Origin of the sequence: uncultured Tenacibaculum sp. (assembly GCF_947498805.1) — a bacterium.
Taxonomy (GTDB): Bacteria; Bacteroidota; Bacteroidia; order Flavobacteriales; family Flavobacteriaceae; genus Polaribacter.
Genome location: NZ_CANMLT010000010.1, coordinates 115343 through 160611, shown reverse-complemented (window position 1 = coordinate 160611; position 45269 = coordinate 115343). Strand labels below are relative to the sequence as shown.

General features: G+C 33.7%; 22 protein-coding genes (1 of these 22 cut by a window edge). 16 read left to right on the top strand and 6 right to left on the bottom strand.

What is annotated here, in order from left to right; genetic code table 11:
* The 7 genes from Q0873_RS17225 to Q0873_RS17195 form a co-directional block, all read left to right on the top strand.
* Positions 1 to 4362, top strand: a 4362-nt coding sequence (locus Q0873_RS17225; RefSeq protein ID WP_299109754.1) for an MBG domain-containing protein, incomplete at its 5' end; no start/stop codon positions are given.
* Complete coding sequence (locus Q0873_RS17220) at positions 4362 to 4535, top strand: hypothetical protein (RefSeq protein ID WP_299109751.1); 174 nt, start codon at positions 4362 to 4364, stop codon at positions 4533 to 4535. The genes Q0873_RS17225 and Q0873_RS17220, both read left to right, overlap by 1 nt.
* A 776-nt stretch (positions 4536 to 5311) precedes the next feature.
* On the top strand, positions 5312 to 12643 hold the full coding sequence (locus Q0873_RS17215) for an MBG domain-containing protein (RefSeq protein WP_299109748.1): 7332 nt from the start codon (positions 5312 to 5314) through the stop codon (positions 12641 to 12643).
* Positions 12609 to 16925 (top strand): MBG domain-containing protein, encoded by a 4317-nt coding sequence (locus Q0873_RS17210; RefSeq protein ID WP_299109745.1) that lies wholly within the window; start codon positions 12609 to 12611, stop codon positions 16923 to 16925. Before Q0873_RS17215 ends, Q0873_RS17210 begins: the two co-directional genes overlap by 35 nt.
* On the top strand, positions 16925 to 17098 hold the full coding sequence (locus Q0873_RS17205; RefSeq protein WP_299109742.1) for a hypothetical protein: 174 nt from the start codon (positions 16925 to 16927) through the stop codon (positions 17096 to 17098). Before Q0873_RS17210 ends, Q0873_RS17205 begins: the two co-directional genes overlap by 1 nt.
* 102 nt (positions 17099 to 17200) lie before the next feature.
* The gene (locus tag Q0873_RS17200; RefSeq protein WP_299109739.1) at positions 17201 to 19321 is read left to right on the top strand and encodes a T9SS type A sorting domain-containing protein; all 2121 of its coding nucleotides are present in this window, start codon (positions 17201 to 17203) and stop codon (positions 19319 to 19321) included.
* Between the two features lie 113 nt (positions 19322 to 19434).
* Positions 19435 to 19605: a hypothetical protein gene (locus Q0873_RS17195; protein WP_299109736.1), complete on the top strand. Its 171-nt coding sequence runs from the start codon at positions 19435 to 19437 to the stop codon at positions 19603 to 19605.
* 89 nt (positions 19606 to 19694) lie between these two features.
* Here the strand turns inward: Q0873_RS17195 and Q0873_RS17190 are convergent, their stop codons facing one another.
* The 5 genes from Q0873_RS17190 to Q0873_RS17170 all read right to left on the bottom strand — a co-directional run bounded on the left by Q0873_RS17190 (position 19695) and on the right by Q0873_RS17170 (position 29781).
* The gene (locus tag Q0873_RS17190) at positions 19695 to 20387 is read right to left on the bottom strand and encodes a hypothetical protein (RefSeq protein WP_299109733.1); all 693 of its coding nucleotides are present in this window, start codon (positions 20385 to 20387) and stop codon (positions 19695 to 19697) included.
* Positions 20387 to 23686, bottom strand: a complete 3300-nt coding sequence (locus tag Q0873_RS17185) for an alpha-amylase family glycosyl hydrolase (protein ID WP_299109730.1) — start codon at positions 23684 to 23686, stop codon at positions 20387 to 20389. The genes Q0873_RS17190 and Q0873_RS17185 overlap by 1 nt, the downstream gene beginning before the upstream one ends.
* A gap of 71 nt (positions 23687 to 23757) precedes the next feature.
* The gene (locus Q0873_RS17180) at positions 23758 to 25119 is read right to left on the bottom strand and encodes a SusE domain-containing protein (protein WP_299109727.1); all 1362 of its coding nucleotides are present in this window, start codon (positions 25117 to 25119) and stop codon (positions 23758 to 23760) included.
* 23 nt (positions 25120 to 25142) lie between these two features.
* Entirely contained in the window at positions 25143 to 26681 is a 1539-nt protein-coding gene (locus tag Q0873_RS17175) for a RagB/SusD family nutrient uptake outer membrane protein (RefSeq protein WP_299109724.1), read from the bottom strand.
* 10 nt (positions 26682 to 26691) lie between these two features.
* Positions 26692 to 29781 carry a TonB-dependent receptor gene (locus Q0873_RS17170; protein WP_299109721.1) on the bottom strand — a complete coding sequence of 1030 codons (3090 nt, stop codon included), beginning with the start codon at positions 29779 to 29781 and terminating at the stop codon, positions 26692 to 26694.
* 196 nt (positions 29782 to 29977) lie between these two features.
* Between Q0873_RS17170 and Q0873_RS17165 the strand changes: the two genes are divergently transcribed.
* From Q0873_RS17165 to Q0873_RS17130, 8 genes are all read left to right on the top strand, one after another.
* Complete coding sequence (locus Q0873_RS17165) at positions 29978 to 30994, top strand: LacI family DNA-binding transcriptional regulator (RefSeq protein ID WP_299109718.1); 1017 nt, start codon at positions 29978 to 29980, stop codon at positions 30992 to 30994.
* 138 nt (positions 30995 to 31132) lie between these two features.
* Positions 31133 to 32488: an MFS transporter gene (locus Q0873_RS17160; RefSeq protein ID WP_299109715.1), complete on the top strand. Its 1356-nt coding sequence runs from the start codon at positions 31133 to 31135 to the stop codon at positions 32486 to 32488.
* The gene (gene pgmB, locus Q0873_RS17155; protein WP_299109712.1) at positions 32489 to 33145 is read left to right on the top strand and encodes a beta-phosphoglucomutase; all 657 of its coding nucleotides are present in this window, start codon (positions 32489 to 32491) and stop codon (positions 33143 to 33145) included.
* Positions 33146 to 33320: 175 nt separating this feature from the next.
* Positions 33321 to 35627, top strand: coding sequence for a glycoside hydrolase family 65 protein (locus tag Q0873_RS17150; RefSeq protein WP_299109709.1), 2307 nt, complete (start codon positions 33321 to 33323; stop codon positions 35625 to 35627).
* Positions 35628 to 35676: 49 nt separating this feature from the next.
* Complete coding sequence (locus Q0873_RS17145) at positions 35677 to 37614, top strand: glycoside hydrolase family 13 protein (protein WP_299109706.1); 1938 nt, start codon at positions 35677 to 35679, stop codon at positions 37612 to 37614.
* Positions 37615 to 41097 carry a TIM-barrel domain-containing protein gene (locus Q0873_RS17140; RefSeq protein ID WP_299109703.1) on the top strand — a complete coding sequence of 1161 codons (3483 nt, stop codon included), beginning with the start codon at positions 37615 to 37617 and terminating at the stop codon, positions 41095 to 41097.
* 2 nt (positions 41098 to 41099) lie between these two features.
* The gene (locus Q0873_RS17135) at positions 41100 to 42746 is read left to right on the top strand and encodes an alpha-amylase family glycosyl hydrolase (protein WP_299109700.1); all 1647 of its coding nucleotides are present in this window, start codon (positions 41100 to 41102) and stop codon (positions 42744 to 42746) included.
* Between the two features lie 5 nt (positions 42747 to 42751).
* Positions 42752 to 44182, top strand: a complete 1431-nt coding sequence (locus tag Q0873_RS17130; protein ID WP_299109697.1) for an alpha-amylase family glycosyl hydrolase — start codon at positions 42752 to 42754, stop codon at positions 44180 to 44182.
* A 36-nt stretch (positions 44183 to 44218) separates the two neighbouring features.
* Here the strand turns inward: Q0873_RS17130 and Q0873_RS17125 are convergent, their stop codons facing one another.
* Complete coding sequence (locus tag Q0873_RS17125; RefSeq protein ID WP_299109694.1) at positions 44219 to 44731, bottom strand: hypothetical protein; 513 nt, start codon at positions 44729 to 44731, stop codon at positions 44219 to 44221.
* Between the two features lie 142 nt (positions 44732 to 44873).
* On the opposite strand from Q0873_RS17125, the gene Q0873_RS17120 reads away from it, so the two are divergent.
* A protein-coding gene (locus Q0873_RS17120) for a UvrD-helicase domain-containing protein (protein ID WP_299109691.1) crosses the window boundary here: on the top strand, positions 44874 to 45269 show its 5' portion. The gene runs 1935 nt beyond the window's last position; 396 of the gene's 2331 nt are visible here — the first part of the coding sequence; the start codon lies at positions 44874 to 44876; its stop codon lies beyond the right edge, outside the window.

The following is a 45269-nucleotide window of genomic DNA, read 5'->3' as shown; positions in this document are numbered from 1 at the left end:
TATCAAATCACTACTGGAAGTTTAGCAGGAAGTGATGCCTTTACAGGAAGTTTAACAAGAGTTTCAGGAGAGACTGTTGGAACCTATGCAATAAATCAAGGTAGTTTAGCATTAAATAGTAATTATACGTTAACCTATGTTTCGAATAACTTAACAATAGTGAAAAGAGTTATAGAAGTAACGGCAGATGCAAAGACTAAGTTGTATCGAGATACTGATCCAGCGCTTACATATCAAATCACTACTGGAAGTTTAGTAGGAAGTGATGCTTTTACAGGAAGTTTAACAAGAGTTTCAGGAGAGACTGTTGGAACATATGCAATAAATCAAGGTAGTTTAGCATTGAGTAACAACTATACGTTAACCTATGTTTCAAATAACTTAACAATAGGAAAAAGAACTATAGAAGTAACGGCAGATGCAAAGACGAAGTTATATGGAGACACTGACCCTGCACTTACATACCAAATTACTTCAGGAAGTTTAGTCGGAGGAGATACTTTTACAGGTAATTTAACAAGAGCTACAGGAGAAACTGTAGGAGCGTATGCAATAAACCAAGGTAGTTTAGCATTGAATAACAACTATACCTTAACCTATGTTTCAAGTAATTTAACAATAGGAAAAAGAGCTGTAGAAGTAACGGCAGATGCAAAGGCGAAGTTTTATGGAGACACTGATCCAGCTCTTACATATCAAATCACTACTGGAAGTTTAGCAGGAAGTGATGTCTTTACAGGAAGTTTAACAAGAGTTTCAGGAGAGACTGTAGGAGCGTATGCAATAAACCAAGGTAGTTTAGCATTAAATAGTAACTATACGTTGACCTATGTTTCAAATAACCTAACAATAGGAAAGAGAGTTATAGAAGTAACAGCAGATGCGAAGACGAAGTTATATGGAGACACTGACCCTGCACTTACATATCAAATTACTTCAGGAAGTTTAGTTGGAGGAGATACTTTTACAGGTAACTTAACAAGAGTTTCAGGAGAGACTGTTGGAACCTATGCAATAAACCAAGGTAGTTTAGCATTGAATAACAACTATACCTTAACCTATGTTTCAAGTAATTTAACAATAGGAAAAAGAGCTGTAGAAGTAACGGCAGATGCAAAGGCGAAGTTTTATGGAGACACTGATCCAGCTCTTACATATCAAATCACTACTGGAAGTTTAGCAGGAAGTGATGCCTTTACAGGAAGTTTAACAAGAGTTTCAGGAGAGACTGTAGGAGCGTATGCAATAAACCAAGGTAGTTTAGCATTAAATAGTAACTATACGTTAACCTATGTTTCAAATAACCTAACAATAGGAAAGAGAGTTATAGAAGTAACAGCAGATGCGAAGACGAAGTTATATGGAGACACTGATCCAGCGCTTACATATCAAATTACTTCAGGAAGTTTAGTTGAAGGAGATACTTTTACGGGAAGTTTAACAAGAGTTTCAGGAGAGACTGTAGGAACATATGCAATAAATCAAGGTAGTTTAGCATTAACTAACAACTATACTTTAACTTATGTTTCAAATAACTTAACGATAGGAAGTAGAGCAATTACAATTACGGCAGATGCTAAAACAAAAGTGTATGGAGAAATAGATCCAGCGCTTACATATCAAATAACTTCAGGAAGTTTAGTGGGAAGTGATGCTTTTACGGGAGATTTAACTAGAGCGGGAGGAGAAGCACAAGGAAATTATGGAATTACTCAAGGAACTTTAGCTTTAAATAATAATTATGATATTACGTTTGTTGGAGCTAATTTTTATATAGATTTCCGTTTTATACGTATTGTACCAACAACAGCAATACAGAAAACCTATGGAGATGCTGATCCAGCTAAGTTAAACTTTCCTTTTGTAATTACACAAGGTTCGTTGGCTTTTGATGATGCTATTGAAGTATATGGAAGATTTAGAGATGGAGGAGAGAATGTAGGAAACTATCAAATAAGAAGTTTAACTTCATTAGTAACATCAACAAATGGAGGGCAATCATCGTATTCGATTACTTATACAAATGCAGGTTCAGCACGTTTACTTATCAATCCTAGAGAAATAGAAGTAACAGCAGATGGAAAATCTAAAGAGTACGGAGATTTAGATCCAACATTAACTTATCAGATAACAAAAGGAGCATTACAATTTACGGATGCCTTTACAGGAAGTTTGGAAAGAGTAGTAGGGGAAGCTTTAGGTAGTTATGCTATTAACAAAGGAACCTTAACTCCAGGAAGTAATTATACAGTAACTTTTGTAGGAAACAATTTAACAATTGGTAAAAGGTTAATTGAAATAACTGCTGACGCAAAAAGTAAAAGTTATGGAGATATAGATCCATCACTTACATATCAAATCACTTCAGGAAGTTTAGTAGGAAGTGATACTTTCACAGGATCATTAACAAGGGTTTCAGGAGAAACTTTAGGAACGTATACAATAAACCAAGGTAGTTTAACATTGAATAACAACTATACTTTAACCTATATTTCAAATAACTTAACTATTGGAAAGAGAATGGTTGAAGTAACAGCAGACGCAAAGACAAAGTTATATGGAGATACCGATCCAACCCTTACGTATCAAATCACTTCAGGAAGCTTAGTAGGAGGTGATGCATTTACAGGAAGTTTAACAAGGGTTTCTGGAGAATTAGTGGGGACTTATGCAATAAACCAAGGAACACTAGCTCTAAATAATAACTACACGTTAAACTTTATAAGTAGTAATTTAAATATTACTCCAGCTTCAAATCAAGTTATTTGGAGTGGAAAGATTAATAAAGAATGGACTCAAGGAACTAACTGGAGTGGGAATACTGCACCAACAAATACCCAAAATGCATTAATACCAAATGTAGCAAATACTCCTGAAGTAGGAACTACAGCTCAGGTAAACGATTTAACTATTGAGTCGCTATCTTCTTTTGATATTACTGAGAATGGAGGAGTACTAGTTGATGGTAACTTAGTAAATGATGGAACTTTTATGATGACATCAACTGCATCGAATAGTGCTAGTTTGATTGTAAAAGGAACTTCAAACGGACAAGTAACCTATGAGCGTGGAGGATTGATTTCAAATCAATGGAGTATTGTTACTGCACCAGTAGCTGGTCAGAGTATAAAAGACTTTGTTGAAAATCCAGCGAATAATATTCGTGTGAATACTACCTTAACACCGAATAGATATGCGGTAGGATATTATGATGATACTAGACCAACAGGAGATAAATGGGTATATTATACAGTGGATAATTTAGCATCTAACAGCATTACTTTTGAAAAAGGACAAAGTTATGCAATCTCTAGAGCAACTAATGGTTCGGTAACTTTTACAGGAACTATTGAAACAGCAGATGTTAATAAATCAGTTGTGGTATCAGAATGGAATGCAGTTGGAAACCCATATACCGCATTTTTACCAATCAATGAAAACTCAGGAACCAACTTTATCAATGATAACTTGGCTAGTTTTGATCCGGCTTATGTAGGAGTGTATGTATGGGATAATACCCAAAGTAAATACATTGCTAAAACCTTAGTAAGTGGAGAAAGTTCATTAGCACCAGGACAAGGATTCTTTGTGAAAACTACAGGTAGTGCAAATAACATGGCTTTCAAACAAGCACAACGAATGTTACAACCTGCTACAGGAGGAACTTTTAGTAAGGGATCAAATATTCCAACCATTGAGTTATCTATTGCTTCTAAAGGAGTTCAAGTAAATACTAGTATTAGCTATAGAAATAATGCAACTAGTGGATTAGATGCAGGGTATGACGTAGGAAACTTTGATGGAGCTGAATTGGATATTTATACCAGATTATTAGATGGTTCATCAGAAAAGAACTTTACTTATCAATCTTTACCTAGTAATTCAAAAGAGAACTCTATTATTCCAGTGGGAATAAAAGTGAAAGCAGGAACTTTTGTAACGATCTCAGGAAAAGGACTTTCATTACCAGTGGGTGTAGAAATGTATTTAGAAGATAGAGAATTAGGAAAATTCATCAACTTAAATGAAGAAGACTATGCATTAACCATAGGAAAAGCAATCAATGGAGTTGGAAGATTTTACTTACATACCAAAACACAAGTAGAAATTCCAGAAATAACATTAGCAGATATTAAGCTTTACAATACAAACAATACATTATTTGTAGAAGGAGTACAAGGAGAACAGTTTGAAATTACGATGTATAACACAGCGGGAATGTTAGTATACCAAGATCGTTTTGAAGGAACTAGTAAAAATAGTATTGCTTTACCATTAGTTGAGGTTGGAGTTTATATTGTACGAGTTGCGACCAATGTTGGAACAAAGAGTAAAAAGATTATCCTTAAAAAGTCGAAATAATGAATAAACGAAATATGGAACATAAAGAAAACAAAATCAATAGAAAAGAAGCATTAAAAAAGTTAGGTAAGTACGGAAAGTATACGGCATTAACAGCCTTGGGAACTTACCTGATCTTGTCCCCCCATAAGGCACAAGCTCAAAGTCCTGAAAATCCGGGGAGTAATTTTTAAACAACAATGGAGTTTTTTAGCGCAAGTCTTACGGCTTGCGCTTTTTTATTTTATAAAGTTTTTATTTAAAATATATTGGACTTAAAGCAAGATTATAGTTGATTCTTTCAATAGCAATTTAGATTGTTGAAAGGAAAATAGAAAGTTTAGAAATACCAGTAAAAAAAATCGCTCAAACTTCCCATACAGAATATCTAAAAGAGATTATAAATGCTTTATTCTTTAAATCGAAACAGTCATTTTAAGAGGTTTTAAAATAATACAAAAGTCATTGGCATTTGGATGAAAAATAAATTTAAAAACTATCCGAAACTTTTTAAAATAACAGCAGGAAAAGGATATTAAAGTATTAAATAAAAAGATAGTTTAATATTACTTGGAAAGTTAAGGTTGTATAATATCGAAATAACCAAACTATTATGGGAATAGTGTATGTTTTTTTTAATAGAGAAATGGATTTAGAAAGAAGATTTTTGTTTTAGAAGTTAATCATCTAAATAAAATACTTAGATAAAAAAGAGAGTACACATTGCTCTTTTTTTATACAATAATATTGTTAAGTATATCAGTTTAATTACGTTTAAATAGTTGTTTTTTAGTAGGATTATAGGTTTTTGTATAGAATGTTGTATAGATTTTTGTAGGGTGTTTTGTAGGGGTGAAAAATAGTTTTTGTAAAAAAAAATAGGGTATATAAAAATTTAGCTGTACACCATATGTAAACCCTCTTAAATGGTTTGCTGAAACTAAATAAAAACTAAATTTATTAACCTCTCATGAAAAAAACTACTCTCTTGTATGTGATGTTTTTGTGTTTGATGATAACACAGGGATTTTCACAGACCTTCAACGAAGTAGAAAACAACAACGTTGTAGGTAATGTGTTAACGTCTTCTCAAAGTCGTATCTATTCATCTGCTAATTATCAGGGAACTGTAACAAGTTCAGATTCGGATTTTTGGATTATTTCAAGAAAAGAAACTCAAGCCTCAGATATTACACTTTATTTTGATAGACTTTGGGTAAATAGTAATTCTGACTTTGATTTTAGAATATGGGAGTATCGTGGTGGAAATTGGGGAGTGACTCCAGTAAACATTGGTACCCTTAGAACTTTAATGCAAGTATCAGGTATATATAACTATAGTTTAACATTACCGTATAGTAACAATGTAAGCGGTGGTAATAGTAATAATTTTTATGCCATTGAGGTATTTACTGGTGCAGCTAGCTTTAATTATAATTTTAACATAGGTGCTAGCTCAGTAAACTCTTTTTATTATTGTTATGAACTTGGTTCAGTTACTCCAACAGCTACGCAAGTAAATGATGCAGATGTAGCATTGAATAACTTAGGAGTAAATGGTATTGATGATATGTATTATATCGTAAAGTTTTCAAATACAAATTCGTTTACAGACTTTACAGATGCCTATATTCAAAATCAACCATTACCGACTGCCGCTGCAAGTAATTCATACAGCGGGTCTGGAGAGCATGTTGTATATGTAGGAACCGATAATGGAGCGGTACAATCCGCTTTAGCAATGACCAATTTACAGCGTAATACTACTTATCATTATAAAGTATATACTTATAGTGATTGTCATGGGTATATTAATTATAACAACTCAATAGCACCTGTTTCAATAACTACTTGTCCAGGAACAGCACCAGGTGTAAGTTCTGTAAATTCTGTAAGCGCAACATCACCAACTACGGCAACTATCAATACTTTAGGAAGACCGGCAGGAGCAGATACTTCAATGGGGTATTTGGTTAAGTTTAGTGATACCAACAGTTTTACCGCTCCAGTAAGCGGAACAACATTACCAACTGCTTCTTTAGATTATTCTGGTAAAACAGGAGAACAAGTTGTGTATACAGGGGCTGTAGGAAGTGGTGCAGGGACTACTGATGATATCAATCAAGTAATTACTGGTCTTCAAGTAAACAAAGATTATTATGTAAAAGTATATACCTACGATTTATGCGGAGGGAAATATAATTTTGAAACTACAGGTTCTACTGTGGTAACAAACAATTATGTGTGCGAAGCACCATCTGTGGTAACAAATGTAAATGCAAGTGCTACGGGGACAACTACAATGAATGTAGCTTCTTTTACAGCTCCTTCAATTGTTAATGGAAGCTTATCTTATATTATAAAAGTGAGTGATACAAATTCATTCACAGCACCAAGCACAGTTCCAACTTCACCTAGTACAGCATACAATTCAGTAGCAGGTGGTGAACAAGTTGTGTATGTTGGTACTTCGGTAACTCCAAATTTAAATATTACTGGATTAACAGAAAATGCAACATACTATGTAAAAGTATATACTTACAATACTTGTGCAGGAGGAGATTATTTTGAAACGACGGGAAGTTCACCGGTAACTATTACAATGTGTGGAACTCCAACTGGAAATGCGGAATTATTAAGCTTCAGAGAAGATTTAACGTATGAGAACAGATTATCACCTATTATTTCAAACGTTCCGGCAGGAGCAGAGGGGCAAGTTGTAAAAATAAATGTAGAGAATTCATTTACGGATATAACAGGAGTACAAAGTACATTATCAACTGCAAATGCAACCTATTCAGGTTCTGGTGATCAGGTAATACTAGCGGGAGCTTTTCCAAATGGTCAGGCTTTTACAGGGCATAATTTATTACCAAATACAGAATATTTCTTTAGAATATATTCATATAAAGAATGTAATGGTCAGTATTATTTTTCGAACACGAATCATAGTACTTCTAAATTTACGGCAGGGGTTACTGATAAGTTAGCCTCTAATGCAGTTATAAATAGTTTTACAGGAACTACCTTTAATTTGGCATCTTTCACGGGGGCTCCAGTAGCAGATAATGGAAGAGGATTGCCTAAAGGATATATAGTAAAAATGAATACGGTAAATAGTTTTACTCCTTCTGGATTTAGAGGGCCTATTCCAACTCCAGATTCAGATTATAAAGGAGGAGAGCAGGTTGTGTATTTTGGAGCATCAACAACTCCTAATCAGGTTATAACAGGATTAACTCCAAATACAACGTATTATTTTACGATTTATGCATATACTGATTCTGGATCGCCTTATTTTTTAAATAGCTTCCAACAAACAGGATATGAATTTTCTGTGGTTAATAATGGATCTTTAATTAATCCAACTATTACTTTTGATGATGTAGCGGTGAATGCAGGTGGAGCTAACTTTAATTTAAATGCAACATCCAATTCTACAGGAGGAATTAATTATAGAATTATTAATGCAGGAGGAACAGGTACAACCTTAAGTGGTGCTAATAATGAAACAGTAACTATTGGAAGTGCAGGAACTGTTGTTATAGAAGCAGCTCAAGCTGCTACTTCTACCTATCAGAGTGCTACAAAAACGATGACTTTAACAATAAACGCTCCTTTAGCAACTTTAGGGGGTGGTATTTATTATCAAGTGAATTCAGGGGTAACAACCGTTGATATGGCGGCTACTTTAAGCTCAAATTCTACTGGAGCTTATACTTTTGAAATTGTAGGGGAAACATTAGGATATTCTGTTACAGGTAATTTACTAAATGTAAATAATGTGGCTGGATCAATTGTGGTTAAAGTTACACAAGCCGCTGATGCTAACTATAGTGAAACCGTTGGGTATTATTCTACATTGTTTTATAATACTGGATTTTCTCCAAAAACAGACATGGCTCATAACTTGTTTGATTTTTCCTTGAATCCAAATGAAAGTAAAACAATTATAACTGCTTTAAACTTTTCAGGACAACCTACAACATATAGCATTGTAAATAATGGAGGAACAGGTTCTACATTAGTAGGAAATGTTTTCACAGCAGGTGCAAATGCAGGAACCGTGACTTTAAGGGCAGTTACCCCAGGTAGTAACTTATATAATGCAACTACAAAAGATGTAACGGTAACAGTAATTGGTACACCACAAACAATTACATTCAATGCTTTGAGTGATGTTACTTATGGAGATGCTGCGTTTAATTTAACAGCAACAGCTTCTTCGGGCTTAGTAGTTACTTATTCAAGTTCTGATCCAACAGTGGCTTCAATTTCGGGTAATGCTGTTACAATTCATAAAGCAGGAACTATCAATATAACTGCTTCTCAAGCAGGAGGAGGTTTATATAATGCTGCACCAGATGTGGTACAGTCTTTAACAGTGAATCCTATCACGATTGTAAATCAAAACTTAACTTTAGATACAACAGGTTCTGTATTATGTAATACGCACGCTACGTTCTCTTTAGATAATTCTCAATTAAATGTAGATTATTATTTAAGAAACAATAGTGATAATAGTATCATTGAAGGACCAGTAGCAGGAACAGGAAGTGGAATTTCGTTTGCAAAGGAAATTTTAACTAGTAACCGAACTTATAATGTCATAGCAGTACAAGGTAACCAGACCTTACCTACAGCTACAAATACGTTACAAATTACGGGAACACCAACAGTTAGTGTACAGACTTTAGATGCGAAAACATTGAGTATAACACAACCAGATGGAAGATCTGCAGTAGTTTCAGTAACAGGTTCTCAGTCAGGTGTAAATTATTATTTACAAGATAATGTGAGTAATGAAGTATTACAAGGACCATTAGCAGGTACAGGAGTTGATCTTTCTTTTACAACGGAAACTTTAACAGCGGATAGAACTTATAAAGTAGTTGCAACAGATGCAAGTGCTAATAATGGTGTTAGAAATGGAATTAGTTTAGATAATGTAGATGACTATGTGAGTATTCCTGCAATTAATTCTCATTTAAGTAATGTTCAACAGGCAACGATTGAAACTTGGGTGAAAATTCCAGCTTCAGATGCGACTGATGTAAATGCGTCAATTATTACTTTTGAAGGCTATTCAGGATTTGGGGTTGCCTCTGTAGTGGTTCCGTTTTACATCAATATTTCTGGAGGAACTATTTTTGCGGGGCATCATGATGATGACGTAGACGATGGAGGAACTTTTAATACACCGGCTTATACTTACCCAGTAGATACATGGTTCCATGTTGCTGCAACAATGAATGGACCAGCTATTAATTTTTATGTTAATGGAAATTTAATTGGTTCGACAAGTAACTATTTTGGGTTTGAAATCTTCCAATTAACTTCAAACATTCGATTAGGAAGAAATTATGAAAGTACTTCAAATAGTACAAAATTATTTGGTGGAGATTTAGCACAAACAAGAATTTGGAATGGTGTTCGTACGCAATCAGACATTGCATCTAATATAAATACTCAGTTTACAACTCCACAAACAAACTTGGTACTGAATTATAACTATGATCAAACATCTGGAACAAGTGTAACAGATACATCTGGTAATTCAAATACAGGTACTTTACAAAATGGAGCTGGAGACGCAACAAGCTGGATCAATGATTTGTTTACAGATAGTGTTTGTGGATTTGTACCAATGAATAATACTGTAGCAGCAACGCTTACAGCATTACAAGATCAAGTAATAACTTTTGATGCTTTGGCAACAAAGACTTATGGAGATACAACATTTGATTTAGTTGCAAGCTCAGATTCAGGTTTAGGAATTACATTTACAAGTTCAGATACTTCAGTAGCTACAATTTCTGGAAATACGGTTACCATTGTAGGAGCAGGAACAACTACCATTACAGCGAATCAGGCTGGAAATGGAACTTATAATCCAGCAAGCCTAGATCGAAACTTAGTAGTTGATAAGAAAATGTTGGTAGTTTCTCCTAAAGATGCTACCATTACATACGGTATCTTAGATTTACCAGCAGACAATTCAACAGAAAACTATCCTTTCCAAGTAGAGGGATTGGTAAATGGAGATTTAGAAGCAGATGTGTTAAGAATAAGTACGTCTTTCTCTGATATTTCAAACTTAGCAATCGTAAATTCTACAAACCCAGGGCAACCTTTAGATGTGGGAACTCATAATGGAGTAATGACTTGGGGAACACCTCCAATTATTGATATTTTATCTTCTAATTATACATATAGAGCCAATGCTGCAGGAAACTTAATGGTAAATCCAGCACCTATAACGATAACTGCGGAAGCAAAGTCTAAAAATTATGATGGAGGTTCTGTTGCAGATCCCACACTTACATATACAGTAGATAGAAGTAATTTACCTACGGGTGCTGATGTAATCAATTACCCAGATCCGTTTGCATTTACTGGAGCTTTAAGTAGAATAACTGGTCAAGATGCTGGAACATATGCAATAAATCAAGGAACTTTAAGCTTAGGAAGTAATTATAATATTACTTTTAATAGTGCAGATTTTACAATTAATAAAGTTGACTTAACAGCAACTTCAGTTTCAAACAAGGTATATGGAGATGCATTGGGAGCTTTACCAATTCAGTATACAGGATTTGTGAATGGAGAAAATACTTCAGTTATAGATACTGAACCAAGTGCTGTATCAGGAATAACAATCGACGGAACTACTCCAGCAGGAGGTCCACATGTGGTTAATGTATCTGGAGGTTTTGATAATAATTATAACATTGTATCTAGTAATGGAACTATTACTGTAACAAAAAGAGTATTAAATGCTTCTGTAGATAATAAAGCAAAAGTATATGGAGATGCGAATCCAACTTTTACTATGCAATATTCAAATTTTGTAAATGGTGATGATGAAAGTGTAATTACACAGAATGTAAGTTTAGGAGCTTATGAAAGTGGTTCGACTTTAGTTAGTGAGACTTCTCCGGTAGGATCATATGTGATTACAAACTTACCAGGTTTATTTGTTGCAGATAATTATTTTATAAACTTCACCAATTTAGGAGTAGCTAGATTAACAATTACTCAAAAAGATATTGAAGTTACTGCAGATGCTGGTCAGGAAAAATCATTTGGAACTACAGACCCTACCTTTACGTATAGTATTACTTCTGGAGGTTTGGTTAATGGAGATACATTCACAGGAACTTTAAGTAGAGCAGCAGGAGAAAATGCAGGAACATATGTTATCAACCAAGGAACCTTAGCTTTAAATGCAAATTATAATTTGTCATTTATTTCTAATAATTTTGAAATTACTAAAGGAGCTGCAACAGTTATTGTTAATAATTTAACGCAAACCTATGATGGTACAGTTAAATCAGTTTCACCAACGACAATGCCAAATGGATTATCAGTTGATGTTACTTATGATGGAGGAAATACAGCACCTACAAATGCTGGTAACTATACAGTTGTAGCTACCGTAAATGATACAAACTACCAAGGAAACACTACAGAAACTTTTACGATTAATAAAGCAAATCAGGTAATTACCTTTGGAGCGTTAAGTAATGTAACTTATGGAGATGCTAATTTTAATTTAACGGCAAGTTCAGATTCAGGATTAGGAGTTACTTATACTAGTTCAGATACTTCCGTAGCTACTATTTCAGGAAATACAATAACGATTGTAGGTGCAGGTACATCTACAATCACAGCTAGTCAAGCGGGTAATACAAATTACAATGCTGCGGTAAACGTTCAACAAACAATAACAGTAGGAAAGAAAGCAATTGAAGTTACTGCAGAAGCGAAAACAAAAATTTATGGAGATGCTGATCCAGCACTTACCTATACTGTAACTAATGGAAGTTTAGTAGGAAGTGATGTTTTTACAGGAAGTTTGGCAAGAGTTGCTGGAGAAGCCCGAGGGAATTATGGGATTACTCAAGGAACTTTAGCGTTAAATAGTAATTATAATGTTACGTTTGTTGGAGCTAATTTTTATATAGATTATCGTTTTATACGTATTGTGCCAACAGCAACAGTACAGAAAACATATGGAGATTCAGATCCAACCAAATTAAATTTTCCTTTTGCAATTACTGAAGGTTCATTAGCCTTTGATGATGCTATTGAAGTATTTGGAACATTTAGAGATGTTGGAGAGAATGTAGGGAGTTATCAAATAAGAGGTTTATCATCTACTTTTACATCGACCAATGGAGGTGAATCTTCGTATTCAATTACTTACACTCATGCAGGATCGGTACGTCTACAGATTAACCAAAGAGCAATAGAAGTAACCGCAGATGCAAAGTCGAAAGCTTATGTTTGTTGGAGCTAATTTTTATATAGATTATCGTTTTATACGTATTGTGCCAACAGCAACAGTACAGAAAACATATGGAGATTCAGATCCAACCAAATTAAATTTTCCTTTTGCAATTACTGAAGGTTCATTAGCCTTTGATGATGCTATTGAAGTATTTGGAACATTTAGAGATGTTGGAGAGAATGTAGGGAGTTATCAAATAAGAGGTTTATCATCTACTTTTACATCGACCAATGGAGGTGAATCTTCGTATTCAATTACTTACACTCATGCAGGATCGGTACGTCTACAGATTAACCAAAGAGCAATAGAAGTAACCGCAGATGCAAAGTCGAAAGCTTATGGTGATACAGATCCAGCTTTAACTTATCAAGTTACTAATGGTGCATTACAATTTAGTGATGCCTTTACAGGAACTTTAGAAAGAGTAACAGGAGAAGCTTTAGGTAGTTATGCTATTAATAAAGGAACTTTAACTCCAGGAAACAATTACGCAGTAACTTTTGTAGGAGATAATTTAACGATAGGAAAAAGAGCTATTGAAATTACTGTAGACGCAGTATCTAAAAAGTATGGAGATGCTGACCCAGTATTTACTTATCAAATTACTAATGGAAGTTTAGCAGGTAGCGATTCTTTTATAGGAATTTTAGAAAGAGTTTCAGGTAATAATGTTGGAGCTTATGCAATAAATCAAGGAACTTTAGGAATCAATGGAAATTATACAATTTCATTTGTGCCAGCTAATTTAAACATTACAGCAAGAGCTATAGAAGTGACCGCAGAAGCAAAGAGTAAAGTATATGGAGATGCTGATCCAGCATTTACTTATCAAATTACTTCAGGAACTTTAGCAGGAAGTGATGCTTTTACAGGAAGTTTAGAAAGAGTTTCAGGTAATAATGTTGGAGCTTATGCAATAAATCAAGGAACATTAGCGCTAAATTCTAATTATGTAATTACTTATGTAAGTAGTGATTTAACTATTGCCAAAAAGGATATTTCGATTCTTGCTGCAAATCAAGAAAAAGAATATGGAGAAGTAGACTCAAATCTTACGTACAGCTTATTTCCAGGTTCAATTTTAGTAAATGGAGATGCACTTTCTGGTAGCTTAACAAGAGAGACTGGTGAAAATGTAGGAACTTATAATATTAGTTTAGGAACACTTACAGCAGGAGCTAATTATAACATGACACTTTTTGGAGCTCCTACTTTTGAAATTACTAAAAGAGCCGTTGAAGTAACGGCAGATGTAAAATCTAAAGAATATGGGGCACTAGATCCAACATTAACCTACCAAATTACATCGGGTAGTTTAGCTGGAAGTGATGCGTTTACAGGAGCTTTAGCTAGAGTTTCGGGTAATAATGTTGGAACCTATGCTATTAATCAAGGTACTTTGGCATTAGATAGTAATTATACCGTAACTTATGTTAGTAATGATTTTACAATTACAAAACGTCTAGTAACAATTACGGCGGATGCTATTGTAAAAGTAGTAGGAGATACAGATCCAACATTAACGTTTAAAGAAACACTAGGTTCTATACTTGTTGGAGACTTATATACAGGAAGCTTAGAAAGAGTAGCAGGAGAAACTGTAGGAACTTATGCAATTAATCAAGGAACGGTTACAGCGGGTAATAATTATACGATTACATACGTTGGAGCGAATCTTGAGATTATTGAAAGTAAAAATGCAAACGTATTAAATTTTGAAGGACCAGCAGATCAGACGTATGATTATATTGAGGTAGCTGACAGTCCAAGTTTAGATTTTACATCAGAATTTACATTTGAAACTTGGGTGAACTTTGATGAGATTACACGTTATAATAACGGATGGGATTGGCAATGTTTATTTGCAAAATCAAGATACAATGAATCATATGGTTTAATGTTATTAACCGAAGGAACTAAAACATTAAGATTCTATCATGCAGGATTTGGAACAGGACATACAGATTTTAATTGGACTAGTTCATTAACAGCTAAAACTTGGTATCATGTTGCCGTAACATTTAATGGAACAAAAGCAACCATTTATATTGATGGTACTGAGGTAGCTTCACAAACTGATACTGCTAGTAGTGTAGTACCTAATAACAATCCATTAATGATTGGAGCAAATAATACTGGAGGAGGAGATCCATACCCATTACAAGGAACTTTAGATGAGGTGCGTTTCTGGAATGTGGCTAGAACAGCTGCAGAAATAAACGATTACAAATCAAATGAGTTAGAAGGAAATGAAACAGGATTGGTATTGTATTATGATATGAATCAAGGTATTGGTTCTGGAAACAATACAGCAATTACTGAATTAGTAGATAAGTCAACTCAAGGAAACAATGGGGCATTGCATCAGTTTGCACTAAGAGGAAGCTCAAGTAACTTTATGAATGATATCACAAATGGAGTAACTGCTAAGCAAGACCAAGTAATTACATTCAATACAATTCCAACAAAAACGTATGGAGATGCAGCTTTTAATTTAAATGCCACTTCAGACAAAGGATTAGACATTGTATTTACAAGTTCTAATGTAAATGTTGCAACTGTATCAGGAAATACAGTAACCATTATTGGAGTTGGATCTGCTACAATAACTGCACATCAGGCAGGAACTAGAACAGTTAAATCGGCGTCAGCAGTACAGAATTTAACGGTAATTGCAGGAGCAAACAGGTCTGTTTGGAATGGAACTACAAGTGCAATTTGGACGGTTGGAACTAACTGGAGTGATAATACGGTACCAGCTATTACTGGAGATGCTATCATACCAAATGTAGCAACTACTCCTGAAGTAGGAACTACAGTTCAAGTAAACGATTTAACTATTGAGTCGCTGTCTTCTTTTGATATTACTGAGAATGGAGGAGTACTAGTTGATGGTAACTTAGTAAATGATGGAACTTTTATGATGACATCAACAGCATCGAATAGTGCGAGTTTGATTGTAAAAGGAACTTCAAACGGACAAGTAACCTATGAGCGTGGAGGAATGATTGCTAATCAGTGGAGTATTGTTACTGCACCAGTAGTTGGTCAAAGTGTAAAAGATTTTGTTGAAAATCCAGCGAATAATGTTCGTATGAATACTACTGTAACACCAAATAGATATGCGGTAGGATATTATGATGATACTAGACCAACAGGAGATAAATGGGTATACTATACAGTAGATGATTTAGCATCTAACAGCGTTACTTTTGAAAAAGGACAAAGTTATGCGATCTCTAGAGCAACTAATGGTTCTGTTAGTTTCACAGGAACTATAGAAACAGCAGATGTTAATAAATCAGTTGTAGTATCGGAATGGAATGCAGTTGGAAACCCATATACCGCATTTTTACCAATCAATGAAAACTCAGGAACCAACTTTATCAATGATAACTTGGCTAGTTTTGATCCGGCTTATGTAGGAGTGTATGTATGGGATAATACCCAAAGTAAATACATTGCTAAAACCTTAGTAAGTGGAGAAAGTTCATTAGCACCAGGACAAGGATTCTTTGTAAAAACGACAGGTAGTGCAAATAACATGGCTTTCAAACAAGCACAACGAATGTTACAACCTGCTACAGGAGGAACTTTTAGTAAGGGATCAAATATTCCAACCATTGAGTTATCTATTGCTTCTAAAGGAGTTCAAGTAAATACTAGTATTAGCTATAGAAATAATGCAACTAGTGGATTAGATGCAGGGTATGACATAGGAAACTTTGATGGAGCTGAATTGGATATTTATACCAGATTATTAGATGGTTCATCAGAAAAGAACTTTACTTATCAATCTTTACCTAGTAATTCAAAAGAGAACTTTATTATTCCAGTGGGAATAAAAGTGAAAGCAGGAACTTTTGTAACGATCTCAGGAAAAGGACTTTCATTACCAGTAGGTATAGAAATGTATTTAGAAGATAGAGAATTAGAGAAGTTCATCAACTTAAATGAGGAAGACTATTCACTAACCATAGGAAAAGCGACCAATGGTATTGGAAGATTTTACTTACATACGAAAGCACAAGTAGAAATTCCAGAAGTAACATTAGCAGATATTAAGCTTTACAATACAAACAATACATTATTTGTAGAGGGAGTACAAGGAGAACAGTTTGAAATTACGATGTATAACACAGCAGGAATGCTAGTATACCAAGATCGTTTTGAAGGAATTGGTAAAAACGGTATTACTTTACCATCTGTTGAGGTAGGAGTTTATATCGTACGAGTTGCGACCAATGTTGGAACAAAGAGTAAGAAGGTCATCCTTAAAAAAACGAAATAATGAATAATCAAAATATAGATGATAAAGGAAACAAAATCACTAGAAAAGAGGCTTTAGAAAAGTTAGGGAAGTACGGAAAGTACACCGCTTTAACAGCTTTAGGAACTTATCTGATTTTGAATCCACAGAAAGCACAAGCTCAAAGTCCTGAAAATCCAGGGGGTAATTTTTAAACAACAATGGAGCTTTATAGCGCAAGTCATATGACTTGCGTTTTTTTATTAAACAAGTATATAATTATAAAGTATCTTACTACATTAGTCGAAAAATATAAAATGAAAAAAATACAATTATTAGTAACAGCTTTTTTGTTTGTAAGCTTAGTATTGAGCTCACAAAATAAAGATGTTAATTATAGTAGATCTAGTACTCCAACCATTGAATTATCTGCAAGTTCAGATGGTGTTTCAGTGATTACTACTATACTTTATAGAGATGCAGCAACCTTAGGTTTAGATCCTGGATATGACGTTGGAAATTTTAACGGAGCTAGTTTTGATGTATATACTCGTTTGGTAGATGGTTCTTCTGCAAGTAATTTTACCTACCAAGCATTACCTAATACAAACTATGAATCGATGGTTATTCCTGTTGGTTTAAAGGCAAATACAGGAAAAGAAGTTGTTTTTAATGCAACCAATACAAATTTACCTGCAAACCTTGAGGTTTTTATTGAAGATAGAGAATTGAGTAATTATACTTTGTTAGACGGAACAAACACCTACACCGTTACTTTAAACAATGCTCAAGATGGTATCGGTAGGTTTTATTTGCATACAAGAGAGAATCAAGTCATTTGGAAAGGAAATACAAATGCTACTTGGACAGAAGGAACTAATTGGAATAAGAGTAGTATTCCTACAAATATGCAAGATGTGTTAGTAGAGAATACAGCAAATAGTCCAGAAATAGTAGCTGGCGTAAATGCAGCTATGAATAGTTTAAGACTAAACAATTCATCATCTTTAACAATTGCTTCTGGAGGTTCAGCTACCATAACAACTGATTTTGTGAATGGAGGAAATGTTTCAATAGCTTCTAATAATGCAGCTAGTGGAACCTTGTTGGTAAAAGGAACCTCAAACGGACAAGTAACGTATGAACGAGGAGGATTGATTGCTAATCAATGGAGTATTGTATCAGCACCAATATCTGGTCAAAGTGTAAAGGACTTTGTTGAAAATTCAGCAAATAATATTAGGGTGAATAATACCGTAACACCTAATAGATATGCGGTAGGATATTATGATGATACCAGACCTACCGGAGACAAATGGGTATACTATACAGTTGATGATTTAGCATCGAACAGCATTATTTTTGAAAAAGGACAAAGCTATGCGATCTCAAGAGTAACTAATGGATCTGTAAGTTTTACAGGAACTGTTGAAACAGTAGATGTAAACAAATCAGTAGTAGTGTCAGAATGGAATGCGGTTGGAAATCCGTATACAGCATTTTTACCAATTAATGAAAACTCAGGAACCAACTTTATCAATGATAACTTGGCTAGTTTTGATCCAGCTTATGTAGGAGTGTATGTATGGGATAATACCCAAAGTAAATACATTGCTAAAACTTTAGTAAGTGGAGAGAGTTCATTGGCTCCAGGACAAGGATTCTTTGTAAAAACAACTGGAAGTGCAAATAATATGGCTTTCAAAGAAGCTGAACGAATGGTGCAACCTGCTACAGGAGGAACTTTTAGTAAAGGATCAAGTATTCCTACTATTGAGTTATCTATAGCTTCTAAAGGAGTTCAGGTAAATACAAGTATTAGCTTTAGAAATAATACAACTAGTGGATTAGATACAGGATATGATGTAGGAAACTTTGATGGAGCTAGTTTAGATATTTACACAAAACTTTTAGATGGTTCCTCAGAAAAGAACTTTACCTATCAATCTTTACCTAGTAATTCAAACGAAATTTCTATCATTCCAGTAGGAATTAAAGTAAAAGAAGGAACTTCAGTAACTATTTCAGGGAAAGGAGTTTCATTACCTGTAGGTATAGAAATGTATTTAGAAGACAGAGAATTAGGAAAATTCATCAACTTACATGAAGAAGACTATTCATTGACAATAGTAAAAGCTATAAATGGAGTAGGAAGATTTTACTTACATACCAAAGCTCAAGTAGAAATTCCAGAAGTAACATTAGCAGGTATAAAACTTTACAATGTAAACAATACCTTGTTTGTAGAAGGAGTACAGGGAGAACAGTTTGAAGTTACGATGTATAATACTGCAGGAGTATTAATATATAAAAGTAGTTTTAAAGGGATTGGTAAGAACAGTATCGATCTACCGATAGTTGCGGAAGGAGTATATCTAATAAAGGTAAAAACGAATGCTGGAACAAAGCATAAAAAAATACTTCAAAAAAAATATTAAAATAAAAATAGGGTGTTTAAAAGTTTAACTGTACAGTTAGTAAAGGGAGTATTTTATTAATTACTGGAAAATAAATAGAATAACTAATTGAATAGAAACTTGACAAATAATCCATGAAGAAAACAACTACTACTAAGGGAGAAAAAATAACAAGAAAAGAAGCCTTGGAAAAATTGGGTAAATATGGGAAGTATACAGCGCTAACTGCTTTAGGAACCTATATGATATTGAATCCTCAAAGGGCTCAAGCACAGAGCCCCGAGAATCCAGGTAGTAATTTTTAAAATAATAGGGGAAAAACAGGGATGTTTTTTTACAGTACAAGTCAAATTGGTAGGGGAAAATTAGGCTTGTACTTTTTTATTTTAAACAATTACTTAATTTTAAATTCAAATATTTCTGAGTTTGATGTATTTCCTTCGTTGTCAGTTGTAACAACTCTCCAATAATAAGTGTTTTTAGTACTAACAGTTGCTTCAATGGAAGTAGCGCTAGTTGTATTTAAAGTATTTGTAGGAGGAGTTGTAGTACTCATTAAGATTGTATAGTCTTTAATATCGTTGTCAATATCTTCTCCAGACCATTCAAGAGTTACAGTTGTGGTAGAGCTTTCAAAACTAGTTCCCATTGCTGGCTTAACCAAGTCAGCCGGAAATGGAATATGAGAAGACACAGCTTCTCCAGCATTGTAAAACTTCCATGTACTACTAGTTGAGGTTTGACCACCATCGTTTTTAGAAACTACAAACCAAGAATATGGAGTAGCACGATTAATTGTAATGGCTTTTTCAGAAGATGTACTGGTATGCTTAGAAGTTGTACCTGTGCTTAAATTCTTAAGGGTAACTTCATAGCTAGATGCATTTTGAGCATCAGACCAATCAAAAACAACAGAACTTTCTGTATCTGAAATTTTAGTACCCTCATTACACTCTGAGTTCTGTTCTGGGAAAATTAAGGTAGCCTGTCCAGGTGGAGTAGGAGCTACTTCTGTTGAACCACCACCTCCACATGAGATAAATAATGAAGACACAAATACAAGGCTATATATAGTTTTTAAATTCATTATTTCTTTAATATTTTAAGTGTTTTACTTTCATTTTTAGTTACGACATTCAAAATATAGATCCCCTTGGATAATTTTGAAATATCAACTTGCTCTAAGGTAGTATTAGCTACTTTCTCATAGATTAATTTTCCATTAAGAGCAAATAATTGGATAGTTGAAGATGATTGCTGTTCTCCTAAATACACATTAAAAATGTTATTTGCTGGGTTAGGAAAAGCATTGATTTCATTTCCAAAATAGAAAGTCTTTTCAAATTTTCCTTGACATAATTTATCTCCTACAACTTTAATAGAATTAGCACCACTTTTAAGCGGAAGTTCTATTTCAGAATCGGTAGTAACATATTCAGTACCGTTTAAATCAATGGTATAGCTTTTACTACCATATAAGTTCAATACTAATGATTTGCTAGATGTTTCAACTCTAGATAAAACTTGAATGTCTTCAGGTTCAGTGATTATGGCATTAAAACATATTTCATAACCAGCTTGTCCATCAACGGTAATACAAACGGTATAGGTACCAGCGGCCAGATTGTTAAAAGTATGTGTAGAAGTAAAGCTTTCTGTTGAAGATGTTCCTCCTGAAATACTCACGTTATAATTTAGGTTTTGTTTAGCAGTAATAGAAATGCTTCCGTTATTACTAGTCCTACAAGTTTCACTTAAGGTACTTAAAGCAAAATTATTGGCAGGTAAGGTAAAAACTTCACATCCATTTACGTTTACTACCGTTCCTTCTGGTGTATTCGGACATTGGTCATCTTCATTTAACACACCATCATTATCGTCATCTGTTGTTGGAAATAATGAGGTTGGGTTATCAGCATAGATCTTAAATTCCCCTGGAGCTAAATTAATAGGAGTATTTACATTAGATACCGTAATTTTTTTGTTACCATTCAATAGTTCAAACCAATCACCAACTTCCTGAAATTTAGGATCGATAGCTTGTTCAGTTACTCCAAAGTTTCCAATAATAGTAATGTGTTTAATAGCGTTTCCTGTTGCAGAACTTAAGGTTAAATGAATACTTTTTAAGTCTGTATTCCCTGTAGTAAGAGTTACTTCAGTTGAATTAAAAATAGCTTCACCTTTTTTCAATGCAATTAGTTTACTCCAAGTATCATAGATACTTTTTCGTTGTGGCACATCGAAATATTCCCATTTAACAGGCTTTCTTCCTGTTCGTCCATTTTCATCAATACTAATATCATAGCCTAGTTCTCCGAATTGCCAAATCATTTTTGGTCCAGGTATAGTAAAGTAAAAGGCACCCGCAGCTTCCATACGTTTTAATGCCGTGTTTAAGTTTTTTACACTATAACCTCCATTAGTATTACCAAATTGAAGATTCTTATACATTAAGCGTTCCTCATCATGACTTTCCATATAGGCTACTAGATCAGGATCATTAAAATCTCTGTTTTTGTAGTACCCCCAAGAGATATCAGAATTACTGTTATAGCCCATGGTGTTTTGATTGTATGGTTCAGTCATTTTACCCCACAACATCATTCCTACATTTGCCAAGGCTTTTTCTTCATCGTTATTGGTTAAATGTTCTAAAATCATATAAAAACCATTGTCATGATTATTCCATACATGATTTGCATAATCTGTTAAGCGATCAATTCTTTCTTGATTGTAATTATTTCCCCATTGATCTCCCGAAGTAGGGTAGAAGGTATTGGTAAATCCTTTGGTAAAATCTAATCGAAATCCATCAATTTTATATTCTTCAATCCAATAAGACATTACATCCTTAAAATATTGTTGTGTATAGCTTGCTTCATGATTGAAGTCAAAACCGAATTGCAATGCCCCATTTTGGAAATTATGATCATCATTAAAGAAAGGGTTATTAGAAGTTGTTCCTGCGGCAATGTCAAAATCATACATTTGAACCAATGGATTTTGACTATAGGCATGATTAAATACAACATCTAAGATTACTGCAATTCCTTTTGCATGGCATTTATCAATAAGTTCTTTAAACTTATTTTGAGTTCCGTATGCTTTATCCAAAGCGAAGAAATGAGATACATTGTATCCCCAACTATCATTACCTTCAAACTCATTGACTGGCATTAGTTGTAACGCATTAATTCCTAAGGTTTCTAGGTAATCTAATTTGTCAATAATTGCTTGGTAACTATCACTTGAAGAGAAGTCTCTTACTAACAATTCATAGATAACCAATTCTCCTTTAGCAGGTTTTGTAAATGAACTAGTTTGCCAAGTATAAGAAGTGGTATTTTGTTTAAAAGTAGATACTATTCCTGAAGCTTTGGCAGGGAAACTTTTTAAATTTGGATAGTTCGTTGCCGATATATATTGATCATTTGATTGATCTAGAACCTTTTTAGCATAAGGGTCTGCTACTTTTTTATCATAATCAATAAAGTATTGATATGCGTATTCTGTATCAGCGTCTAAACCAGTTAGCGTTATCCAGAAATAATCACCATCTTTTTTAAGTTGGTAGTCTTGGTGTAATGCCCAATTATTAAAATCACCAATTAAGAATACATCATTCTTTTGAGGAGCTAAGAGTACGAAGGTTACCGAACCATCGTTGTTAAAAGTTATACCATTTTTTGCTCCAGCTGGTCTTGTTTCAGTAACGGTAGGTGTTTTTACGTAAACTGTAATTTCTTGTTCTTTTGTAGTAGTACCGTCAGTTGCAACAGCCTTAATAATATGTTGTCCGGTGGTAGTAAAAGTGTGTTCCTTGCTAATAATTTTATTACTAGCTATAGTTTGAATAGAAGTATTATTAATCAATAATTCTAAGTTAGCAGCTATGGTAGCTTCAGCAGTTATCGTATGTGTAGTGTTATTATCAAATACGCTGTCGTTGTTAGGGCTTGTAATTTGAATATTTAAATCTGCTGAGAAAATTTCAATATGAATATCGGGTCTTGTTTGTTTAGATCCATCATCAGCACGAGCTACCAAGTTAATTTCGCTAATGGTTTTAGCGTTATCTACATTGTAAAAATCGTAGACATTGTTCGTAATGATAAAGGTATAAGAGTTGGCAGCTGTTTTTGTAAATTTTGGTTGCGTGGAGTTGTTTCCCCAGCTTCCAATTACATTTTCCCATTGTGTACCATCAACGGTTACACCTGTATGAGCATATATGTCACCTGAGTAATTTTCTAATTCAGTACCAGTTGTATTTAGAGTAATTGTAATTTCATCGTTAATAGTAGGGGTTCCAGGTGAAGTAGTTACCTGAGAGAATAAAGTTATACTAACGAAATATAGAAGTAAAAAGCATATTTTTTTCATAATTCTGTAGTAGGTCGTTTAATAAATTAAGGCCTGCAATATTTGCAGACCTTAATTCAAACAAAGTTTATTTACAATGCTGTAATAGTATATTTAGGATTTGCATTGTCGGTTAAATCCATTGTAATTCTGTACTTACCAGCAGTAGTAACAATATTGTCACCACCAGCCTCTAAAGTTCCGTCTGCACCAGTATCACCAAAGTTAGTAGTCCAATCTTCATTCAATCTAAATTTGATTTCTCCATCTAATAAGGTTACGTTATTTGCAACGAAGATTCCTGGGTTTACTTCTGTAAAGTTAAAGTCAGGTCCAGCATTACCCCAATCGTTGTATCCAGATCCTACGATACCCCAAACATCAGAAGCTTCAATAGTATATGTACTCTTGTTTACATCAAACGTTACTGTGTAAAAACCAGCTGTAGTAGCAATGTTATCTCCACCAGCTTCTAAAGTTCCATCTGCACCAGTATCACCAAAGTTGGTTCCCCAATCGTTGTTTAAACGAATTTTGATTTCACCATCTAATAATTTAACACCTACTTTAAACGTATCAGTTGTATAATCATAATGGAACGCAGCATCAGGACCAGCATTACCCCAGTCGTTAAAACCAGAACCTACGATTCCCCAAGAATATGCTTCTATAGTATAAGTGTTATCATTAAAATTAAGAGTAACTTTATAGGTACCTGCAGTAGAAACTATGTTTGCTCCACCTGCATCTAACGTTCCATCAGCACCATCATCTCCAAAGTTATTAGCCCAATCGTTGTTCTCTCTAATCTTAATTTCACCGTCTAATAAAGTTACATAGGCTACAAATACATTTGCATCTGCAGTCGTATAGAAAGGAGCATCAGGACCTCCATTACCCCAGTCGTTGTAACCAGAACCTACGATTCCCCAAGTTGATACTTGAACATTAGAACCTCCAGTTTGTACTTCTTCTAATAAAGTAACATTTACTTGTTGTGTTGGAGTGAATGCTTCTGTAGTTGAAGAAGTATCTCCAGGAAATGCACGAACTCTAAAGTTTAAAGTTCCGTTTGTAGGAGCTGCTAAAGAATATACTTCAGTAGCAAGTCTTTTTAATTCACCTATAGTTACTTCAATGTTATTATTGTTATTGCTATTGTTTGAAATAGCATTTACAAGAGCAGCATCTGTAAAGTCACCAGTAACCGATGTTTGTAATTCATAAGAAACATTCGTTGGTACATCAAAGTCTGCTTTATTAAAAGAGAATACAATACCAATGTTATCATCTGTTGTAGTTTCAAATGGTAAAATATAATCTGCTAAAAAAGTATTTGTAAAAGCGAAGTCACCTTTTGGAGCCGCTACAAATTCTAAATTGTCATTATCTTGACAGCTATTAAAAAACATAATAGCTATTATTGCTGTGAATATAAATTTAAATTGTTTCATAATTTATACTTAATAGTTTCTTATTAATATCCAGTGTTTTGAGTTAAGTTAGGGTTCGCTTGTAAAGCGGTTGCCGGAATTGGAAATAATTTGTAGTGCTCTGGAATTGAAGTTCCATTAACAGTATTTCCTTTCCAAGGCCATATGTAAGAGTTTCCAGTAAACTTCTTGAATCGAATTAAATCTGAACGTCTATGACCTTCTAAGTTTAACTCTCTTGCTCTTTCATCAAGAATAAAATCTAAAGTTAAATCTCCAGAAGTTATTGTTGGAGCACCTGAACGTGTTCTAACATCGTTTACATATTTTAATGCATCTGAAGCATTGGTACCATTGGCTCCTCTTAAAGATAATTCAGCATACATTAAGTAAGCATCTGCCAATCGATAAAAAGGAAAATCAGTACCAGAGAATTCAGTTGGAGTTCCTGAACCATCAGAGTTTGTATTTCTGAATTTGGTTGAAGGATATCCATCTTCCCAATCTTTATAATCAGTCATTTCAAAGTTATGACCGGTTGTCCAGAATAAACTTGCTCTTACATCTGGAGAGGTAGCTAAATCACCAAATAAACCATACCAAGCTTTCGTAGCTCTATGACCTGTCCAACCACCAGTTGCTCCGAATTGAGCTAAAGGCATTGTATCGGCACTTAAACTTCCATTTACAATATAAGTTGTGTTACCATAACTTTGACTTGAAATAGTTTCCGCAATTAAAGGGAAAATGATTTCAGTAGAAGAATCATTATCTGCAGAGAAGACTTTTACGAAGTTCGTATCTAATGCATAACCACCTTCATTAATAACCTTATTAATATAAGTAGCAGCATCATCCCAACGTGCAGTTCCTGTATAAACTTCAGCATTTAAGTAAAGCTTAGCCAATAACATATCTACTACATATCTATTAGCTCTACCATAAGAACTACTTGTCGTAATTACTGGTTCTATAGCTAATAATTCAGCTTCTACATAATTGAATAATTCAGTTCTACTTGCTTCTTCTAAAGGAGCCGACTGTCCGAAATTTTCTTCAGTAGCTAATACTCCTTTACCAAATACATCGATTATGTTGTAGTATGCTAAGGCTCTTAAGAAACGAGTTTCAGCAACAATGTTTTCTTCATTTGGAAAATCTGCAATCTGTAACGCTTGTAAAAAGTTATTACATTGTGGAATAGTGAAGTAAGCTCTATCATAAAATAATTTAAAGAACTTATTATTTCTATCCCAATTAGAAGTGGTTGTAAGCTGGTCTAAACCATCATCACCCCATCTATTTTTCATTGCATCCGCAGTAAAATCTTGTAAATTTATAATAGCTCTTAAAAAAGCTCCTTCACCTGCATCTGGACTTTCAATATCTGAACTTCCAGGCCCTTCAGGTCCAGTTAAAGCATATGAAGCATATAATCTCGAAACTAAACCTTCTACTGCATTAGGATCATTTGCTAAAAGCTCTTCAAGTGTAAGTTGTACTTTAGGACTGACATCTAAATCACTCGTACAAGCACTAAAAACAGTTAAAGCTATAGCTATTGATGTTATTATTTTTTTCATTTGTTAGTTTTTAAAAATCAGCATTAATACCAAAAGTGTATACCGTAGGTCTTGGATAGAAGTTTCTATCTATTCCACCAAAATTCTCAGGATCTTGTCCTGTATAGTCAGTTATAATAAATGGGTTGGTAACTGCACTATAAATTCTAATACTACCTTTCTTAATTAAGTTATCGAATCTATAACCTAAAGTTATGTTATCACATCTTAAAAATGTTGCATCTTCTAAGTAGTAGTCTGAGAATTGACCATTACCATTTACAATACTAACATCTCCAAAAGCAGGGTTTGCAGCACCGTTGTTAAAGTCTAAAACATTGGTAATATTGTTTTGACTAGAGCTAGTTGCACTTTCTAAGAAACCATAGTTAACTTGCGCAAAGTTATACACATATCCTCCAATTTGTCCTCTGAAGTTAGATGTTAAATCCCAATTTTTATAATTAAAACTTAAGTTAAAACCATAGGTCCAATTAGGAGTAATAGCCTTATAATATCTATCACTATCAGTAATTTGATTGTCTCCGTTTAAGTCAACAAATGCATTTGGTATTGGGCTTCCGTTTACGTCGTATACTTGTTTAAATACATACGCACTTCCAGCTTGCTGACCTACCGCATGTCTAAATAAATTAGAACCAGTACCTCTTAAACTACCTCCAGCATTAATGTTATCTAAACCATTTAAGCTAGTTACTTCAGTTTTGTTGTAAGAAATATTACCTCCTAAACTTAATTCAAAGTTATCGTTGCTAATAGGAGTAGTATTAAGATTTAGTTCAAAACCTCTACTTTCTGTTTCTCCTACATTATCAATAAATGCATTTGTTAAAGCTTGTCCTGGTGGTACAGGAACTTCTGCTAATAAATCAGTAGTAACTCTATTATAAATATCAAAACTACCCGATAATAAGTTGTTTTCGAATAAAGAGAAATCTAAACCAACATTATATGTAGTTGTTTTTTCCCAAGTTAAATTAGGGTTAAATGCTAATGCAGAATATAAAGATGAGTTAGGGAAGTACTGACTGTTTTGATCTCCTGCTAAGAATAATGGGATAGAAGGATAAAATCCAACAACTCCTGTAATATCTTGCTGACCAGTTTTACCCCATCCTAAACGAAGCTTTAAGTTCTTTACAATATCTGAATCCTTTAAGAAATCTTCTTCATCAATTTGCCAAGCTAAAGCAGCAGCAGGGAAGTATCCCCATCTGTTTTCTTTAGTGAATAATGAAGACCCGTCAGCTCTCATAGAAACCGTTAATAAGTATCTGTCAAAAAGGCTAATGTTAGCTCTTCCAAAGAAAGACTGTAAGTTTAAAACGTTATAGTATCTAAAGTTTGGATTTGCTGGGTTTACCACAGCTTCTCTAACTCCACTTTCTTGGTTATACATAAATCTGTCTTGATTTCCATCATTCTTAAAATTTTGATAAGAATAACCTGCCTGAACATCAAACTTTGTAACAAATCCTTCTTCTAAATCCTTACTATATTGTAAGTAACCTTCTAAAGTAGTGTTAGTAATATGTTGACGCTCACGGAAATTAACTCCTGGGTTAAATAAGAAGTTGGTGTCAATATTATCGTTTAGCGTATTGAATTGATATGTTTCAAAAGAATTGTTACTAAATCTCTCTTCGATTTTAGATCTAGAAGCATCTAAACCAAGATTTACTACAGCTTTTAACTCAGGTAAAAACGGCATAGTATAATCAAATTCAATATTTCCTAAGAAACGGAATACTCTTTCTGGTCTTTCCTTTTGCTCTAATCTTGCTAAAGGATTTCCTTGAATGATTCTTCTAAATTTACCATCATCATCAAAAGTGGTTAAATAATATCCACCAAACCTGTTTGATGAAGCATTATTATAAATTGGTTTTGTAGGATCAAACTGTAAAGATTCTCCTATAGCACCACCACTATCAATTGCATTCTTTTCTGCAAAAATCGTTTTCGCATTAAAGTCAATTTTTAATTTATCATCTAATAGAGTAGGTGTTAATTTTAATGACGCTGTAACTCTTTCATAGTCATCATTTTTAACAATGCCCTCTGCTTTTGTATATCCAACAGATCCTCTAAAAGGTATTTTGTCATATAAATTAGCTCTTGCACTAAAGTTGGTGTTTGTTGTAATAGCCGATCTTAAAATAGACTCTCTCCAGTTGGTATCGTAAATTTCTCTACCATTAATAACTTGTATTGGAGTTTGGTTGGTAGTTATACTTCCTTGAGGAACTCCTAATTGATCAACTCTTCCAGGAAAATATTGTTGAATAAAAGCAACATATTCTTTTCCATTCATAAAGTCTAAACCTTTTCCAGCTTCACTAATAGAAACATCTGAGCTAAAGTTAAACTTAACACTTCCAGAGGTTCCTTTTTTAGTAGTAATAATAATTACCCCATTAGATGCTCTAGAACCATAAATAGCTGTTGCAGAAGCATCTTTTAAAATAGAGAAACTCTCAATATCATTTGGGTTTACCAATGTTAACGGGTTACTAACACCCGCTGGGTTGTCATTTCCAATAGGCACTCCATCAATAACAATTAATGGGTTGTTTTGTGCATTTAAAGAAGAACCACCACGAATTCTAATGTTTGGAGCAGAATCTGGTGCACCACCATTAGTTGTAATTCTTACACCGGCAGCTTTACCCGTTAAAAGTTGATCGGTAGAAACAATGGCTCCTTTGTTAAAGTTCTTAGAAGAAACAACCTCTACAGAACCTGTAGCATCTTTTTTAGTTGTTGTTCCATATCCAACTACAACAACTTCATCTAATTGTTGTGCGTCTTCTTCTAGGTTTACTGTAATATTAAAATTATTACCAAGGGTAACTTCTTTATCAGTGAAACCAATAAAAGAAAAAACAAGAACATCTCCACTTTTAACGTTGTTCAATTCGAATTTTCCGTCAAAATCTGAAGATGTTCCTCTTGTTGTTCCTTTTACAATTATACTAACACCAGGTAATCCATCACCTGATGTTTTATCTAATACTGTTCCTTTCAATATCTGCTGGGCAAATATTTGCGAAGAAAAGAGCATTAGAATACTACATAATATTATTTTAAAATCCTTCATTATTTTAGATTAAAATAGGTATAAAATTGATATAAAGATTACCAATAATTTATCTTTCCACGACGTGAAGATAGAAATAAAAGTTGCTCTGTAGCTATTGAAAACACTACGAAAACGTTTTCGTGTTAATAACTTTCTAACTTTAGCTTAACATATTATTAAAATAAGCTAAAAAAAATTATGAGTTTTGTAAAATATGAAACCTAAAATTACCATTAAGATAATAGCCAAGGAATTGGGAGTGTCAATTTCCACAGTTTCAAAGGCTTTAAGAGATAGTCATGAAATTAGTCAAGAGACTAAAGATAGGATTCGAGCTTATGCAGATTATTATAATTATAGACCTAATAATTTAGCACTTCAATTACGCAATCAAAAAACAAAAGTTATCGGTATTATTTTACCGAAGATTGTGCATCATTTTTTTTCTACAGTAATTAAAGGAGTAGAGAGTGAGGCATCAAATAGAGGATATAATATTATGGTATGTTTCTCTAATAATGATGAGCAAAAAGAAGCAGAGACCATTGATGTATTAACCAATGGAAGTGTAGATGGGTTATTAGTTTCTATAGCAAAAGAAACATTAGAAAATGGAGAGTTTTCTCATTTTAAAAGACTAATTGATAATGAAGTGCCTTTAGTATTGTTTGATAGAACACATAAGTCTATTGAATGTGATAAAGTAATTGTAGATGATATTGGTGCAGGTTATAAAGCAACCAAATATTTATTAAATGTTGGTTGTAAAAAGATTGGTATTGTTACTACACCAGAACATGTTACTGTAGGACTGCATAGAGAGCAAGGTTATGAAAAGGCCTTGAAGGAAGAAGGAATTAATATTGATAGAAAGTTAATTGTAGAAGTTGACGAAGAACACAATATTAAAGAACAAATAGAAAAACTATTTGAAAATAAAATAGATGCTATCTTTACAGTAAATGAAATTTATGCTGCTATTGCAATAAGAATTGCAAAAGAGAGAGGGTTGAGAATACCGGAAGATATTTCTATCATAGGATTTACAGATGGATTAATTTCTGAATATTCATCACCATCTATAACAACGGTTGTACAGCATGGATATACTATGGGAAAACAAGCTGCTGAAATGTTAATTGATCGAATTGAAAATGAAGATTCAGAAAGATTACCACAAACAAAAGTGATATCAAGTAATATAAAATCTAGAGAATCTACGAAATCGTGATAGTAGATTTTTCGTAAAGTTAATTTTTTAAATTATATCTTTACAACAATAAAACGGACTTATCAGTAATTTACTTTCCACAAAAAGAATAAGATAAGTCGTAGCGCTTATCGTATGTATTAACTAATAATTACGATAATGGAAAAGCGTAAATTAGGTTTCTGGGAAATCTGGAACATGAGTTTTGGATTCTTAGGAATTCAGATGGGGTTTGCCCTTCAAAATGCTAATGCTAGCCGTATATTACAAACTTTCGGGGCAGATGTACATCATCTATCTTGGTTTTGGATTATAGCTCCTTTAATGGGGTTGATTGTACAACCAATTATAGGTCACTATAGTGATAAAACTTGGACTAAATTAGGTCGTCGTCGCCCTTACTTTCTGATAGGAGCAATTCTTGCTTCTATAGGTTTAGTATTAATGCCACAAGCGGAAATTTTTATTTCTGTGCTTCCAGCTTTATGGGTGGGAGCAGGGATGTTAATGATTATGGATGCGTCATTCAATATTGCTATGGAGCCATTTAGAGCTTTAGTTGGTGATAACTTAAGAGATGATCAAAAAACATCTGGCTTTAGTATTCAAACGGTACTAATAGGAATTGGTGCTGTAGTAGGTTCTTGGCTACCATATGCTTTGGCAAATTGGTTTGGGATTTCTAATGATGGAGGTGGTGGAGTACCACCAAATTTAATATGGTCATTTATCATAGGTGCAATAGTATTAATAATCTCTATTCTAGTAACTGTATTTACTACGGATGAATATTCTCCAGAAGAATTAAAACGTTTTGCGGATGAAAAAGCACATTTGGAAGAAATAGAAACAGAAGAGGAGTCAGGAGGCCTAGTATCTATAGTGAATGATTTTAAAAAGATGCCAATAACTATGAAGCAATTGGCTTGGGTTCAGTTTTTCTCTTGGTTTGGTCTCTTTGGAATGTGGGTTTTTACTACTCCAGCAATTGCACAACATATTTATGGATTAGATGCAAATGATAGCCACTCTAAAGCCTTTAATGAGGCTGGTGATTGGGTGGGTATAATTTTTGGAGTTTACAATTTGGTATCAGCAATTATGGCCTTTTTCTTACCAGCAATCTCTAAAAAAATAGGTAGAAAACAAACCCATGCGTTGGCATTATTAATTGGAGGCTTAGGATTAATCTCAATTTACTTTGCAACAGATAAGTACTTCTTAATTGGTTCAATGATTGCTGTAGGAGTAGCTTGGGCAAGTATTCTTTCAATGCCTTATGCAATGCTAGCAGGTGCTATTCATCCATTAAAAATGGGAATTTATATGGGGATTTTTAATTTCTTTATTGTGATTCCTCAAATTATCAACGCTTTAATTGGAGGTCCAATAGTTAAATATTTCTATAATGGACAGGCAATATATTCACTTATTATTGCTGGGGTTTCTTTTTTAATAGCGGCTGTATTATCGATGAAAGTTAATGACATTTCAGAAGTCAAACAAACAACTTAAATGAATAAGAAGGGATTTATTTTCGATCTAGACGGTGTTATTGTAGACACTGCTAAATACCATTTCCTAGCTTGGAAGAAGCTAGCAAACGGTTTAGGAATTGATTTTACATCAGAACAAAACGAACAATTAAAAGGAGTGAGTCGTGTAAGATCATTAGAAAAAATATTAAGCTGGGGAAACAAAACTTTATCTCCAGAAGAATTTTCAGAATTAATGGCTAAAAAAAATGATGACTATTTAAGTTATATAGCCCAAATGGATGATTCTGAAATACTGCCTGATGTGCCTAAAATATTACATTATTTAATAGATAGCAAGCAAGGTATAGCATTAGGGTCTGCAAGTAAAAATGCAAGAGCAATTTTGGAAAAGGTACACTTGATTGAGAAGTTTCAAGCAATTGTAGATGGAACCAATGTGTCCAAAGCAAAACCAGACCCAGAAGTATTTTTAAATGCAGCAGCAGAAATAGAAATGCAACCAAAAGATTGTGTGGTGTTTGAAGATTCGGTGGCAGGAGTACAAGCAGCAAACGCAGCGAATATGATTTCAATCGGAATTGGAAGTAAAGAAGTATTACATGAAGCAGATTATGTATTCAACGACTTTACAGAGATCTCCATAGAGTTCATTGAAGGCATTATAAAAAAATAAGAAGAAAGTATCATTTCAGATTATTGAAATGTAATAACCATAAAACAAATGTCATTAGCAAAGAAGTAAAGGAATTTTACAAAGAAACCTACTTAAATGCAATGGCAACTAACAAAAAAGAATAAAGAATTTAAAGTAAAGAAGTATTAATCTTTACTAATATATCCAATAAGAAATGAATCAAGATTATATCATACCCAACGAATGGAGTGTTATTGAAGAAGGATTTGATAAAGAGCGTGTAAAATCGTCTGAAAGTCTTTTTAGTATTGGAAATGGCGCGATGGGACAACGTGCCAATTTTGAAGAGGATTACTCAGGAGCTACTTTTCAAGGTAGTTATATCGCAGGAGTATACTATCCTGATAAAACCAGAGTAGGATGGTGGAAGAATGGATATCCAGAATACTTTGCTAAAGTGTTAAATGCACCTAACTGGATTGGTATTCATGTTAAAATTAACGAGGAGGTTTTCGATTTAAATACATGTAAAAGAGTTGAAAGCTTTAAACGTGAATTAAACATGAAAGAAGGGTGGTTGTCTAGAACATTTAAGGCAACGTTATCTAATGGAATTGAATTAGAAGTAAGTTCTAAACGTTTTTTAAGTTTAGAATTAGATGAAGTTGGAGCAATTGAATATAAAGTAACTCCTTTAAATTCAGATGTAGCTATTACTTTTTCTCCGTATTTAGATGCAGGAATTACTAATGAAGATTCAAACTGGGATGATAAGTTTTGGAATATTCTTAATGTAACATCAGAAGGAAACCAAGGATTTATAGAGTCTCATACGATGAAAACAAATTTCCATGCGTGTACTTTTATGGAATCTCAAGTGTATGTCGATGGGAAAATGCTTGATTTGGTAAAAGAAGAAGAGAAGTCTGATAGAAAAATAACATTTACATACAAGGTAGATGTTCAACAAAACCAAACGGCTACTTTATATAAGTTTGCTGGATATACAGTAGATAGAAACCATAAAAAAGAAGCATTAGTCGCTGCTGCTAAAACTGCATTAGACAAGGCTTTAAATATTGGTTTTGATGATTTACTAGCGCTTCAAATTCAGGCATGGAATCAGATTTGGAACATGTCAGATATTACCATTTCTGGTGATGTAAAGGCACAACAAGGTATTCGATTCAATATCTTCCAATTAAACCAAACCTATTTAGGAACTGATGCTCGCTTGAACATTGGACCAAAAGGATTTACTGGAGAAAAATATGGAGGAAGTACTTATTGGGATACAGAGGCCTATTGTTTACCATTTTATATGGCAACAAAAGACCAAAAAGTAGCAAGAAACTTATTAGAGTATCGTTACCATCATTTAGATAGAGCCATTGAAAATGCTGAAAAACTTGGATTTACGAATGGAGCAGCATTATATCCAATGGTAACTATGAATGGTGAAGAATGTCATAATGAATGGGAAATTACTTTTGAAGAAATTCATAGAAATGCAGCGATAGCATTGGCTATTTATAACTATGAAAGATATACTTCAGATGCATCGTATGTTCCAGAAAAAGGACTAGAAGTATTAATTGGTATTGCACGTTTTTGGCATCAAAGAGCAACATTCTCTACTGCTAGAAACAAGTATGTAATTTTAGGCGTTACAGGACCAAATGAATATGAAAACAACGTAAATAACAACTGGTACACCAATTATGCTGCAAAATGGTGTATTGATTATGCCTTAGAAGCGATAGCTAAGGTAGAGTCAGATCATATTTCAGATTATATCAGAATCAAAGAAAAAGTAAAGTTTGATGCTGAAGAATTAGCTGCTTGGAAAAAAGTAGCAGATCATATGTTCTTCCCATATTCAGAAGAACACCAAGTGTTTTTACAACAAGATGGTTTCTTAGATAAAGAATTAATCACTGTAGCTGATTTGGACAAATCACAACGTCCAATTAACCAAAAATGGAGTTGGGATCGTATTTTACGCTCGCCATATATCAAACAAGCAGATACTTTACAAGGATTCTATTTCTTCGAAGATCAATTTAGTCAAGAAGAATTAGAACGTCATTTTGATTTTTATGAGCCATTTACGGTGCATGAAAGCTCATTATCTCCTTGTGTACACAGTATTCAGGCTGCTAAATTGGGAAGAATGGAACAAGCGTATACTTTTTATTTAAGAACTTCTCGTTTAGATTTAGATGATTATAACAAAGAAGTAGAAGAAGGATTGCATATTACCTCAATGGCAGGAACTTGGATGAGTATTGTAGAAGGATTTGGAGGAATGCGCGTAAAAAATGATACCTTAAGTTTTACGCCGCAAATTCCAGGACAATGGGAAGCATACTCTTTCAAGGTAAACTTTAGAGGACAAATATTAAAAATTTCTGTTTGTAAAGATGATACCAAATTTGAATTAGAAAATGGTAACGCTTTAGAAATTTTAGTAAATGATAAATTAATAAAAATTTCCCCTAATAACTTAGTAACCGTGTAGTTAGAAGTTAGACACTAACCTCACATTTTTTGTGAGGTTTTTTTACCTTATGAAGAATATTAGCTTATATATTATTTTCCTCATTTTTGTTTCGTGTAACACTACAACGAAACAAGAAAGTATTGTAAAAACGCAATCTAAAGTTTCCAATACTTTTTTAGAAAGAGTAGAACCGCCTAATTGGTGGATTGGTTTTAAAAACAATACCCTTCAATTATTAGTTAAGGAAGAAAATATAGGCAATTCAACACCAACTATTTCTTATCAAGGAGTGCATATTAATAAAGTACATACAGGAAGAAGTCCGAATTATTTGTTTGTCGATTTAAACATTGATAAAATTACCCAAGCAGGGAAATTTGACATTGTATTTACTTTTAAAGATGGGACAAAGAAGACACATACATACGAATTAAAATCTAGAGAAAAGAAAGCTGATTCTTATGTTGGGTTTGATAGTTCAGATGCCATTTATTTAATTACTCCTGATCGATTTGCGAATGCAAATCCGAAAAACGATCGTTTTGAGAATTTAAAAGAAACAGAAGTTGATAGATCACATGATTACAAAAGACATGGTGGAGATATAGAAGGAATTACCAAACATTTAGATTATATAAAGGATTTAGGTTTTACTGCTATTTGGCCAACACCAGTTTTAACTAATGACATGGCTCGTGGTTCTTATCACGGATATGCAATGACCGATTTTTATCAAGTAGATCCTCGTTTTGGAAGCTTACAAGAGTATAAAAAACTCTCTGAAGAACTTTCTAAAAGAGGTATGAAGCTAATTATGGATCAGGTAGCGAATCATTGTGGATTGGAACACTGGTGGATGAAAGACTTGCCTTTTGAAGATTGGGTAAATGACCAAGCGTATTATGAAAATAACAAAGAGAATTGGTCATGGAAAACGGTACATACTTCCAATCATAGAAGAACAACAAATCAAGATTTGTATGCTTCAGAAATAGATAAAAAAGGAAATGTTGAAGGTTGGTTTGTGGCTACCATGCCAGATTTGAATCAGCGAAATCCATATATGGCCGCTTATATTATTCAAAATTCAGTTTGGTGGATAGAAACTTTAGGCTTAGGAGGTATAAGACAAGATACTTATCCATATCCCGCTAAAGAATTTATGGCTAAATGGGTAGATGCTATTATGAATGAATATCCAAAATTTTCTATTGTTGGAGAAGAATGGAGTTATAATCCCTTGTTAATTGGATATTGGCAAAAGGGAGCTAAAAATAGAGATGGTTTTGTATCAAACCTAAAATCAACGATGGATTTTGGGATGCAAAAGAATGTGGTAGATGCTTTAAATGAACCAGAGAGTTGGAATAATGGACTAGTAAAGATTTATGAAGGTTTGGCAAATGATTTTCACTACGCTTCACCGAAAGATATCTTAATTTTTCCAGATAATCATGATAAAAGTAGAATTTACACACAGCTAAAAGAAGATGTTGTACATACAAAGATGGCATTAACCACCTATGCTATTTTGCCTAGAATTTTACAAGTATACTATGGAACAGAAATCTTAATGGATGATTCTGAAAAACCTGGAGACCATGGTTTAATTAGAACCGATTTTCCTGGAGGCTGGGAAGGAGATACTATTAATGCCTTTACAGGAGAAGGATTAACTCCAGCACAAAAAGAAATGCAAGATTATACGCGAAAACTATTAAATTATCGTAAATCTAGTAAAGCCATTCATACGGGTAAAACCATACATTTTGCACCATTAAATGGGGTTTATATACTGTTTAGAATCGTTGAGAATGAAACCGTGGTGTTGATTTTAAATAAGAATGAAAAACCTATTACGATTGATTTAAATCGTTTTAAAGAAATAGGTTTAGACGATACAATACTTCAGAATATAATCTCTGGAGAAAAACTAAAGTGGGAGGAAAGCTTAACGCTTAATGAAAAAGGAAGTTTGTTATTAACAACAAAGCAAAATAACTAAGTGAAAAACATAATAAACATAGCATTCCTATTTATAGGACTTACAGTATTCGGACAAGTGACTATTGTTGTTGAAGAATTGCCAGAAGGTACACCTAAAGATGTACCAATATATGTTTCTGGTGATTTTGAAGGTTGGACTGGCGGAAATGAAAAGTATCAACTTAAACAAAAAGATGGAGTTTATTCCATAACACTTCCGCAAAAATCAAATAATGTATTGTTTAAGTTCACACAAGGAACTTGGAAAACTGCTGAATGTGATGCGAATGGAAAAAGTATAGACAATAGAATCCATAATTTTAACACTGGAAAGGATACCATAAAGGTTAAAATTGCGGGTTGGTCGCATTTATTTAGTCCAGAAGAAGCATCTACAGCATCAAAAAATGTCACTGTATTAACAAAGGAATTTGAAATTCCAGAGTTGCATAGAAAACGAACAGTTCGATTGTATTTACCTCCAAATTACAATGCATCTAAAAAATCGTATCCAGTAGTCTATATGCATGATGCACAGAATTTGTTTGATAAGAAAACATCTTTTTCTGGAGAGTGGGAAGTAGATGAAACACTAAATAAACTATTTAAAGACAAAAACTTAGAATTAATAGTTGTAGGAATTGATAATGGTGGTAAAAAACGCTTAGATGAATATTCTCCTTGGACAAACAATAAATATGGAGGAGGGGAAGGAGATGCTTATTTAGATTTTGTAGTAAAAAAACTTAAGCCATATATCGATAAAAACTATAGAACTATACAAGATAAATCTAATACAGGAATTATCGGAAGCTCAATGGGAGGGCTAATTTCTCATTATGCAGCCTTAAAGTATCCAAAAGTATTTGGAAAAGTAGGTGTGTTTTCTCCAGCATTTTGGTTTACTCCAGAAGTAAAGGAATATTCTCAAACACATGGAAAACTAAAAGATACTAAGATGTATTTTTTAGCAGGAGCTAAAGAAGGAAACAATGTTGCTTTTAACGAAATCAGCCAAACTGCACAAGATATGAATGCCATGGTTAAAACCTTAAAAGAAGAAGGTTTTAACTCAGAGAATATCAAATCTAAAGTAGTTCCAGAAGGAAAGCATGACGAAAAACTTTGGAGAACCAATTTTGAAGAAGCCATTGCTTGGTTATTTAAAGATAGCATGCAGCCTAGAACATTTGTAGGAGCTACTTACACAAACAATCAATTGAATATAAAGGTGTCTGATGGAGCCTATAAAATGCAATTTTATGCTCCTGAGATTTCAGAAACAACCTTTGTTCCGAAGGGAGAAAAAGAAACGACCAAAGCATCCCATGCAGTAGTATTAACATCAGCATATAACAAGGCTAAGTTTGTGGAGAATGATAAACAAATTGAGTTTAAAACAAATCAATTATCAATTGTAATAAATAAGCAACCATTTAAAGTTTCGTATTGGTACAAGGGAAAAAAAGTAACAGAAGAGAAAAATGGATACCAAAAGAATGATGATTATGAAACCTTACGATTTGCGTTAACTCCGGAAGAAGTTTTATATGGAGGAGGAGCAAGAGCTTTAGGGATGAACCGTAGAGGAAACCGTTTAGAATTGTATAACAAAGCACATTATGGATATGAAGATAGGTCTAAACTGATGAACTTTTCAATGCCATTGGTGTTATCATCAAAGAAGTATGCAATTCATTTTGACAACGCTCCTATAGGTTATTTAGATTTAGATAGTTATAAAGACAATGCCTTAAGTTATGAAACAATCTCAGGAAGAAAAACCTATCAAGTAATTGTGGGCGAATCTTGGTTAGATTTAATAGGAAATTATACCCAGTTAACCGGAAAACAACCAATGTTACCACGTTGGGCATTAGGTAATTTTTCAAGTAGATTTGGATATCATTCTCAAAAAGAAACCGAAAATACCATTACAAAATTCAAAGAAGAGGAAATCCCAGTAGATGCTATAATTCTTGATTTATATTGGTTCGGAAAAGACTTAAAAGGAACCATGGGAAATTTAGAAGTGTATAAAGACTCATTTCCTGATATGAAGCAGATGGTACAAAACCTTAAAAACAAAGGAGTAAAAACAGTCTTAATAACAGAACCATTTGTATTGTCTACATCTAAAAAATGGAAAGATGCAGTAGCGAAAGATGTGTTAGCAAAAGATTCTGTTGGAAAACCAGCGAGATATGATTTTTACTTCGGAAATACCGGTATTGTAGATATCTATAAAAAAGAAGGAAGAACGTGGTTTTGGAACATCTATAAAGGAATCAAAAATATGGGAGTACAAGGTTTTTGGGGAGATTTAGGAGAACCAGAAGTGCACCCATCTTGGGTACAACACGCTACAGGAACTGCCGACGAAGTACATAATATTTACGGACATGATTGGGCGCGATTAATAGCAGAAGGTTTTCAAAAAGAATATCCAAATGAAAGACCATTCATTCTAATGCGTGCAGGATATTCAGGTTCTCAGCGTTTTGGTTTAGTGCCATGGTCTGGAGATGTAAATAGAACCTGGGGAGGCTTACAAAGTCAGCCAGAAATATCATTACAAATGGGAATGCAAGGAATAGGATATATGCATTCTGATTTAGGAGGTTTTGCAGGCGCCAATTTAGATGACGAATTGTATACACGATGGTTACAATACGGAGTATTTCAACCAATCTTTAGACCTCATGCACAAGAAGAAGTACCTAGTGAACCGGTGTTTCGTTCAGAAAAAGCAAAAGAACTGGCAAAGCAATCTATAGAGTTACGATATAAACTATTACCATATAACTATCACTTAGTATATGAAAATAGTCAGTTTGGAAAACCATTAATGAGACCTTTGTTTTTTGAGAATTCAGCCAATGAAGAATTACAAAAGTTAGCTTCGACCTATTTATGGGGAAATGATTTCTTAATCACACCTATCTTAAACTCAAAAGTAACAAAGCAAGAAGTATACTTTCCGAAAAATGCCGTATGGTTTGATTTTTATACCGATGAAAAAGTTATCGGCGGACAGAAAAAGCAAGTAGCAACAAAAATAAATGCGATCCCCACTTATGTAAGAGCAGGTGCGTTTATACCGATGACCAAACTTGTACAATCTACAGATAGCTATAAAGGAAATAATTTAGAAATACACTATTACCATGATAGATCTGTAAAGAAAAGTAAAAGAAACTTATACAATGATGATGGTATGACAGCTAATGCCATTCAAAAAAATCAATACGAATTGTTGAGTTTTGACAGTGAATTTGAAAAGGACTGTTTAACAATTCAATTGAAAGATGCTATTGGAAAAGAGTTTAAAGTATCTAAAAAGAGTATGAAGCTAATTGTACACAACGTACAAAAAGCACCAAAAGAAGTAAAAATAGGAAGAAAGAAACAAGCAATTGTTTGGAATCAAACCAACAAAAGTCTTTTAGTATCTTTTGATTGGAATACAAAAAAGACTGAAAAAATTACCATAAAACTATAAAAATGAAGAAACTACTCATTGTTTTCATAGGATGTATCACCTTATTTTCTTGTAAAAAAGAAGAGAAAAAACCGAAACAAGAAGTTCCGTTTGTTTGGAATGGAGCAAACCTATACTTCTTACTTACTGACAGGTTTCACAATGGAGACACCTCCAACGATGTGAATTTTGATAGAACCCATGAACCATCAAAATATAGAGGTTTTGATGGAGGAGACTTAAAAGGAATTACACAAAAAATAAAAGAAGGATACTTTGATAAATTAGGAATCAATGCCATATGGATGTCGCCTATTGTAGAACAAATTCATGATGGAACCGATGAAGATACTGGGTATACCTATGGTTTTCATGGATATTGGACCAAAGACTGGACACAATTAGATCCGAATTTTGGAACCGAAGAAGACCTTAAAGAACTTATAAAAACGGCACATAAACATAAAATTAGAATTTTGTTAGATGCCGTGGTAAACCACATAGGCCCAGTAACAGCCAAAGACAAGGTTTGGGAAGAAAATTGGGTACGTACAACTCCACAATGTGTGTATAAAGACTATGAAACTACCGTAACCTGTACACTCGTAAGAAACTTACCAGATGTATTAACAGAAAGTAATGAAGAAGTAAACTTACCTGAAGAATTGGTAAAGAAATGGAAAGCAGAAGGGCGTTATGAGCAAGAAGTAAAAGAACTAGATGAGTTTTTTAAGAAAACAGGGTACCCAAGAGCACCACGATTTTATATTATGAAATGGTTGGCAGATTATGTCAAAGAATTCGGAATTGATGGGTATCGTGTAGATACTGTAAAGCATGTAGAAGAAAATGTATGGCAAGAATTTAAAACAATCTGTGATACTGCATACGAAGAGTTTAAATCAGCACATCCAACAGAATACTTAGGAAAAGACTTTTATTTAGTAGGGGAAGTATATGGATATGGAATTAGTGGCGGACAATTCTATGATTTTGGAAATAAGAAAGTAAACTATTTCGATAAGGCTTTTAACAGCTTAATCAACTTTGAATTTAAATGGAATGCAAAGCAACTTCCAAGTTACGAGGCTTTGTTTGCTAAGTATGACAAAGCCTTGCATAATGAGTTAAAAGGTTTTGAAACCTTAAACTATATGACCTCTCATGATGATGGACAACCTTTTGACCCTAAAAGAGAAAAAGCTTATGAAACAGCTACAAAACTATTATTATCACCAGGTACATCACAAATATACTATGGAGATGAAGTAGCACGTCCATTAATCATAGAAGGAGCAGAAGGAGATGCCAATTTACGTTCTCCAATGAATTGGGAGCAATTAAAAAACCAAGAGACCAAAGAATTGCTAGCACATTGGCAGAAACTTGGAAAGTTTAGAAAGAACCACCCAGCGGTTGGTGCAGGAAAACATCAAATGATTTCTGAAAAACCATATTTATTCAAAAGAAGCTTTGAGCAAGGCACTTTTAAAGAAGATGTAGTAATTGGTTTAGAATTACCTAAAGGAGAGAAAACCCTTGATGTAGCAGCTGTATTCAAAGACGGAAGTTTATTAAAAGACGCGTATTCAAATCAAGAAGTAAAAGTAACCAACGGAAAAATAGTTATAAACACCCCTTATACAATTGTATTATTAGAAAACAACTAAAGAGTATGAAGAAACTAACGTTAATTATTGCAAGTTTATGTATCGTTTTTGCATGTAAAACTGAAAAAAAGGAAGAAGCCAAAGTTACCACTCCAGTAGAGGTAGCTAAAATAGCTCCTGTTTCAGATGACATGATGGAAAGTGCGGTTATTTATGAAGCAAATATTAGACAGTATTCAAAAGAAGGAACCTTTGATCAATTCACCAAAGACATTCCTCAATTAAAAGAATTAGGCGTAAAAATTATATGGTTAATGCCAATATTTCCAATTTCAGAAACAAAGAGAAAAGCAAGGGGAGATAAATTTGCTTCGGAGTTTCCAGAAGAGGAAAGAAAAAAATACTTAGGAAGTTACTATGCTGTAACCGATTTTACTAAGATCAATCCAGAGTTTGGTACTATTGAAGACTTTAGAAAATTAGTAAAAACAGCACATGAGAATGATATGTATGTAATTTTAGACTGGGTTCCTAACCATACAGGATGGGATCATACTTGGTTAACAAGCAATCCAGAATTTTATACAAAGAATGCAAAAGGAGAAATTACAGATCCTTTAAATGCAGATGGAACTCCAGTAGGTTGGGCAGACGTTGCTGACTTAAACTATGACAACAAAGAATTGCGTAAGGCAATGGTAAAAGACATGCAACATTGGATTACTGAAGAAAATGTAGATGGATTCCGTTGTGATGTTGCAGGATCAGTACCAACTGATTTTTGGCAAGAAGCAATTCCGCAGTTAAGAGCTAAAAAAGACATTTTTATGTTAGCAGAAGCTTGGGAACCAGAATTATTAAAAGAAGGGTTGTTTGATATGGCATACGGTTGGGATCGTCATCATACCATGAACCACATTGCTAAAGATGGTGGACCAAAAGCATGGAATGAAAATTATGCAAAAGATACAGCACGTTATGAAAAAGATGATATTTTAATGACGTTTGTAACTAATCACGATGAAAACTCTTGGAACGGAACTATTGAAGAGCGCATGGGAGATGCTTGGGAAGTAATGACTGCTTTAAGTTATGTAGCACCAGGGATGCCATTAATTTATTCTGGACAAGAATACGGAATGAAGCATCGATTAAAGTTTTTTGAAAAAGATGAAATTCCACATGAAAAAGGAAAAGAATGGGAAGTATTGCAGAAATTAGGAAAACTGAAATCTACAAACAAAGCATTGCATGGAGGAAAAAATGGAGCATATTATAACCTTGAAAGCTCTAATAATAGAATACTTAAGTTCTCAAGAGAAAAAGAAGGGGATAAGGTTTTATTTGTAGCGAATTTATCTGATGGAGTTGCTAAGACTTGGATAAAAGAAGGTGAGTATCTAGATTACATGAATAACGCTAAAGTAAAAATAGATAGTATAAACCCACCAATTACACTAAAACCATGGGAATATAAGATCTTAATCAAAGAATAACAATCAATAAAAAAGCTCGCAATCGCGAGCTTTTTTTTATATTAATTTTTTTACTTCTTGTTTTAGAATTAAAATGGCGGTTTCTGTTGGACTCGCTTCTTTAGAATAGTCTATCAGAACATTTTCTCTTAATTCGTTGGCAGAACTTGCTTTTTCAGCAGTATTTCTAATCTTAGCCATTATAGCCAATTTAGCACCTGACACTGCTTTCCAACTATCATCAGAAATATATAATTGTTGCACTAAGTTGTGTTCAAACTCTTGCTCAATATTGGCAATTAACAATTGCGCATAATCTTCTGGGGTATTTCCAATAGGCTTAATTCTTAATAATAATTTAGCTGGATTAATACGTTCGCAAAACAAAAGCATACGTTCATATGCTTGAAGTTTAGTAGGTAAGCTCTCGCGTTTTTTTGCTACTAACGCATTGAATTTTTTCTCATTATTATCTTGATCAATAAAGCGACTTAAAATCATATAGGCAACTCCTCCCGTAATCAATGCAGGAAGCGCATAGGCAAGTCCTTCTAATATTTTATCTTCCATATTCAAAACTATTGAAGACGAAAGTAAGCATAACATTTACTTTGAGAAAAAAAATGTGAATAAAAAAATGTTAATAAGCCTTTACAAAACCTAAAAGAATCCGTAATTTTCCACTTTGTAAATTCTTTCAATAAATTTTTCATTGAGTACTTATTTAGAGCAACTTAACGAGCCTCAAAGGGCAGCCGTTTTACAAAAAGACGGACCAATGATTATCATTGCTGGAGCAGGATCAGGGAAAACAAGAGTATTAACCTACAGAATTGCACATTTAATGCAAGGAGGAGTGGATGCTTTTAATATATTATCATTAACCTTTACCAATAAGGCAGCACGAGAAATGAAAGAGCGTATTGGTAAAGTAGTAGGATATAGTGAAGCCAAGAATCTGTGGATGGGAACATTTCACTCTATTTTTGCGCGTATTTTACGTTCAGAAGCAGATCGATTAGGATACCCATCTAACTTCACCATTTACGATACCCAAGACTCTGTTCGTTTAATTACTGCAATTATTAAAGAAATGCAGTTAGACAAA

What these genes read in the sequence shown, in the direction of transcription:
- Q0873_RS17135 (WP_299109700.1), top strand. Translation starts at nt 41,100, where the DNA reads ATGAAGAAACTACTCATTGTTTTCATAGGATGTATCACCTTATTTTCT.
- Q0873_RS17200 (WP_299109739.1), top strand. Translation starts at nt 17,201, where the DNA reads ATGAAAAAAATACAATTATTAGTAACAGCTTTTTTGTTTGTAAGCTTA.
- Q0873_RS17175 (WP_299109724.1), bottom strand. Translation starts at nt 26,681, where the DNA reads ATGAAAAAAATAATAACATCAATAGCTATAGCTTTAACTGTTTTTAGT.
- Q0873_RS17170 (WP_299109721.1), bottom strand. Translation starts at nt 29,781, where the DNA reads ATGAAGGATTTTAAAATAATATTATGTAGTATTCTAATGCTCTTTTCT.
- Q0873_RS17185 (WP_299109730.1), bottom strand. Translation starts at nt 23,686, where the DNA reads ATGAAAAAAATATGCTTTTTACTTCTATATTTCGTTAGTATAACTTTA.
- Q0873_RS17205 (WP_299109742.1), top strand. Translation starts at nt 16,925, where the DNA reads ATGAATAATCAAAATATAGATGATAAAGGAAACAAAATCACTAGAAAA.
- Q0873_RS17165 (WP_299109718.1), top strand. Translation starts at nt 29,978, where the DNA reads ATGAAACCTAAAATTACCATTAAGATAATAGCCAAGGAATTGGGAGTG.
- Q0873_RS17145 (WP_299109706.1), top strand. Translation starts at nt 35,677, where the DNA reads ATGAAGAATATTAGCTTATATATTATTTTCCTCATTTTTGTTTCGTGT.
- Q0873_RS17190 (WP_299109733.1), bottom strand. Translation starts at nt 20,387, where the DNA reads ATGAATTTAAAAACTATATATAGCCTTGTATTTGTGTCTTCATTATTT.
- Q0873_RS17195 (WP_299109736.1), top strand. Translation starts at nt 19,435, where the DNA reads ATGAAGAAAACAACTACTACTAAGGGAGAAAAAATAACAAGAAAAGAA.
- pgmB (WP_299109712.1), top strand. Translation starts at nt 32,489, where the DNA reads ATGAATAAGAAGGGATTTATTTTCGATCTAGACGGTGTTATTGTAGAC.
- Q0873_RS17150 (WP_299109709.1), top strand. Translation starts at nt 33,321, where the DNA reads ATGAATCAAGATTATATCATACCCAACGAATGGAGTGTTATTGAAGAA.
- Q0873_RS17220 (WP_299109751.1), top strand. Translation starts at nt 4,362, where the DNA reads ATGAATAAACGAAATATGGAACATAAAGAAAACAAAATCAATAGAAAA.
- Q0873_RS17130 (WP_299109697.1), top strand. Translation starts at nt 42,752, where the DNA reads ATGAAGAAACTAACGTTAATTATTGCAAGTTTATGTATCGTTTTTGCA.
- Q0873_RS17125 (WP_299109694.1), bottom strand. Translation starts at nt 44,731, where the DNA reads ATGGAAGATAAAATATTAGAAGGACTTGCCTATGCGCTTCCTGCATTG.
- Q0873_RS17160 (WP_299109715.1), top strand. Translation starts at nt 31,133, where the DNA reads ATGGAAAAGCGTAAATTAGGTTTCTGGGAAATCTGGAACATGAGTTTT.
- Q0873_RS17210 (WP_299109745.1), top strand. Translation starts at nt 12,609, where the DNA reads ATGCAAAGTCGAAAGCTTATGTTTGTTGGAGCTAATTTTTATATAGAT.
- Q0873_RS17215 (WP_299109748.1), top strand. Translation starts at nt 5,312, where the DNA reads ATGAAAAAAACTACTCTCTTGTATGTGATGTTTTTGTGTTTGATGATA.
- Q0873_RS17180 (WP_299109727.1), bottom strand. Translation starts at nt 25,119, where the DNA reads ATGAAACAATTTAAATTTATATTCACAGCAATAATAGCTATTATGTTT.